This window comes from Variovorax sp. P4_B11 (assembly GCF_056402355.1).
In genome coordinates this window covers 218304-273542 of the sequence record NZ_JBFUHO010000001.1, presented here as the reverse complement: position 1 = coordinate 273542, position 55239 = coordinate 218304, and the positions used below count along the sequence as shown (strand labels likewise).

The 55239-nt window shown below is 68.1% G+C and carries 56 protein-coding genes and 1 pseudogene (2 of these 57 running past the window's edge); 29 read left to right on the top strand and 28 right to left on the bottom strand.

Annotated elements, in window-relative coordinates; all coding sequences use genetic code 11:
• On the top strand, positions 1-334 hold the end of the coding sequence (locus AC1DYD_RS01445) for an acyl-CoA dehydrogenase family protein (protein ID WP_478170953.1). 827 nt of this gene lie to the left of the window's left edge; only the last 334 of its 1161 coding nucleotides appear in the window; its start codon lies off the left edge, out of view; the stop codon is at positions 332-334.
• Between the two features lie 19 nt (positions 335-353).
• Here AC1DYD_RS01445 and AC1DYD_RS01440 read toward each other — a convergent pair whose 3' ends face one another.
• Positions 354-1616, bottom strand: a complete 1263-nt coding sequence (locus AC1DYD_RS01440) for a DEAD/DEAH box helicase (RefSeq protein ID WP_478170952.1) — start codon at positions 1614-1616, stop codon at positions 354-356.
• Between the two features lie 75 nt (positions 1617-1691).
• On the opposite strand from AC1DYD_RS01440, the gene AC1DYD_RS01435 reads away from it, so the two are divergent.
• From AC1DYD_RS01435 to AC1DYD_RS01420, 4 genes are all read left to right on the top strand, one after another.
• Positions 1692-1913: a DUF3820 family protein gene (locus AC1DYD_RS01435; RefSeq protein WP_478171098.1), complete on the top strand. Its 222-nt coding sequence runs from the start codon at positions 1692-1694 to the stop codon at positions 1911-1913.
• A gap of 222 nt (positions 1914-2135) precedes the next feature.
• Positions 2136-2543, top strand: a complete 408-nt coding sequence (locus AC1DYD_RS01430; protein WP_478170951.1) for an RNA recognition motif domain-containing protein — start codon at positions 2136-2138, stop codon at positions 2541-2543.
• Between the two features lie 151 nt (positions 2544-2694).
• A complete protein-coding gene (locus AC1DYD_RS01425; RefSeq protein ID WP_478170950.1) occupies positions 2695-3183 on the top strand; it encodes a tripartite tricarboxylate transporter TctB family protein in 489 nt (162 codons plus the stop codon).
• 14 nt (positions 3184-3197) lie between these two features.
• A complete protein-coding gene (locus AC1DYD_RS01420; protein ID WP_478094625.1) occupies positions 3198-4709 on the top strand; it encodes a tripartite tricarboxylate transporter permease in 1512 nt (503 codons plus the stop codon).
• A gap of 159 nt (positions 4710-4868) precedes the next feature.
• Here AC1DYD_RS01420 and AC1DYD_RS01415 read toward each other — a convergent pair whose 3' ends face one another.
• The 9 genes from AC1DYD_RS01415 to purT all read right to left on the bottom strand — a co-directional run bounded on the left by AC1DYD_RS01415 (position 4869) and on the right by purT (position 15256).
• Positions 4869-6041 (bottom strand): ABC transporter substrate-binding protein, encoded by a 1173-nt coding sequence (locus tag AC1DYD_RS01415; RefSeq protein WP_478170949.1) that lies wholly within the window; start codon positions 6039-6041, stop codon positions 4869-4871.
• Positions 6042-6075: 34 nt separating this feature from the next.
• The gene (locus AC1DYD_RS01410; protein ID WP_478170948.1) at positions 6076-7959 is read right to left on the bottom strand and encodes an AMP-dependent synthetase/ligase; all 1884 of its coding nucleotides are present in this window, start codon (positions 7957-7959) and stop codon (positions 6076-6078) included.
• Positions 7956-8729 carry an ABC transporter ATP-binding protein gene (locus tag AC1DYD_RS01405; RefSeq protein WP_478170947.1) on the bottom strand — a complete coding sequence of 258 codons (774 nt, stop codon included), beginning with the start codon at positions 8727-8729 and terminating at the stop codon, positions 7956-7958. Before AC1DYD_RS01405 ends, AC1DYD_RS01410 begins: the two co-directional genes overlap by 4 nt.
• 493 nt (positions 8730-9222) lie before the next feature.
• Entirely contained in the window at positions 9223-10035 is an 813-nt protein-coding gene (locus AC1DYD_RS01400) for an ABC transporter ATP-binding protein (protein WP_478170946.1), read from the bottom strand.
• Positions 10032-11108 (bottom strand): branched-chain amino acid ABC transporter permease, encoded by a 1077-nt coding sequence (locus AC1DYD_RS01395; RefSeq protein WP_478170945.1) that lies wholly within the window; start codon positions 11106-11108, stop codon positions 10032-10034. Before AC1DYD_RS01395 ends, AC1DYD_RS01400 begins: the two co-directional genes overlap by 4 nt.
• Before the next feature lie 10 nt (positions 11109-11118).
• Positions 11119-11994 (bottom strand): branched-chain amino acid ABC transporter permease, encoded by an 876-nt coding sequence (locus AC1DYD_RS01390; protein WP_478170944.1) that lies wholly within the window; start codon positions 11992-11994, stop codon positions 11119-11121.
• Between the two features lie 101 nt (positions 11995-12095).
• On the bottom strand, positions 12096-12839 hold the full coding sequence (locus tag AC1DYD_RS01385) for a helix-turn-helix transcriptional regulator (protein WP_478171097.1): 744 nt from the start codon (positions 12837-12839) through the stop codon (positions 12096-12098).
• A 246-nt stretch (positions 12840-13085) separates the two neighbouring features.
• Positions 13086-14027 carry an alpha/beta hydrolase gene (locus tag AC1DYD_RS01380; protein WP_478170943.1) on the bottom strand — a complete coding sequence of 314 codons (942 nt, stop codon included), beginning with the start codon at positions 14025-14027 and terminating at the stop codon, positions 13086-13088.
• Between the two features lie 26 nt (positions 14028-14053).
• A complete protein-coding gene (gene purT, locus AC1DYD_RS01375) occupies positions 14054-15256 on the bottom strand; it encodes a formate-dependent phosphoribosylglycinamide formyltransferase (protein WP_478170942.1) in 1203 nt (400 codons plus the stop codon).
• Between the two features lie 175 nt (positions 15257-15431).
• Here purT and AC1DYD_RS01370 point away from each other — a divergent pair, with 175 nt between their 5' ends.
• The 5 genes from AC1DYD_RS01370 (at position 15432) to AC1DYD_RS01350 (ending at position 19402) form a co-directional block, all read left to right on the top strand.
• Positions 15432-16280: a 3-hydroxybutyryl-CoA dehydrogenase gene (locus AC1DYD_RS01370; RefSeq protein WP_478170941.1), complete on the top strand. Its 849-nt coding sequence runs from the start codon at positions 15432-15434 to the stop codon at positions 16278-16280.
• Between the two features lie 34 nt (positions 16281-16314).
• Positions 16315-17130 carry a crotonase/enoyl-CoA hydratase family protein gene (locus AC1DYD_RS01365; RefSeq protein ID WP_478170940.1) on the top strand — a complete coding sequence of 272 codons (816 nt, stop codon included), beginning with the start codon at positions 16315-16317 and terminating at the stop codon, positions 17128-17130.
• Positions 17131-17229: 99 nt separating this feature from the next.
• The gene (locus AC1DYD_RS01360; RefSeq protein WP_478170939.1) at positions 17230-17685 is read left to right on the top strand and encodes a MarR family winged helix-turn-helix transcriptional regulator; all 456 of its coding nucleotides are present in this window, start codon (positions 17230-17232) and stop codon (positions 17683-17685) included.
• A gap of 55 nt (positions 17686-17740) precedes the next feature.
• On the top strand, positions 17741-18166 hold the full coding sequence (locus AC1DYD_RS01355) for an organic hydroperoxide resistance protein (RefSeq protein WP_478170938.1): 426 nt from the start codon (positions 17741-17743) through the stop codon (positions 18164-18166).
• A 96-nt stretch (positions 18167-18262) separates the two neighbouring features.
• Positions 18263-19402: a DUF2855 family protein gene (locus tag AC1DYD_RS01350; RefSeq protein WP_478170937.1), complete on the top strand. Its 1140-nt coding sequence runs from the start codon at positions 18263-18265 to the stop codon at positions 19400-19402.
• Here the strand turns inward: AC1DYD_RS01350 and AC1DYD_RS01345 are convergent.
• Positions 19395-19589: a hypothetical protein gene (locus AC1DYD_RS01345; RefSeq protein ID WP_478170936.1), complete on the bottom strand. Its 195-nt coding sequence runs from the start codon at positions 19587-19589 to the stop codon at positions 19395-19397. The two genes, AC1DYD_RS01350 and AC1DYD_RS01345, sit on opposite strands and share 8 nt — an antisense overlap.
• A 331-nt stretch (positions 19590-19920) precedes the next feature.
• On the opposite strand from AC1DYD_RS01345, the pseudogene AC1DYD_RS01340 reads away from it, so the two are divergent.
• The 6 genes and pseudogenes from AC1DYD_RS01340 to AC1DYD_RS01315 all read left to right on the top strand — a co-directional run.
• Positions 19921-20175: pseudogene (locus AC1DYD_RS01340) on the top strand (RpiB/LacA/LacB family sugar-phosphate isomerase); the annotation flags it as partial.
• 11 nt (positions 20176-20186) lie between these two features.
• The gene (locus AC1DYD_RS01335) at positions 20187-21665 is read left to right on the top strand and encodes a sugar ABC transporter ATP-binding protein (protein WP_478170935.1); all 1479 of its coding nucleotides are present in this window, start codon (positions 20187-20189) and stop codon (positions 21663-21665) included.
• Positions 21665-22651: an ABC transporter permease gene (locus AC1DYD_RS01330; protein ID WP_478170934.1), complete on the top strand. Its 987-nt coding sequence runs from the start codon at positions 21665-21667 to the stop codon at positions 22649-22651. Before AC1DYD_RS01335 ends, AC1DYD_RS01330 begins: the two co-directional genes overlap by 1 nt.
• 26 nt (positions 22652-22677) lie before the next feature.
• Positions 22678-23688 (top strand): substrate-binding domain-containing protein, encoded by a 1011-nt coding sequence (locus AC1DYD_RS01325; protein ID WP_478170933.1) that lies wholly within the window; start codon positions 22678-22680, stop codon positions 23686-23688.
• A 17-nt stretch (positions 23689-23705) separates the two neighbouring features.
• Positions 23706-24473 carry a GolD/DthD family dehydrogenase gene (locus tag AC1DYD_RS01320; RefSeq protein ID WP_478170932.1) on the top strand — a complete coding sequence of 256 codons (768 nt, stop codon included), beginning with the start codon at positions 23706-23708 and terminating at the stop codon, positions 24471-24473.
• Positions 24474-24498: 25 nt separating this feature from the next.
• Positions 24499-25593, top strand: coding sequence for an alcohol dehydrogenase catalytic domain-containing protein (locus AC1DYD_RS01315; RefSeq protein ID WP_478170931.1), 1095 nt, complete (start codon positions 24499-24501; stop codon positions 25591-25593).
• On the opposite strand, the gene AC1DYD_RS01310 is transcribed toward AC1DYD_RS01315, so the two are convergent.
• From AC1DYD_RS01310 to coxB, 5 genes are all read right to left on the bottom strand, one after another.
• Complete coding sequence (locus AC1DYD_RS01310) at positions 25583-25939, bottom strand: TfoX/Sxy family protein (RefSeq protein ID WP_478170930.1); 357 nt, start codon at positions 25937-25939, stop codon at positions 25583-25585. The genes AC1DYD_RS01315 and AC1DYD_RS01310 overlap by 11 nt on opposite strands.
• Positions 25940-26109: 170 nt before the next feature.
• Positions 26110-27435, bottom strand: coding sequence for a ferredoxin reductase family protein (locus tag AC1DYD_RS01305; RefSeq protein WP_478170929.1), 1326 nt, complete (start codon positions 27433-27435; stop codon positions 26110-26112).
• 88 nt (positions 27436-27523) lie between these two features.
• The gene (locus AC1DYD_RS01300) at positions 27524-27868 is read right to left on the bottom strand and encodes a hypothetical protein (RefSeq protein ID WP_478170928.1); all 345 of its coding nucleotides are present in this window, start codon (positions 27866-27868) and stop codon (positions 27524-27526) included.
• Positions 27865-30402, bottom strand: a complete 2538-nt coding sequence (gene ctaD, locus AC1DYD_RS01295) for a cytochrome c oxidase subunit I (RefSeq protein ID WP_478170927.1) — start codon at positions 30400-30402, stop codon at positions 27865-27867. The genes AC1DYD_RS01300 and ctaD overlap by 4 nt, the downstream gene beginning before the upstream one ends.
• A complete protein-coding gene (gene coxB, locus AC1DYD_RS01290) occupies positions 30399-31109 on the bottom strand; it encodes a cytochrome c oxidase subunit II (protein ID WP_478170926.1) in 711 nt (236 codons plus the stop codon). The genes ctaD and coxB overlap by 4 nt, the downstream gene beginning before the upstream one ends.
• Positions 31110-31139: 30 nt before the next feature.
• On the opposite strand from coxB, the gene AC1DYD_RS01285 reads away from it, so the two are divergent.
• Entirely contained in the window at positions 31140-31649 is a 510-nt protein-coding gene (locus tag AC1DYD_RS01285) for a DUF2231 domain-containing protein (protein WP_478170925.1), read from the top strand.
• Here the strand turns inward: AC1DYD_RS01285 and AC1DYD_RS01280 are convergent.
• Both AC1DYD_RS01280 and AC1DYD_RS01275 read right to left on the bottom strand, forming a co-directional pair.
• Positions 31613-32125 (bottom strand): CopD family protein, encoded by a 513-nt coding sequence (locus AC1DYD_RS01280; protein ID WP_478170924.1) that lies wholly within the window; start codon positions 32123-32125, stop codon positions 31613-31615. The two genes, AC1DYD_RS01285 and AC1DYD_RS01280, sit on opposite strands and share 37 nt — an antisense overlap.
• A complete protein-coding gene (locus AC1DYD_RS01275) occupies positions 32122-32847 on the bottom strand; it encodes a cytochrome c oxidase assembly protein (RefSeq protein ID WP_478170923.1) in 726 nt (241 codons plus the stop codon). The genes AC1DYD_RS01280 and AC1DYD_RS01275 overlap by 4 nt, the downstream gene beginning before the upstream one ends.
• A 173-nt stretch (positions 32848-33020) precedes the next feature.
• Between AC1DYD_RS01275 and AC1DYD_RS01270 the strand changes: the two genes are divergently transcribed.
• Positions 33021-34070 (top strand): serine/threonine protein kinase, encoded by a 1050-nt coding sequence (locus AC1DYD_RS01270; protein WP_478170922.1) that lies wholly within the window; start codon positions 33021-33023, stop codon positions 34068-34070.
• Here AC1DYD_RS01270 and AC1DYD_RS01265 read toward each other — a convergent pair.
• Positions 34061-34960, bottom strand: coding sequence for a LysR family transcriptional regulator (locus tag AC1DYD_RS01265; RefSeq protein ID WP_478170921.1), 900 nt, complete (start codon positions 34958-34960; stop codon positions 34061-34063). The genes AC1DYD_RS01270 and AC1DYD_RS01265 overlap by 10 nt on opposite strands.
• Positions 34961-35066: 106 nt before the next feature.
• Between AC1DYD_RS01265 and AC1DYD_RS01260 the strand changes: the two genes are divergently transcribed.
• From AC1DYD_RS01260 to AC1DYD_RS01250, 3 genes are all read left to right on the top strand, one after another.
• Positions 35067-36782 carry an acyl-CoA dehydrogenase family protein gene (locus tag AC1DYD_RS01260; RefSeq protein ID WP_478170920.1) on the top strand — a complete coding sequence of 572 codons (1716 nt, stop codon included), beginning with the start codon at positions 35067-35069 and terminating at the stop codon, positions 36780-36782.
• A gap of 73 nt (positions 36783-36855) precedes the next feature.
• Complete coding sequence (locus AC1DYD_RS01255; protein WP_478171096.1) at positions 36856-37797, top strand: Bug family tripartite tricarboxylate transporter substrate binding protein; 942 nt, start codon at positions 36856-36858, stop codon at positions 37795-37797.
• A gap of 16 nt (positions 37798-37813) precedes the next feature.
• Complete coding sequence (locus tag AC1DYD_RS01250; protein WP_478170919.1) at positions 37814-38956, top strand: CaiB/BaiF CoA transferase family protein; 1143 nt, start codon at positions 37814-37816, stop codon at positions 38954-38956.
• 27 nt (positions 38957-38983) lie between these two features.
• On the opposite strand, the gene AC1DYD_RS01245 is transcribed toward AC1DYD_RS01250, so the two are convergent.
• The 7 genes from AC1DYD_RS01245 to AC1DYD_RS01215 all read right to left on the bottom strand — a co-directional run bounded on the left by AC1DYD_RS01245 (position 38984) and on the right by AC1DYD_RS01215 (position 46234).
• Positions 38984-39448 (bottom strand): EVE domain-containing protein, encoded by a 465-nt coding sequence (locus AC1DYD_RS01245; RefSeq protein WP_478170918.1) that lies wholly within the window; start codon positions 39446-39448, stop codon positions 38984-38986.
• A 23-nt stretch (positions 39449-39471) separates the two neighbouring features.
• A complete protein-coding gene (htpG, locus tag AC1DYD_RS01240) occupies positions 39472-41514 on the bottom strand; it encodes a molecular chaperone HtpG (RefSeq protein WP_478170917.1) in 2043 nt (680 codons plus the stop codon).
• A gap of 288 nt (positions 41515-41802) precedes the next feature.
• Positions 41803-42837 carry an ABC transporter substrate-binding protein gene (locus AC1DYD_RS01235; RefSeq protein ID WP_478170916.1) on the bottom strand — a complete coding sequence of 345 codons (1035 nt, stop codon included), beginning with the start codon at positions 42835-42837 and terminating at the stop codon, positions 41803-41805.
• A gap of 59 nt (positions 42838-42896) precedes the next feature.
• Positions 42897-43235: a hypothetical protein gene (locus AC1DYD_RS01230; protein WP_478170915.1), complete on the bottom strand. Its 339-nt coding sequence runs from the start codon at positions 43233-43235 to the stop codon at positions 42897-42899.
• A 113-nt stretch (positions 43236-43348) separates the two neighbouring features.
• Positions 43349-44701, bottom strand: a complete 1353-nt coding sequence (locus tag AC1DYD_RS01225; RefSeq protein ID WP_478170914.1) for a sensor histidine kinase — start codon at positions 44699-44701, stop codon at positions 43349-43351.
• Entirely contained in the window at positions 44698-45357 is a 660-nt protein-coding gene (locus AC1DYD_RS01220; protein WP_478170913.1) for a response regulator, read from the bottom strand. Before AC1DYD_RS01220 ends, AC1DYD_RS01225 begins: the two co-directional genes overlap by 4 nt.
• A gap of 109 nt (positions 45358-45466) precedes the next feature.
• Entirely contained in the window at positions 45467-46234 is a 768-nt protein-coding gene (locus tag AC1DYD_RS01215; protein WP_478170912.1) for a pseudouridine synthase, read from the bottom strand.
• Positions 46235-46405: 171 nt separating this feature from the next.
• On the opposite strand from AC1DYD_RS01215, the gene AC1DYD_RS01210 reads away from it, so the two are divergent.
• Entirely contained in the window at positions 46406-46618 is a 213-nt protein-coding gene (locus AC1DYD_RS01210) for a hypothetical protein (protein WP_478170911.1), read from the top strand.
• 128 nt (positions 46619-46746) lie between these two features.
• A complete protein-coding gene (locus tag AC1DYD_RS01205; RefSeq protein WP_478170910.1) occupies positions 46747-47709 on the top strand; it encodes a Bug family tripartite tricarboxylate transporter substrate binding protein in 963 nt (320 codons plus the stop codon).
• Between the two features lie 319 nt (positions 47710-48028).
• Here the strand turns inward: AC1DYD_RS01205 and AC1DYD_RS01200 are convergent, their stop codons facing one another.
• Entirely contained in the window at positions 48029-48787 is a 759-nt protein-coding gene (locus AC1DYD_RS01200; RefSeq protein ID WP_478170909.1) for an SDR family NAD(P)-dependent oxidoreductase, read from the bottom strand.
• Positions 48788-48903: 116 nt separating this feature from the next.
• Between AC1DYD_RS01200 and AC1DYD_RS01195 the strand changes: the two genes are divergently transcribed.
• Positions 48904-49524 (top strand): SOS response-associated peptidase family protein, encoded by a 621-nt coding sequence (locus AC1DYD_RS01195; RefSeq protein ID WP_478170908.1) that lies wholly within the window; start codon positions 48904-48906, stop codon positions 49522-49524.
• Here the strand turns inward: AC1DYD_RS01195 and AC1DYD_RS01190 are convergent.
• Positions 49521-50255, bottom strand: coding sequence for a Crp/Fnr family transcriptional regulator (locus tag AC1DYD_RS01190; protein WP_478170907.1), 735 nt, complete (start codon positions 50253-50255; stop codon positions 49521-49523). The genes AC1DYD_RS01195 and AC1DYD_RS01190 overlap by 4 nt on opposite strands.
• Positions 50256-50339: 84 nt before the next feature.
• Here AC1DYD_RS01190 and AC1DYD_RS01185 point away from each other — a divergent pair, with 84 nt between their 5' ends.
• From AC1DYD_RS01185 to AC1DYD_RS01165, 5 genes are all read left to right on the top strand, one after another.
• The gene (locus AC1DYD_RS01185) at positions 50340-52283 is read left to right on the top strand and encodes an AMP-dependent synthetase/ligase (RefSeq protein WP_478170906.1); all 1944 of its coding nucleotides are present in this window, start codon (positions 50340-50342) and stop codon (positions 52281-52283) included.
• Positions 52280-53065 carry an ABC transporter ATP-binding protein gene (locus AC1DYD_RS01180; RefSeq protein ID WP_478170905.1) on the top strand — a complete coding sequence of 262 codons (786 nt, stop codon included), beginning with the start codon at positions 52280-52282 and terminating at the stop codon, positions 53063-53065. Before AC1DYD_RS01185 ends, AC1DYD_RS01180 begins: the two co-directional genes overlap by 4 nt.
• Position 53066: 1 nt before the next feature.
• The gene (locus AC1DYD_RS01175; RefSeq protein ID WP_478170904.1) at positions 53067-53996 is read left to right on the top strand and encodes a branched-chain amino acid ABC transporter permease; all 930 of its coding nucleotides are present in this window, start codon (positions 53067-53069) and stop codon (positions 53994-53996) included.
• 87 nt (positions 53997-54083) lie between these two features.
• On the top strand, positions 54084-55148 hold the full coding sequence (locus AC1DYD_RS01170; RefSeq protein WP_478170903.1) for a branched-chain amino acid ABC transporter permease: 1065 nt from the start codon (positions 54084-54086) through the stop codon (positions 55146-55148).
• Positions 55149-55188: 40 nt separating this feature from the next.
• Positions 55189-55239, top strand: partial view of an ABC transporter substrate-binding protein gene (locus AC1DYD_RS01165; protein WP_478170902.1) — the beginning only. The gene runs 1278 nt beyond the window's last position; only the first 51 of its 1329 coding nucleotides appear in the window; its start codon is at positions 55189-55191; its stop codon lies beyond the right edge, outside the window.

Below are 55239 nucleotides of genomic sequence, written 5' to 3'. Positions count from 1 at the left end.
CGACCAGCAGTGGGTGCAGTTCAAGCTGGCCGAGCTCAAGACCGAGGTCGAAGCCCTGCGTGCCCTGACCTACCGCGCCTGCGACCTGCACGTGCAGGGCCAGGACGTGACCGAACTGGCCTCGATGGCCAAGCTCAAGACCGGCCGCCTCACGCGCGAGGTCTCCGACACCTGCCTGCAGTTCTGGGGCGGCATGGGCTTCACCTGGGAGAACCGGGTCTCGCGCCTGTACCGCGACGGCCGGCTGGCCTCGATCGGCGGCGGCGCCGACGAGGTCATGCTCGGCATCCTCGCCAAGACCATGGGCATCGCGAAGCGCCCGCCGCGGGAATGACGGCAGCCGCCTGGGATACCTACCGCTCGCGCGCCGGGGTCGTCGCCAGGGCCTGAAGCGCGCGCAGCTTGTCCTTCTTGCTCGGCCGCTTGCCCTTGACGCCGCCGGTGCCCGGGTCGCCTGTCGGCGCGGGCGGCGGCACCTCGACCGGCTCGAAGCCGGCCACCCGCTCGCGCGGCACGTTCAGGCCCTGGCGCTTCTCGATCAGCCTGAAGTGGGCTTCCGAATCGGCGCTGACGAAGCTCACGGCGACACCGCTCGCGCCGGCCCGGCCGGTGCGGCCGATGCGGTGCAGGTAGTCGACCGCCGAACGCGGCAGGTCGTAGTTCACCACCACCGGCAGCTGCGCGACGTCGATGCCGCGGGCGGCCAGGTCGGTGGCCACCACCACCTGCACCCGCGAGGCCTTGAAGTCGGCCAGCACCTGCGTGCGCTTGCCCTGGCTCAGCACGCCATGGAAGGGCTCGGCCTCGATGCCGGCCCGGCGCAGCTTGTCGGCGACGACCTCCGACGCATGCTTGGTGGCGACGAAGACCAGCACCCGGGTCCAGCCGCTGTCCTTGACCAGTTGGCGCAGCAGCTGCGTGCGCCGGCTCGCATCGACCTCGATCGCGCGCTGCTGGATCGCCGGTTCCTCGGCCGCCCCGGACTCGATCTCGATGCGCACCGGATCGTGCAGCAGCCCGTCGGCCAGCGACTGGATCGCGGCCGGAAAGGTGGCCGAGAACAGCAGGTTCTGGCGCCGCGCCGGCAGCAGCGCCAGGATACGGCCCAGTTCCTCGGCGAAGCCCAGGTCGAACAGCCGGTCGGCCTCGTCGAGCACCAGCGTGGCGACCGAGGACAGCCGGAGCGCCCGGTGCTCGACCAGGTCGAGCAGCCGCCCCGGCGTCGCGATCATGAGGTCGGCCCCGCCGCGCAGCGCCATCAGCTGCGGGTTGATCGAGACGCCGCCGAAGGCCACCGCGATCTTCACCGGCACCGGCAGGTGCTGCGCCAGGCTGCGCATCGACTCGCCCACCTGGGCCGCAAGCTCGCGCGTGGGCACCAGGATCAGCGCCTGGAGCCGGCGCGGCGACGAGCGGCCCGCCGCCACGATCCGCTGCAGCAGGGGCAGCGAGAATGCGGCGGTCTTGCCGGAGCCCGTCTGCGCCGCGCCCAGCAGGTCGCGCCCCTGGAGGATCGCGGGAATGGCCTCGACCTGGATGGCGGTCGGCGCGCGGTAGCCCTTTTCGGTGGCGGCGCGCGCCAGGGAAGGATCGAGTCCCAGGGATTGGAATGGCATGGGCGGAGGGCCCGCGAAGGGCCGATGGACGAACAGGAGCGGCAGGCGCCGCAGAGATCGAGGAGCATAGCCACCATGAACCCGGAAGACCTGGAAAAGCTCGTGAGCCGCGAAATGCCCTTCGGCAAGTACAAGGGCCGCCTGATCGCCGACCTGCCGGGAAACTACCTCACGTGGTTCGCCCGCGAGGGTTTTCCGCCGGGGGAAATCGGCCGCCTGCTGGGCCTGATGCACGAAATCGACCACAACGGCCTGAAGGCGCTCCTGAATCCGCTTCGCCGCGGGCCGCCGGGCTGAAATCGCCTCTCTTTTTTGCGCTGCAGCATCAAATAAGCGAAAAATTCAAGAAGAAATTTACCCAAAAACTCATTTGTGCATGACAATGCTGAAGCGTTTCTGGCAATTCCAAGCCGGAATCGTGAACCGGTGATCGGTCAGTTTCGCGCCACAGCGCCATTTGTTTGTTGTGATTCTGGGACTCCATCGCTTTGTTTTTTTGGTTTGATTAGGAGTCCCTCCATGGGCAAGAAACTCTACGTAGGCAACCTCGCCTACTCCATCCGCGACAACGACCTCGAGCAGGCTTTCAGCCAGTACGGTTCGGTCGCCAGCGCCAAGGTCATGATGGAACGCGACAGCGGTCGCTCCAAGGGCTTCGGCTTCGTCGAAATGGGCACCGACGCGGAAGCGCTGGCAGCCATCGAAGGCCTGAACGGCCAAGCACTCGACGGCCGCAGCCTGACCGTCAATGAAGCCCGTCCGATGGAGCCCCGTTCGCCCGGCGGCTTCGGCGGCGGCGGTGGTGGCCGCAGCGGTGGTGGCGGTGGCTACGGCGGCGGCGGTGGCGGCTACGGCGGCGGCGGTGGCGGCAACCGCAGCGGCGGTGGCGGCTACGGCGGCGGCGGCGGTGGCCGCGGCGGCTACTAAGCCCTCCCCTGCTTCCAGCTAGAAAGGCTCCTTCGGGAGCCTTTTTCGTTGGTGGGCGGAACCCGGTACGTGGAAGTCCGTACGGCCGTGGTCAGCTCACGGTCAGGTGCTGGCGACGACCCTCGAAGGCACATCAACGAGGGTCGAGACAATGCGCATCAAGAGTCAGGCTGACTTCTATTCGGGAGTCATGTTCACGGCGGTGGGGGCGGCGTTCGCCGTGGGCGCCACCACCTACAACATCGGCGACGGGGCCCGCATGGGGCCCGGCTACTTCCCGCTCATGCTGGGCATCCTGCTGGCCGTCCTTGGCGCCCTTGTCATGTTCCAGTCGCTGGTGGTCGAGACGGTCGACGGCGACCCGATCGGCAAATGGGCCTGGAAGCCGCTGTTCTTCGTCATCGTGGCCAACCTCGCCTTCGGCGTGCTGCTGGGCGGACTGCCGAGCATCGGCGTGCCGGCCATGGGCATGATCATCGCGATCTACGCGCTCACCATCATCTCCAGCCTCGCGGGCGAGCACTTCAAGCTGCGCGACGTGCTGGTTCTCTCGACCATCCTGGCGGCAGGCAGCTACGTGGCGTTCATCTGGGCGCTCAAGTTGCAGATCCAGGTCTGGCCCACCTTCATTTCGGGCTGAGGAGACCTTTCGCCATGGAACTGTTCCACAACCTCGCGATCGGCTTCGGCGTCGCCTTCACCTTTACCAACCTGCTGTACTGCCTGGTCGGCTGTATCCTGGGCACGCTGATCGGCGTGCTGCCGGGCATCGGCCCGGTCGCCACCATCGCGATGCTGCTGCCGGCGACCTACGCGCTGCCGCCGGTCTCCGCGCTGATCATGCTGGCCGGCATCTACTACGGCGCCCAGTACGGCGGCTCCACCACCGCCATCCTGGTCAACCTGCCGGGCGAATCGTCCTCGGTCGTGACCTGCATCGACGGCTACCAGATGGCGCGGCAGGGACGCGCGGGGCCCGCGCTGGCCGCGGCCGGCCTGGGCTCCTTCTTCGCCGGCTGCGTCGGCACGCTGATCCTGGCCGCCTTCGCGCCGCCGCTGACCGAGCTGGCCTTCAAGTTCGGCCCGGCCGAATATTTCTCGCTGATGGTGCTGGGCCTGATCGGCGCCGTGGTGCTGGCTTCGGGCTCGCTGCTCAAGGCGGTCGCGATGATCGTGCTGGGCCTGCTGCTCGGCATCGTCGGCACCGACGTCAACTCGGGCGTGGCGCGTTTCAGCTTCGACATCCCCGAACTCACGGACGGCATCGGCTTCGTGGTGATCGCCATGGGCGTATTCGGCTACGGCGAAATCATCGGCAACCTCTCGCAGCCCGACGAGGAACGCGAGGTGTTCACCTCCGAGGTCAAGGGCCTGTGGCCGACCAAGGACGACTTCAAGCGCATGACGCCCGCGGTGCTGCGCGGCACGGCGCTGGGCTCCGCGCTCGGCATCCTGCCCGGCGGCGGTGCGCTGCTGGCTTCGTTCGCGGCCTATGCGCTGGAAAAGAAGATCCGCATGCGGCCCGGCGAAGTACCCTTCGGCAAGGGCAACATCCGCGGCGTGGCATCGCCCGAGTCGGCCAACAACGCCGGCGCCCAGACCTCCTTCATCCCGCTGCTGACCTTGGGCATTCCGCCGAACGCCGTGATGGCGCTGATGGTCGGCGCGATGACGATCCACAACATCCAGCCCGGCCCGCAGGTCATGACCAGCAACCCCGAGCTGTTCTGGGGCCTGATCGCCTCGATGTGGATCGGCAACGCGATGCTGATCATCCTGAACCTGCCGCTGATCGGCATGTGGATCAAGCTGCTGACGGTGCCCTACAAGTTCCTGTTCCCGGCGATCGTGCTGTTCTGCGCGATCGGCGTGTACTCGACCAACAACAACACCTTCGACATCTGGATGGTGGCGGCCTTCGGCTTCATCGGCTATTTGTTCATCAAGCTCAGGACCGAGCCGGCGCCGCTGCTGCTGGGTTTCATCCTCGGGCCGATGATGGAAGAGAACCTGCGCCGCGCGCTGCTCCTGTCGCGCGGCACCTGGAGCGTGTTCGTGACGCGTCCGCTGTCGGCCGGGCTGCTGGTCGCGGCCTGCCTGCTGCTGGGGATCGTCTTGCTGCCGTCGATCAAGGCAAAGCGGGAAGAAGCTTTTGTAGAGGAATAGGCGTCGGCCGGAGAGCGGCGGTTCGCCTGTTCTTCGGTTGCGCGTAGCGCGCCTGTTCGTGGGCCGTCACGGAACCGGCTTCGCCGGGCCGTGGACGGCGCCCCCGGTAGGGGGTGGGCGCCCGACACGGAGTGCGGGCAACCTGGGGGCGAGCGACATCTACGGCGCCAGGTAATCCGACACCACCTTCCACTTGCCGTCGACGATCTGCGACAGGCGCGACTGGTCGTTGCCGAGCCGCTTGGTGGCGCTGAAGGTCATCTTCGAGCTGCCGAACATGTCGGGCTCGAAGGTGCTGCTGTCCATGGCCTTGATGAAGCTGTCGGTCGTCAGGTTCGGGCCGGCCTTGTTCGCTGCCTGGATGAAGGACTGCACGATCATGTAGCCGTAGACCGAGAACACGGTCGGGTCCTCGTTGAACTTGGTCTTGTACTTGTTGGCCCAAAAGCGCAGCGGCTGGGACTGCTCGTCGGTGTAGGGGTTCTGCACCGTCATGGTGGCGTAGATGCCGTCCATCGGCTTGCCGCCGAGCTTGTGGATCAGGTCGGTGTAGGCCGCGCTGGAGCCCAGGAAGGTCGGGTTGAAGCCGGTCTTGCGCGCCTCGCCGACGGTGCCGATGGTCTCGCGGATGATGGTGCCGAGCACCACCAGGTCGCAGTTGGCGGCCTTCATCTTGGCGACCTGGGACGAGAAGTCGGTGGCGCCGCGCTTGAAGGAGGTCTTCTCGGCCAGTTCCATGCCCGCGGCCTTGAGGCCGGCCTCGGCGCCGCGCTGCACCTCCAGGCCGAATTCGTCGTCCTGGTAGATGGTGCAGACCTTCTTGGCGCCCTTGTCCTTGATCATCCTCGGCAGCGCCACGCGGATCTGGTCGTAGTAGGTCGCGGCGAAGGAATACTTGAGCCGGTTGAGCGGCTCGTACATCTCGCGCGCCGCCGTGATCGGGAAGAAATTGACGATGTTCTTCTCGAACTGCACCGGCATCGCCGCCATGTTCTGGGCGGTGCCGATGTGGCCCGCCATGATGAAGATCTTTTCCTGGTTGACCAGCTTCTGCGCCGCCAGCACCGCCTTCTTGGGGTCGTAGCCCGAGTCCTCGACGAACAGCTTGAGCTTGCGGCCATGCACGCTGCCCTGCTCGTTGAGCTCGTCCACCGCAAGCTGCATGCCGTTGCGCGACTGCTTGCCGAAGCCGGCCAGCGGGCCGGAGAGGTCCTGGATCGTGCCGATGCGGATCTCGTCCTTGCTCACGCCCTGCTGCTGCGCGCTGGCCAGGCCGGCGCCCAGCGCGAGACCGGCCGCGGCGGCCAGGGGGAACAGTGTCTGGGTCTTCATACGGTTGTCTCCTCTAGGTGGTCGAATGAATGGGCTACGCGTACATGGCGTCGATGCGATCGGCGTACTTGGCCTGCACCAGCTTGCGCTTGAGCTTCATGGTCGGGGTCAGTTCCTCGTCCTCGGCGCTGAGCTGGGTCTCGAGCAGGAAGAACTTCTTGATCTGCTCGACCCGCGCGAACTTGGCATTGACGCGATCGAGTTCGGCCTGGATCAGGTCCTGGACCTCCTGCGCGCGCGTCAGGCTCTGGTAGTTGCTGAAGGGCACGTCGTGGTCCTGGGCGAATTTCTCGACGTTCTCCTGGTCGATCATGATGATCACGCTGAGGTAGGGCTTTGCATCGCCGATCACCACCGCGTCGGTGATGTAGGGGCTGAACTTGAGCTCGTTCTCGAGCTCGCTCGGCGTGATGTTCTTGCCGCCTGCCGTGATGATGATGTCCTTCATGCGGTCGGTGATGCGGAAATACCCCTCCGCGTCGACCGTGCCGACGTCGCCGGTGTGCAGCCAGCCCTCGGCGTCGATGGTCTCGGCGGTCTTCTCGGGCAGATTCAGGTAGCCCATGAAGACATTGGTGCCGCGCACCAGGATCTCGCCCGTAGCGGGATCCAGCCGCACCTCGTTGTAGCCCGCGGCCGGACCGATGGCGCCCGGCTTGATGCGCGCCGCCGGCACGCCGGTGGCGGCGCCGCAGGATTCGGTCATGCCCCAGACCTCCAGCATCGGCACGCCGAGCGCGAGGTACCACTTCACGAGCTCGGGCGAGATCGGCGCCGCGCCGGTGACGAGGAAGCGGGCGCGGTGGATGCCGATCAGCTTGCGCACGTTGTCCAGGGCCAGCCAGCGCGCGATGCGGAACTTGAGGCGCAGTACAGCGCCGACCGGCTGCCCGGCCAGCACGCGATCGGCGATCCGGGTGCCGACGCCGATGCTCCACGCATAGGCCGCCTGCTGCACGCGGCTGGCTTCCTTGAGCGCGATCATCACGCCCGAATAGAACTTCTCCCACACGCGCGGCACCGCGGTGAACACGGTGGGCGCGATCTCGCGCACGTTCTCGGGCACGGTCTCGGGGTTCTCGACGAAGTTGAGGATCGAGCCGGTGTACATCGCGAAGTACTCGCCGCCCATGCGCTCGGCGATGTGGCACAGCGGCAGGAAGCACATGCGCTCGTCGTGCTCGTCCTGCGCCACCAGCGTGTTGTAGCCGCGCGTCGTGTAGACCAGGCCGCGGTGGCTGTGCATCGCGCCCTTGGGCTTGCCGGTGGTGCCCGAGGTGTAGACCAGGATGGCCAGGTCCTCGGGCCGGCAGCCGGCGACGCGCTGCTCGAGCTGCTGCGGATGGGCCTTGATGTAGTCGCGGCCGAGCGCGCGCAGGGCGTCCAGGCTGATGACGTCGGCATCGTGCAGGTCGCGCAGGCCTTCCATGTCGAAGACCACGATCTTGCGCAGCAGCGGCAGGCCGGCGCGGACCTCGAGCGCCTTGTCGAGCTGCTCGTCGTCCTCGACGAAGAGCACGGTGGTGCGTGAGTCCTCGCAGAGGTAGTGCACCTGCGAGGCGGCATCGGTCGGGTAGATGCCGTTGGCCACGCCGCCGCAACTGAGCACCGCGAGATCGCACAGCACCCATTCGATGACCGTATTCGACAGGATCGACGCGCATTCGTGCGGCGCGAAGCCGATCGCCATCAGGCCACCGGCGATCTCGGCCACCGCGTCGGCGGTCTGCTTCCAGGTCCAGCTGCGCCAGATGCCGAGCTTTTTCTGCCGCATCCAGACGCTGTCGCCGCGCAGGCGGGCCGCGTTCCAGAACATCTCGGGCATGGTCTCCCCCGGGACCACGATGTCGGTGCGCGGCTGGATACGGCCCAGGTCCCAGAGGCCGGCAGGTGCCTTGGCGTGCATGGCTTGGCTCATCTCCAGGTCTTCTTCTTCTTCCAGCGCCGCTCGCCGCGCACGCCGTCGTCCTTGAGGCCGAGGTAGAACTCCTTGATGTCCTCTTTCTCGCGCAGCCGCTCGCAGGTGTCTTCCATGACGATGCGGCCGTTCTCGAGCACGTAGCCGTAGTCGGAGGCATTGAGCGCCATGTTGGCGTTCTGCTCGACCAAGAGGATGGTGGTGCCGCGCTCGCGGTTGATGCGCACCACGATCTCGAAGATTTCCTTGGTGAGCTTGGGCGAGAGGCCGAGGCTGGGCTCGTCGAGCAGGATCAGGTGCGGCGCGGCCATGATCGCGCGCGAGATGGCCAGCATCTGCTGCTGGCCGCCCGAGAGCAGGCCGGCGTCCTGCGTGGCGCGCTCCCTGAGGATCGGGAAGTAGCCGAACACGGTCTCGATGTCGCGGGCGACGCCGTCGCGGTCTTTGCGGGTGTAGGCGCCCATCAGGAGGTTGTCCTTGACCGACAGCAGCGGGAAGACTTCGCGGCCTTCCGGCACATGGCTGAGGCCCTGCTGGACGATGTGGGCCGGATCCTGCGCCGTGATGTTCCTGCCCTTGAACTCGATGCTGCCCTTGCGCGGGTCGATGATGCCCGAGATGGTCTTGAGGATGGTGGTCTTGCCGGCGCCGTTGGAGCCGAGCACCGTGGCGATCTCGCCGGCGCGCACCTTGAGGCTGACGCCGCGGATGGCCTTGATGGGGCCGTAGGCGCTCTCGACGTTGAGGAGCTGGAGGACGGTGTCGGTCATGACGCTCGTCCTTCACGTCCGGGGTGGCGGCGGCGGGCGGTATGCCCTGGGCCGGCCGACGTCACCGGCCGCTTCGCGGCTGCCCTGCGCTGCTCGCGGTACGCGGGGTCTCGCTCAAACTCGCTTCGCTCAAACAGTCGCGAGCCCTGATCCGCGTACCGCTGCGCTGCTCGGCGGTGCCTCAACGGCCGGCCCAGGGCATACCGCCCACCGCCGTGGACAGGTTGGGGTTGCATTGCAAAGCCGGAAGCGCAGGGGCTGCTCGCACACCCCCGAAGCCCGGCATGCGGTGCGGGACGGGCGATCCCCTCTGCGCCGCTGAGCAGCGCAGCCTTTCGCGGATCAGGGCTCGCGACTGTCTGAGCCGAAGGCGAGTTTGAGCGAGACCCCGCGAAAGGCGAGCAGCGCAAGGGAGCCCGAAGGGCCGGCGCAGTGGGGTCGTTCGGCCCGTACCGCGTGCCGGGCGCCCGTCCCAAAGACAAAGAAGAAGACATCAAGCACCCCTCCGCAAGCTGCTCACGTCATCCACCGTCCCCAGGTACGCCTCGACCACGCGCACATCCGACTGCACCTCCAAAGGCGTCCCCGAAGCCAGCGCCTCCCCCATGTTCATCGCCAACACCCGGTCCGACACCTTCGACACCAGCGACATGTCGTGCTCCACCATCAGCACCGAGATGCCGAGCTCCTGCTGGATGTCCTGGATCCAGAACGCCATGTCGGCGGTCTCCTCCATGTTCAATCCAGACGACGGTTCGTCCAGCAACAGCAGCTTGGGCTCGGTGCACAGCGCGCGCGCCAGCTCGACCACCTTGCGTACGCCATAGGGCAGCCCCGCGACCATCGAATCGCGGTGGTGCTGCAGGTCGAGCAGGTCGATCACCTGCTCGGCCTTCTCGCGCGCCTGGATCTCGGCGCGGCGGGTGGCGGAGGTGAAGAACAGCTCGCTCCAGAAGCCGGTCTGGCGGTGCGTGTGGCGGCCGATCAGCAGGTTGTGCAGCACGGTCGCATGTTCGAACAGCTCGATGTTCTGGAAGGTGCGCGCAATGCCGAGCGCCGCGATCTCGTGCGGCGCCTGCTCGGTCAGCGCCAGCGGCGCAGCGCCGCCATGCCAGACGATCTCGCCGGTGGTCGGCGTGTAGATGCGGCTGATCAGGTTGAACACCGTGGTCTTGCCGGCGCCGTTGGGACCGATCAGCGTGAAGACCTCGCCGCGGCGAACCTCGAAGCTGACCTTGTTGACCGCCAGCACGCCGCCGAAGCGCACGCTCAGGTCCTTGGCGGAAAGCAGGATGTCGGCGCTCATCTCAAGCGGTCCGATTTGGTGAACGACTTCTGCCGCTTGAACAGGCCACGGCGATAGAACGGGAACAGCTGCAGCCAGGTGCGCACCTTGAGCCATCGCCCGTAGAGGCCGAGCGGCTCGAACAGCACGAAGGCGATCAGCACCAGGCCGTAGACCAGGCCCTGCAGGCCCGGCGCCTGGCCGATCGCGGCCGGCAGCCAGTCCTTGGCCGACGCGATCAGCTGCGGCATCGCGATCAGGAAGATCGCGCCCAGGAAGGCGCCATGCACCGAGCCCAGCCCGCCGATCACCACCAGCAGCAGCAGGTCGATCGACTGCAGGATGTTGAACTGGTCGGGCGAAATGAAGCTCAGCTTGTGGGCGTACAGCGCGCCGCCGAGCCCGGCCAGCGCGGCCGAGATCGCGAAGGACATCGTCTTGTAGCGCGCCAGGTGGATGCCCATGCTCTGCGCCGAGATCTCGGAATCGCGAATGGCGACGAAGGCGCGGCCGGTGGGCGAGCGCAGCAGGTTCAGGATGGCCAGCGTGCACAGCACCGCGATGACCAGGCACACCAGGTAGAAGCTCTCGCTCGAGTTCAGCTCCCAGCCGAACAGGCTCGCCGGCTTCACGTGCAGCCCCGAGTTGCCGCCGGTGACGCTCTCCCAGCGCGCGAACACCTCCTCGACGATGAAGCCGAAGGCCAGCGTCGCGATGCCGAGGTAGATGCCCTTGACGCGCAGGGCCGGCAACGCCACCACCACGCCGACCGCCGCCGACAGCGCCGCGGCCGCGACCAGCGCGATCGGGAACGGCACCCCCATGTTGCTCAGCACCGCCTGCGTGTAGGCCCCGGTGCCGAGGAAGGCCGCGTGGCCGATCGAGAACTGGCCCGTGAAGCCGGCCAGCAGCATCAGGCCGAGGCCGACGATGCCGTAGATCAGCACGAAGGTCAGCTGCGCCAGCCAGTACTCGGGCACCACCCACGGCGCCGCGATCAGCGCCACGCCGAGCAGGCTGTACCAGAACACGTGGCCGCCGTGCTTGGCGAGATCGATGTCCTGCGTGTAGCTGGTCTTGAAGATGTAGCGCATGAAGAACGGCCTAGACTTTCTTGCGCAGTTTTTCGCCAAAGAGGCCGTTGGGCTTCACCATCAGCATCACAAGCACCACGATGTAGGGCGCCGTGTCCTTGAAGCCGTCGGGCAGGTAGAAGCCCGCGAACGATTCGACGATGCCGATCGCCAGGCCGCCGACGATCGCGCCCGGCAGGCTGCCGAAGCCGCCCACCACCGCGGCCGGAAAGGCCTTGAGGCCGATGAAGCCCATGTTGGCGTGCACGAAGGTGATCGGCGCCAGCAGCATGCCGGCGATCGCCGCCACCGCCGCGGCCAGTCCCCACACCAGTCCGTTGAGGCGCTTCACCGGAATGCCCATGTAGTAGGCCGCGAGCTGGTTCTGCGACGAGGCCTGCATCGCGATGCCGAGCTTGCTGTAGCGGAACATCGCGAACAGCAGGCCGCAGAGCACTGCAGTGGCGACGATGATGGCCAGCTGCTCGAGGTTGACGACCAGTTCGCCGAGCTTCCAGATCTGGTCCTTGTAGGGCACCGGCAGCGTGTGGGTCTCGGTGCCGATGCCCGGGATCATCGTGACCAGCCCGCGCGCCACGTAGCCGATGCCGATGGTCAGCATCACGATCGAGAACTGTGGCTGGCCCAGGATCGGACGGATCACGACCAGTTCGAGCAGCACGCCGAGGGCGACCATCGCCGCCACCGCCAGCAGCGCGGCCAGCCAGAAGGGCAGCCCGAACAGCGACATGCCGGCGAAGGCGCAGAAGGCGCCGACCATCATGAGCTCGCCCTGCGCGAAGCTCACGGTCTCGGTGGCCTTGTAGATCAGCACGAAGCCCAGAGCGATCAGGCCATAGATGCAGCCTTGTGCGATGCCCGAGAGCAGGAGCTGAAGTATTTGCAAGTAGGTCTCGTTCGGGTTTCGCGGTTTATAGCGGTGACTCGCCCCCGCGACGCAGAGGGTTGTCCCGCATCGGCTTCTTCACGCGGCGCTCCGCGCGCGCTTCATTGGTGCACGGCGAGCCGCCGCGATCCGGCCAGGATGTCGCTGGGACGCAGGCCGTAGACCTGCCGGATCGAGTGGCTGAAATGGGTCGAGTCGGGATAGCCGGTGTCGAGCGCGATGTCGGTCAGCGTGCTGCTCTGGCGCACATGGCGCAGCAGGCTGCGGGCGCGCTTCCAGGCCCGGAAGGCGCGGAAGGTCAGGCCGGTCTCCTGCTTGAACAGATGCAGGAAGCGGGAGAACGAGAGCCCCACCGAGGCGGCGCATTGCTCGGCCGAGGTGGGCGCCGCCGGATCGGCGTTGATGCATTCGATCACCTCGCGGATGCGGGCGTCGAGCGGCCGCGACGCCAGCGGCGCACCGAAGAACAGCGTGTCGAAATCGAAGCGGTCGAAGCTCTCGCGTCCCGAGGCCTCGGCCAGTTGCACGTGCACGTCGCGCACGCGCTGCACGAAGGCCGGCGCATCGGCTGGCCCGCAGTGCCGGAGGAAATCCGGCAAGCGGGCCGGGTCGACGAATTCGGGTTCGACCAGCAGATTCAGGATGCTGCGGTGCTCGGTCTCGATCTGGTGCGGCACCAGGGGCGGTACCACCATCAGCTCGCCGCTCTGCCAGGCGCCGCCGCCGATGCGAATCCGCAGCACCGCACCGACGGGCGAAAGATAGACGCCGTGTCCGCCCATGCTGCGCTCCGTGGCTGCGCCCAGCAGGCCGGCGTAGAACACGCGCTGCGAGGTGATCCACATGAGGCGCTCGTCGCGGTGATCGCCGCGCGGCGTGTGCTTCGCTTGCCTGCTGACCAATGCCGTCTCCTCCGCTCGTCGACGGACGGACCGCGGCCGGCGTCGACATCGACTGATCGTAGAGTGGACGGCGCCGGTCGTGTCGGCGATGACGCGGGGACTTTCCCTTAGGCCGCCGCCGGGCCGCCCCAAGGCGGCCTGCGCCCCCTCGGGGGGCAGCGACCCACACGCAGTGGGGAAGCGTGGGGGTCAGGGTCGGAGGGCCCGGCGCAATTCGGCGGCGCACATCGAGACGGCGGCGTTGGCCTCGTCGAGCAGCCGGCCCATCGTGATGAAGCCGTGGATCTGGCGTTCGAAGCAGATGTAGCTCGTGCGGTTGCCGGCGGCGGTGAGCGCGCGCGCATAGTCCAGGCCTTCGTCGCGCAGCGGGTCGTAGCCGGCGGTCAGCACCAGGGCCGGCGGCAGGCCCGCGAGGTCCTCGCGCAGCAGCGGCGAGGCGCGCCAGTCGAGGTCGTGCGCCGCATCGGTGATGTACTGGTCGTGGAAATAGCGGATCGTGTCGGCGGTCAGCACGTAGCCCTGGCCGTTGCTGACATGCGAGGGATGGACGCGGCGCATGTCGGTCGCCGGATAGATGAGCAGCTGGTAGGCGATGGGCAGGTCGCCGGCGTCGCGGGCCGCGATCGCGGCCACGGCCGCCAGGTTGCCGCCGGCGCTGTCGCCGCCGACCGCGAGGCGGCCGGGATCGACGCCGAGTGCCCCAGCCTGCCGGCGAACCCAGCGCGTGGCCGCGAGCACATCGTCGACCGCCGCCGGAAAGCGATGCTCGGGGCCCATGCGGTAGTCGACCGCCACCACGGCGCAGCCCGACAGGTTGCAGAGCTCGCGGCACAGCGTGTCGTGGGTGTCGAGGTCGCCGATGGTCCAGCCGCCGCCGTGGTAGTACACCAGCACCGGCAGGACGGCAGGGGCCGCGGCGCCCAGGGGCCGGTAGAGCCGCATCGGGATCGCGCCCTGCGGCGCCTCGGCCCGAAGTTCGCGCACCTCGGCCACCTCGCCGGGATCGGGCTGCGTCAGGGCCCGCCGCTCGCGGTAGAACTTGCGGGCGTCGGCCGGCGTCAGCGTGTGCGTCGGCGGCACGCCGCGCTGCACGAGGAGGTCGATGAAGGCCTGGGCTTGGGGATGCAGCATCAGAGTGGCTCCGACAATGGAGAAGATCAGGCTTGTCTTGGCTTCACGCGCGAGGCCGCTTCCTTGGCGTTGCGGCGCGCGGTGTCGATGTCGGCCGCATGCGCCAGCGCCACGCCCATGCGCCGCTTCGTGAAGCTCTCGGGCTTGCCGAACAGCCGCAGGTCGACGCCCGGCACCGCCAGCGCTTCGGCCACGCCGTCGAAGACGATGCCGGTGGCATCGACGCCGCCGTAGACCACGGCACTGGCGCCCGGGCTCTTGAGCGTGGTGTCGACCGGCAGCCCGAGGATCGCCCGGGCATGCAGCTCGAACTCGTTCTGCCACTGGGTCGCCATCGTCACCATGCCGGTGTCGTGCGGCCGCGGGCTGACTTCGCTGAACCAGACCTGCTCGCCCTTGACGAACAGCTCGACGCCGAACAGGCCCTGGCCGCCGAGGTCGGCGGTCACGGCCTGCGCGATCTGCTGCGCCTTCTGCAGGGCGGCGGGCGCCATCGGGTGCGGCTGCCAGCTCTCGACATAGTCGCCGCTCACCTGCACGTGGCCGATCGGCTCGCAGAACTGCGTCCGCACCACGCCGGTGCCGTCGAGGGAGCGCACGGTCAGCAGCGTGATCTCGTAGTCGAAGTCGATGAAGCCCTCGACGATCACCCGGCCGTGGCTGACCCGGCCGCCGGCCATGGCGTAGTCCCAGGCCTTGCGCACATCGGCCGGGCCGTCGATCTTGCTCTGGCCCTTGCCCGAGCTGCTCATCACGGGCTTGACGATGCAGGGATAGCCGATGCCCGCGTCGATCGCGGCTTGCAACTCGGCCAGTGAATCGCAGAACTTGTACGGGCTGGTCGGCACGCCCAGCGTCTCGGCGGCCAGCCGGCGGATGCCCTCGCGGTCCATCGTGAGGCGGGCCGCCCGTGCGGTCGGAATGACGCGCACCACGCCGGCGTCCTCCAGCTGCTGCAGCATCGGCGTCGCGATGGCCTCGATCTCGGGCACCACCAGCTGCGGCTTCTCGGCCTCGATCAGCGCCTTCAGCTGGTTCGGGTCGCTCATGGTGATGGTGCGGGCGTGGTGCGCGACCTGCTGGCCGGGCGCGTTGTCGTAGCGGTCGACCGCGATGGTCTCGACGCCGAGGCGCTGGAGGGCGATCAGCACCTCCTTGCCGAGCTCGCCGGAGCCGAGCAGCATCACGCGGGTGGCGGTAGGGGAAAGGGGCGTGCCGAGGGTGGTCATGGGTCGGTTCGTGGCGGGGAGGATGAACGCGGCACTTTAAATCACTCGCGCCGCATTCGGCACTGTCACGGACGGCAACGCGGGCGGCCGCGCTCTGTTCCACAATCTCCGCCACGGGATGTCGTCCGCGGGCGGCGCCCTCCTCTTTCATTCTTCAGTTCAAGGAGCATTTCTCATGGCAATCCAGACGGTCGGCATCATTGGCGCGGGCACGATGGGCAACGGCATCGCCCAGGCCTGCGCTGTCGCAGGCGTCAACGTGGTCATGGTCGACATCGCGCAGGCCGCGGTCGACAAGGGCGTCGCCACGGTGGCGGGCAGCCTCGACCGCCTGATCAAGAAGGACAAGCTCACGGCGGCCCAGAAGGACGCCGCGCTGGCGCTGATCAAGGGCTCGACGAACTACGACGACCTGAAGTCGGCCCAGCTGGTGATCGAGGCCGCGACCGAGAACCACGCGCTCAAGCTCAAGATCCTCCAGCAGGTCGATGCGCTGCTGGCGCCCGAGGTGATCATTGCGTCGAACACTTCGTCGATCTCGATCACGCAGCTGGCCGCCGCGACCTCGCGCGCCGACCGCTTCATCGGCATGCATTTCTTCAACCCGGTGCCGATGATGGCGCTGGTCGAGATCATCCGCGGCTACCTGACCAGCGACGCGACGCACGACGCCGTGAAGGAGCTGGCGGTGAAGCTCGGCAAGTCGCCGATCACGGTGAAGAACTCGCCGGGCTTCGTGGTGAATCGCATCCTGGTGCCGATGATCAACGAGGCCTTCTTCGTGCTGGCCGAAGGCGTCGCCACCGCCGAGGACATCGACGCCGGCATGAAGCTCGGCTGCAACCAGCCGATCGGCCCGCTGGCGCTGGCCGACATGATCGGGCTCGACGTCTGCCTGGCGGTGATGGAGGTCTACCTCGATCAGTTCGGCGACTCGAAGTATCGCCCGTGCCCGCTGCTGAAGGAAATGGTCGCGGCCGGTCAGCTCGGCCGCAAGACCCAGCGCGGCGTGTACAGCTACTGATACGCCGACAAGATCAGAGAAGGAGACAAGCCCGATGACCACCACACCGACCCACCCGCCCGCCGAAGGCTGCATCGACACCCAGGTGCTCGACCACGTGCTGCTGATCGGCATCAACCGGCCCGCCAAGCGCAACGGCTGGACGCCGCCGATGTTCAGGCAGCTCGCCGAGGCCTACACCCGGCTCGACGACGACCCCGGGCTGCGCGTGGGCGTGCTGCACGCCTTCGGGGATCATTTCACGGCCGGCCTGGACCTGCCGGCCGTGGCCGAGTACATGCGGCGCGGCGAGAAGGCGGTCCCGCAGGGGCTGGTCGAGCCGCACGACTTCGGCATGGCCGGCTACCGCCGGCGCACCAAGCCGATGGTGGTGGCGGTCAAGGGCATCTGCTTCACGGTCGGCATCGAGCTGATGCTCGGCGCCGACATCGTGGTGGCGGCCGACAACTGCCGTTTCTCGCAGATGGAGGTGCAGCGCGGCATCATGGCCACCGGCGGCGCGACGCTGCGGATGGCCGAGCGCGCGGGCCTCGGCAACGCGATGCTGCACCTGCTCACGGCCGACGAGTTCGACAGTGCCGAGGCCTTCCGCCTCAACTTCGTGCAGCGGGTGGTGCCGGCCGGCCAGGAGTTCGACGAGGCGCTGCGCATCGCGCAGCGGATCGCGGCCCAGGCGCCGCTGGCGGTGGTCGCGACCCGGCTCAACGTCATCAAGGCGATCGAACAGGGGCCGCTGGCGGCGGTCGAGGAGTTCATCCCGGTGCAGCAGCGCCTCGCGAACAGCAAGGACGCGGCCGAAGGCGTGCGCTCCTTCGTCGAACGCCGGCCCGCGCGCTTCAGCGGCCGTTGACGCAGCGGCTTCGGCCCCCTGGCGGAGGCCGAAGCAGGAAAGACCCTGCGGCGCCAAATTGTATTGCGCACAATTCAATTGCTCGCTATACTTCGCTCCATGCCCGCCGCAACGATCCCCACCGACGACCTGCTGAAGCTGGACAACCAGCTCTGCTTCGCGGTGTATTCCGCCTCGCTCGCGATGACGCGGCTGTACAAGCCGCTGCTCGAGAAGCTCGGCCTCACCTACCCGCAGTACCTGGTGCTGCTGGTGCTATGGGAGCACGACGGGCTCACGGTCTCCGAAGTCGGCGAGCGGCTGTCGCTCGACTCGGGCACGCTGACGCCGCTGCTCAAGCGGCTCGAGGCCAATGGCCTGGTGGCGCGCATCCGCGACGTCGCCGACGAGCGCCGCGTGCATGTGAATCTCACGGCCGCAGGCCGAAAGCTCAAGGCGCGCGCCGCCGACGTGCCGGGCTGCCTGATTTCCGCCTCGGAGTGCTCGGTGCCCGAACTCATTTCGCTGACCAAGCAGATCCAGTCCTTGCGCGACCGCGTCAAGAAGGCCGCTTGAGGCCAGCGCCACTTTTCCGTTTCCCTCCTCCCTCCACCACTGCAAAGGAATCACCATGACCACCAAGCTCGACAAGGTTCTCTACACCGCCCAAGCCCACACCATCGGCGGCCGCGACGGCGCCGGCAAGTCCAGCGACGGCGCGATCGACGTCAAGCTCAGCCCGCCCGGCTCGGGCAAGCCGGGCACGAACCCCGAGCAGCTGTTCGCGGTCGGCTACGCCGCCTGCTTCATCGGCGCCATGAAGGCCGTCGGTCCGAAGATCAGCGTCAAGGTGCCGGACGACGTCGCCATCGACTCCAGCGTTTCGCTCGGCCCGATCAACGAAGGCAAGGCCTACGGCATCGCGGTCAAGCTCGCGATCACGCTGCCGGGCCTCGACGACGCGCAGAAGAAGCTGCTGGTCGAGACCGCGCACCAGGTCTGCCCGTACTCGAACGCCACCCGCGGCAACATCGACGTCGAACTGTCGATCGCCTGATCGACCGATAGCGCCAGCCCGGCCCGGCGTCGCCTGCGCGACGGCGGCCGGGCTTTTCTTCATGCGCTCGACGCAGGTCTGCGCTAATGTTTCTGGATGAGCACAGAACTATTGCTGATCCGCAAGGACGACCTGACTTCCACCCGCCTGCGCAGCAGCGCCGACGAGCGGCTGGCCGACGGGCAGGTGCGCGTACGCATCGACAGCTTCGCACTCACGTCGAACAACATCACCTATGCCGCCTTCGGCGAGGCGATGAGCTACTGGCAGTTCTTCCCGAGCGGCGAGGAGGGCTGGGGCAGCATCCCGGTATGGGGTTTCGCGACCGTGTCGCACTCGCTGCATCCGGGGGTCGCGGTGGGCGAGCGGCTGTACGGCTACTTCCCGATGGCCTCGGCCGCGGTGCTGACGCCCTCACGGCTCTCGCCCGAACGCTTCACCGACGCCGCGGCGCACCGCAGCGCCCTGCCCGCGGTCTACAACCAGTACTTCCGCTGCAAGTCCGATCCGCTCTACACCGCCGGCACCGAGGACATCCAGGCGCTGCTGCGGCCGCTGTTCATCACCTCGTGGCTGATCGACGACTTCCTCGACGACAACGATTTCTTCGGCGCCCGTCCGGGTGCCGCGCTGCTGTCCAGCGCATCGAGCAAGACCGCCTACGGCACGGCTTTCCAACTGGCGCAGCGCGAGGGCATCGAGGTGATCGGCCTGACCTCGGCCGCCAACAAGGCCTTCTGCGAGAGCCTGGGCTGCTACCACCGGGTGCTGGCCTACGAGGAACTCGACCAGGTGGCGGCCGACACGCCCTGCGTCTACGTCGACTTCGCGGGCAACGGGGCGCTGCGGCGGGCGATTCACACCCGCTTCACGAACCTGAAGCACAGCGCATCGATCGGCGGCACGCACGTCGACCAGCTGGCGGCCAGCGGGTCCGGCAAGGATCTGCCGGGGCCTCGCGCGACCCTCTTCTTCGCGCCGGCGCAGATCAAGAAGCGGACCGCCGAGTGGGGTGGCGAGACCTTCGGGCAGCGGATGGTCCAGGCGTGGCATGCATTCATTGCGCGGGTTGGGGATGCGCAGGCACCATGGCTGCGGGTCGCGCGGCACCAGGGCGCGGCCGAAGTGCAAGCTGCCTACAACGAAGTTCTGGCGGGTCGGGGGGATCCTCGCGTGGGCCACATCCTTTCGCTGGCCGAGTCGGCGACCGACCAGCGCCCCCAGGCTGTCAAGTGAGCAAAACCTCGACGCCCTTTGCTTCCACCAGCTGAAGCAGCTTGGCGGCGGCGCCCGTTCCGGGCGCGATGACGAAGTTGGCCTTGCCCCCGGCCCTCGTCGCCGCGCGGCACTGAAGCCACGTCATCGTTTCCTTTCCGGGCTCCGGCAGTTCGCGTTGGTGGACGACTCTGGGGTTGTCACGCAACGCACGCACTGCGCGACGGTGCGCCGCCAGCCCCCCCCGATACGGCTGCCGGCCATGTGGCCCCTTGTTTGTGCCGAAGCGGCGAATCCCAGGCACTATCTTGATCAAAGAGTCATTAGTTGTACAAATGATCATTTCAAAACAAGGACATGTCAGACTAATTCTCTATTTCATCGGCATTTCTCCAGATATCAAGGCAAATATTCATATATCTTTATCAATTTCAATGATCATTTGATCTACGTATTGACAATAGATCAAAGAAAGCAATACTCCATTTCGCTCGCACCCATCCATCGATCACGGTCGAGCGACCAGGGAGACAAGAAAAATGAATGTGGCGATCGGCTGCGACGGCGCGGCTTCGGGGCTCAAGACCTTGCTGATGGCGCACCTGCGCGCGCAAGGCCATCAACTCACCGACTTCGGCACCCACGGTGAGGAAGACGCGCTCTACCCGGACATCGGCATCGCGGTCGCCGAAGCGGTCGCCAACGGCAAGCATGAGCGAGCGATCCTGCTCTGCGGAACCGGCATCGGCATGGCCATCTCGGCCAACAAGGTGGCCGGCATCCGCGCCGCGCAGGCGGACGCCCCATGAACACCCCCCTGCTCAAGGCCGAAGGGGTTGCCAAGCGCTTCGGCGGCGTACCAGCCCTCATCGACGGCCGCCTCACGCTGGAACGGGGCAGCGTCCACGCCCTGTGCGGCGGCAACGGCGCGGGCAAGTCGACCTTCCTCAACATCCTCATGGGCATCCTGCGGCGGGACGGCGGCAGCGTCCGGGTCAGGGACCAGCTGGTCGACTTCCAGGGACCCGACGACGCGCTGCGCGCGCGCATCTCGATCATCACGCAGGAGCTCTCGCCGATTCCGGGCATGAGCGTCGCCGAGAACATCTATCTCGGCCGCGAGCCCCGGCGCCTCGGCGTCGTCGTGGACTACGCGCGCCTCTTCGCGATCGCCGGTGCCTTGATGGATCGCCTGGCCTTCGACATCGACCCGCGCGCACCGATGCACCGCCTGAGCTTGGCGCAAACCCAGTTGGTCGAGATCGCCAAGGCCTTCAGCCACGACAGCGAGATCATCATCATGGACGAGCCGACCTCGGCCATCGGCGAGCGCGAGACCGAGGTGCTGTTCGATGCCATTCGCAGCCTCACCGCCCATGGCGCCGGCATCGTCTACGTATCGCATCGGCTGTCGGAGATCTTCCGAATCGCCGATCGCTACACGGTGTTCCGCGACGGCGCCTTCGTCGAGAGCGGCCTGATCGGCGACATCGACCGCAACCACCTGGTCAGCACCATCGTCGGCCGGACGCTGAAGCCGGCCGAAAAGGCACGCCGCGCGCCCGGCGCGCCGGTGCTCCAGACCATCGCGCTGGGGCGCCACGGAGAGTTCTCGGACATCTCGCTGACCGTCCACAAGAACGAGGTGCTGGGGATCTACGGCCTGATGGGCGCGGGACGCAGCGAGTTCCTCAACTGCATCTACGGCCTGAGCAAGCCGCAGCATGGCGAGATCAAGCTATGCAGCAGGAGGCTCGCGACGGGAAGCCCTTCGCGCAGCATCGCGGCCGGGCTCTCCCTGGTCACCGAGGACCGCAAGGAGACCGGGCTCGTCCTGACCAGCTCCATCGCCATGAACATCGCGCTGTCGGCCTACCGGCGCATGACGACGCTGTCGCTGGTCCACACCGACGAAGCCCGCAAGCTGGTGACGACGATGGTCGAGCGCATGCGCATGAAGACCCGCTCGACCGAGCTGCCGGTCTCGTCCATGAGCGGCGGCAATCAGCAGAAGGTGGTGCTCGCGCGCTGCTTCTCGACAGCGCCGATGTGCCTGATGTGCGACGAGCCGACGCGGGGCATCGACGAAGGCGCCAAGCAGGAGGTCTATCGCCTGCTGGACGCGTTCGCACAGTCCGGCGGCGCGGTGCTGCTGGTGTCGTCGGAGGCCCAGGAAGTCCTGGATGTCAGCGACCGCATCGCGATCTTCAAGGCGGGTTGCCTGGTTGCCGTCGTCGACGCCGACCACGCCACTCAAGAGCAACTGCTTCACCTGGCCTCGTGATGACCCACAACACCCTCTCCTTGCCCACCGGCGCCAGCCGCGATGCGCTGAGCCTGCGCGAGCTCTACGCCCGCTACGGCATCCTCGCCGCCCTGCTCGGGGTCTGCATCGCGCTGTCCTTCGCCAACGAGTTCTTCATGACCTGGGGCAACTGGGCCGACATCCTGCGCCAGACCTCCATCAACGGCATCCTGGCCGTCGGCATGACCTACGTGGTGCTCACCGGCGGCATCGACCTGTCGGTCGGCGCCATCCTGGCCTTCTCGGGCATCGTCAGCGCCTGGCTGGTCGCGAGCGGCGGCTCCTATGGCGTGACCGCCAGCGTGCTCGCGGGGCTCGGAGTCGGCCTGTCGCTGGGCGCAGTCAATGGCCTGCTCATCGCACACTTCTCCGTGCCGCCCTTCGTCGCGACGCTGGGCATGCTCAGCGCGGCGCGCGGCTTCACCTACATCTTCAACGACGGCATGCCGGTCTCCGACCTGCCGCCCGCCTTCCTCGCGATCGGCGACGCCCGCGTCGGCGGCGTGCCTTTGCCGATCCTGATCTTCGCGGCGGTCATCGGCGTCTTCTGGTTCGTGCTGCGCTACACCATCTACGGGCGCTACATCTATGCGGTCGGCGGCAACGTGAAGAGCGCCAAGACCAGCGGCATCGGCACCCGCAAGGTGGTGTTCGCGGTCTACGCGGTGAGCGGGCTGCTGGCCGGACTGGCCGGTATCCTGCTCGCCGCCAGAACCACGGCCGCGCTGCCCCAGGCCGGCATCTCGTACGAGCTCGACGCGATCGCCGCGGTGGTCATCGGCGGCACCAGTCTTTCGGGCGGCACCGGATCGCTGGCAGGCACCCTGCTCGGCGCACTGCTGATCGGCGTCATCAACAACGGCTTGAATCTGCTGGGTGTCTCGTCTTACTACCAGCAGGTGATCAAGGGCGTGATCATCGTCGGCGCCGTGCTGCTCGACACCTCGCGCAAGAAGAATACGTAGGCGTTTTTTCACCAAGGGAGACAACCATGAAGCGACTGAAGACTCTGGCATCGGCCGTGGCACTGGCCGTGACGCTCGCGAGCGCGGCAATGGCCCACGCGCAGGACAAGCCCCTGCGCGTCGGTGCCGCCATCTACGGCCTCAAGGGCGAGTTCATGCAGATGTGGAGCGCGCAACTGAAGGCCCACCCTTCCGTGATGGATGGCTCCGTCAAGGTCACGATCTTCGACGGCAACTACGACGCCCTCACGCAAAGCAACCAGTTCGACACCATGATCACGCAGAAGTACGACGCGATCATCTTCGTGCCGATCGACCTGAAGGCCGGCGCCGCGCCGGTGCAAAAGGCGATCAAGGCCGGCATCCCGGTCGTCGGCTCCAACACCCGCGTGTCCGGCGATGTGCTGACCTCCTATGTCGGCAACGACGACGTCGTCGCCGGCCGCATGGAAGCGGAGGCACTCATGAAGAAGATCGGCGGCAAGGGCAACATCGTCGTCATCGAGGGCCCGATCGGCCAGTCGGCGCAGATCGAGCGTGCCAGGGGCAACGACGAAGTGCTGGCGAAGCATCCCGAGGTCAAGGTGCTGGCCCGCAAGACCGGCAACTGGTCGCGCGCCGAATCGATGTCGCTGATGGAGAACTGGCTGACCGCCTTCCCCGGCAAGATCGACGGCGTCATCGCGCAGAACGACGACGAAGCGCTGGGCGCGGTGCAGGCGATCAAGTCCAAGGGCATGGACATCGCGAAGATTCCCGTGGTCGGGGTCGACGGCATCGCCGCGGCCATCGGCGCGGTGCAGCGCGGCGAGATGACGACCAACTTCCAGGACGCGCAAGCGCAGGCGCAAGGTGCGATGGACGTGGCGCTGCGCGCGATGAAAGGGCCTTCATACCAGCCGCGCTCCCCGATCTGGACCGAATACGCCGAGCAGATGCCCTGGGGCGACGGCACGGCGAAGTCGTACACGGTCCCGTGGACCGAGATCACGCCAGCCAACGCGGAGGCGTTCCTCAAGAAGCTCAAGCCGCAGTGACGCGCCAGGGGACGGCCATGCATTCGCAGTGGACCCACGGCTTCGATCTTTCCGGGCAGGCGGCGGTGGTCACGGGCGCCGCCAGCGGCATCGGCCTGGCGGCCGCAGAGCTGCTGTCGCGCTGCGGCGCCCGGCTCGCTCTGCTGGACCTTCGGCCCGAGGTGCTCGGCGTGGCGGCCGATCTCGAAGGCGGGCTCGATCGCCATCTGGCCTGCCAGGTCGACCTGGAGGATCCTGACGCGATCGCCGAAGCCATCGCCCAGGCGCACGACCGCTTCGGCGCCGTCGACATCCTGGTCAACAACGCCGGCATCGCGCTGCTCGACAAGGCCGAGCATCTGTCCGCAGCGGCATGGGACAGGACGATGGCCGTGAACCTCAAGGCCCCGTTGCTGCTCGCGCAAGCCGTCGGCTGCGGCATGAAGCAGAGGCGATACGGACGCATCATCAATCTGGCCTCGCAGGCCAGCGTGGTGGCGCTGGACCGCCACGCGGCCTACTGCGCCAGCAAGGCCGCGCTGGTCGGGCTGACCCGGGTGCTGGCGCTCGAGTGGGCGCCCTACGGCATCACGGTCAACGCGATCTCGCCCGCGGTGGTCGACACCGCGCTGGGCCGGCAGGCCTGGGACGGCGACCCGGGCATCGCCATGCGGGCGCGGATCCCGGTCGGGCGCTTCGCCAGGCCCGACGAGATCGCCGGCCTGATCTTGTTCCTGGCGAGCGATGCCTCGGCCATGGTGACCGGAGAAAACATCCTGATCGACGGCGGCTACACCGCCCAGTGACAGGCAATCCAGAGAGGAGACAGCAATGAAATTTCACGACCAGGACATGCTGGCGGTGGTGTGCCACGCACCCCAGGACTACCGGCTCGAGCGCGTCAAGCGACCCGCCGCCGGCATCGACGAAGCAGTGATCCGGATCGCCGCCTGCGGCATCTGCGCCAGCGACTGCAAATGCCACGCAGGTGCGGCCCGCTTCTGGGGCGATGCGCAGAAGAACAAGCCGTCCTACGTCAAGCCGCCCGTCATTCCCGGCCATGAGTTCTGGGGCCACGTGGTCGAGCTCGGTCCGGGCGCCGACGCGCACCATGGCGTGGCAATCGGCGACCGCGTCATCGCCGAGCAGATCGTGCCCTGCACGCGCTGCCGCTACTGCAAGACGGGCTTTCGCTGGATGTGCGAAGTGCACGACGTTCACGGCTTTCAACGGCAGGTGGCGGACGGCGGCATGGCGGACTACATGCGATTGTCGAAGCGCGCGGTGATCCACAAGATTCCCGATCACATCTCCTTCGAGGATGCCTCGGTGACCGAGCCCTTGTCGTGCGCGATCCACGCGGTCAACCGGGCCGACATCCAGCTCGACGACGTGGTCGTGATCGCGGGCGCCGGCACCCTGGGGCTGCTGATGGTGCAGGTGGCCCGCCTCAAGACGCCGAAAAAGCTGATCGTGATCGACATGGTCGACGAACGCCTCGAGCTGGCGCGGGGCTTCGGTGCCGATGTCGTGATCCATCCAGGCCAGGAAGGTGCCGAGGCCGTCGTGCGCGCACTGACCGACAACTACGGCTGCGATGTCTACATCGAAACCACCGGGGCGCCGGCCGGTGTCATCCAGGGCCTGAACATGATCCGCAAGCGCGGCCGCTTCGTCGAGTTCAGCGTGTTCGGGCGCGACACCACGGTCGACTGGTCGATCATCGGCGAAGAGAAGGAACTGGACCTGCGCGGCGCCCACCTGAGCGGCGACTGCTATCCGGTCGCGATCGACCTGCTCGCGCGGGGCCTGGTCAGCTCGGCGGGCATCGTGACCCACAGCTTCGCGCTGTCGGAGTGGGACACGGCAATCAAGCTGGCCGACTCGATGGACTCGATCAAGGTGCTGCTGAGGCCTACCCCTTGAGCCGGGGTCGCGGCTTGCGCTTCGGCGGACCCGCCCGGAGCACGGCCTCCCAGGCCCGACGGGCCCAAAGCGCCGCTTCATCGCGATCCTCGAACAGCTCGGGCGGGGCTTCGTAATAGGAGAGGCGCGCAATCTTGCCCTGGCGCATGTATTCGAAAGGCGCCAGTTGCCGGGCGTCGAAGAAGGCCACCGTCTGGTCGTCCGCCTTGAGGTAGAGACGGTCGCCGGTGACCAGGCCGAACATGCGGCCGTCATGGAACACGCCATGGCCACCGAACATCCGCCGCAGCGAGATCCGGCCGAAGCGCTCGAAGACCTCATGCAGTTCTTCGGCAAATTCACTCATGGCGCGCCGTCGGTCATCCGTCGTGCGCCGTGCGCCGGGGCCGCCATCTTGGAGGAGTTCCCCATTCAGGCGCTCACGCGCCAGAGCGCAAACACCATCGCCACCAGGACCACGATGATCCCGGTGGCCAGAACCAGTCGATCGGCAAACAAGCGGCGCATCGAAACCTCCTAGACGAAGCTGTAGCGCTCCGAGTGGTACTTGGCAAGCGGCACCTTCATCTCGCCCAGTGCCGCCTCGATCGCGTCCATCATCACGTTCGGGCCGCAGATGAAGTACTCGTGCTCGGCGTAGCCCGGCGGCAGATGCCGCTTGAACAACGCGGCGTCGATGTAGCCGCTCTCGCCGGCCCAGCCTTCCGGCGGCTGCGACAGCACGTAGACCACCGTGAGGTCGACCCGCTTCGCAAGCGCATCCAGTTCCTCGCGAAAGGTCAGGGATTCGAGATCCTTGCCGCCATAGAGCAGGATCAGCGGCCGCTTGTCGCCGCGATCGGCCAGCGTGCGGATCATGCTCATCATCGGCGTGATGCCGATGCCGCCCGCGATCAGCACGTGCATGTCGGCCGGGTTGCCGATCGTGAAGGCGCCGTAGGGCCCGTCGAGATAGACGCGCCGGCCCACCGGCACCTTCGCGATGCCGCGGGTGAAATCGCCGAGGTTGCGGATCGTCATCTCGACGCGCCCGTCGGCCGCCTCGGCGCTCGACGAGAACGAGAACGGATGGCCGGTGATCCTGAACGGGTTGCCCCAGAGCGTCAGCCAGCCGAACTGGCCGGGCCGGAAGCGGAAGCCTGCGTGGCCCTCGGGCCGCATCACCAGCGTCGTCGTGTCGCCGCGCTCGGCGCGCACTTCGGCCACGCGGTAGGGCCGTCGCAGCATGAACAGCGGCTTGACGATGCGCACGTAAAGCAGCAGCGCAATCCAGAAGATCGTCATGCCGATCCACAGCGCGCGCTTCACCGGATCGACCAGATAGAAGCCCCAGCCCACCATGTGAAGCAGGCCGCCGCCGACGGCGACCAGCGCGAGCCCGATGTGCGTAAGGTGCCAGAACTCGTAGCTGATCTTCAACCGGGTGCGCCAGAGCGCCATCACCACCAGGAGGACCAACGCGCCGAGCGACAGCACCGCGAAGACGGCGCCCAGCGGCACATCGGCCAGGGAGTCGGGCATCGCCATCTTGTCCGAACCGGTGGCCAGCAGGATCGTCGGGTGCACCACCACCAGCGCGACCGCGATCAGCGAGACGCGGCGATGGAAATGGTAGATGACGTCCTCGCCCCACGGATCGGTCACGTACCTGAAGCGCGCCGTGAGGCCGAACTGCAGGCCCATCATCGCCAGGCCGGTGTAGCCGAGCGCCACCGAGAATTCGGTCCAGAAGCCGCGGCTGGGCGGCAGCGCGCCGGTCAGCAGTGCCAGCAGCGGGGCCAGGATGAAGAGCAGGTAGATCGCGGCCCAGACGGCCTTTCGGACGGCATCGTGGGAGCTCATCGGCGTACCTCCGCGCAGCGGCGCTGCGGTATTCGCCTTGGGAGCGGCCCGGCGGCTCATGGCTCACCCCGGTTGGGTTCGCTTGGAATCAGATGCATGACGTGAGCAGCAGCGACGGACCGAGCGCGAGCACGCCGCTCGCAAAGGCAGCGAGGGTCGTCCAGACGATCGCGTCGTGCAGGAAGCTTCCGGTGTCGCCGGACCCAGGGTCGGGCGCGGACCTGGCGAACTTGAGCCACATCCAGCCGATCACGACCAAGTGCGCGATGAAGACCAGGACCAGGGTCCAGCGCAGCGAGGCCGCCGACCAGCCGAACGCGCAGCCGATGGCGTGGATCGCATACAGCGCCGACAGCGCAATGCACCAGGCGATGAACGCGGCGGTGAGCCACCAGGCACGCCGGGGTGGAACAGTCGTCACAGCTGCATTCATGGCCGAGCTCCCAGAACCGTCACCAGCGACGGCAGCGCGAGCACCAGGCCCAGCGCGATGACGCCCGTCACCAGCGTGTAGTCGATCCACAGCCGCGTCAGGCGCAGGTCGGTGCAGCGCGAGCGCGAGATGTAGCCGCTGCGGACGCGCTGGAAGTTGCTGATCAGGAACAGCAGCCCGGCAGCGGCATGGAAGCCCACATAGCCCAGCAGCACCGCTGCGGTGGCGCCGAGCGCATGCACGCGCGGGTGCGGCGTGACGCTCATGATCAAGTCCACGATCATCCCCGCCGCCACCATCAGCGCGATCGCGGTGACCGCCATCCAGCCCGATGCCTTGCCGCTGGCGACCACGACCTTGAGCGAGCCGCGCGCGGCCACCCCCGCGACGACCAGGCAGGCGATGGCGCCGAAGGCCAGCAGCCGGCTCGGCTCGGGCGGCGGCATCTTCTGCCAGTCGCCACCGGCCAGCCAGAGATAGAAGGTACCGAACACCAGCGACGTGAACAGCGTGCCATTGGCCACCAGGGCGCAGATCAGCGACAGCCAGGACGGCGAGCTCGCGGCCTCGGTGTGCGGTGCCACGGCAACGCCCAGGCCGACCGGCAGCGGACCATAGTCGCGCGGCAGGCCGGCGCGCCGCCCCGCGAAGACGAACAGGCTGAAGGTGACCAGCGCCAGCGCCAGCGACACCCAATAGGCCTTGAACAGAAAACCCAGCACGGCACCGCCCGTGAAGATCGCCGTGACCAGCGGCAGGTAGGTCGGGTTCGGCAGCACGATCAGCTGCTCGGCCTTGCCGCTCGTGATGTGCACGCCCAGCGCCTCCTGCCAGCCGTTGCGCGTCGAGCCCAGGTAGCCTTCGCCACGCGCCAGCGACAGTGCGAGCTCGGCCTTCGGCACGCCTTCGGTCTGCGGACCGACATGCGGTATCGACGCGAAGGCATACGGCGCCGGCGGGATCGGCATCGCCCATTCGAAGGTCTGGGCGCGCCAGGGGTCGCGCCGGACGCGACGCCCATGGCGCAGCTGCACCACCAGGTCGATGATCAGCAATCCGAAGCCGATGGTCATCACGAAGCTGCCCACCGAGGACAGCAGGTTGAGCCAGTTCCAGCCTTCGTCGCCGCGGTAGGTGTAGACCCGCCGCGGCATGCCGAGCAGGCCGGTCAGGTGCATCATGAAGAAGGTCATGTTGAAGCCGACGAAGATCAGCCAGAACGCCGGCACCGACAGGCGCTGCACCGCGGCGCGTCCGGTCAGCAGAGGCAGCCAGTAATAGAGCGCGGCGACCATCGGGAAGGCCAGCGCGCCGGCCACCACGTAGTGCATGTGGGCGACCACGAAATAGGTGTCGTGCGCCTGCCAGTCGAAGGGCACCATCGCGAGCATCACGCCGGTGAGTCCGCCCATCGCGAAGACGAAGAAGAAGCCGAAGACGTAGAGCATCGGCACGTCCCAGCGTGGCTTGCCGTGCGACAGCGTCGCCAGCCAGGCGAAGACCTGCACCGCCGTCGGCACCGAGACGATCGCCGAGCCGGCCGAGAAGAAGGCCAGCGCCAGATGCGGGATGCCCACCGCGAACATGTGGTGCACCCAGATGCCGAAGCTCAGGAAGGCCAGCGCGATGATGGCCACGACGATGGCCCGGTAGCCGACCAGCTTCCGGTTGGCGAAGACCGGAATGACGGTCGACAGCACGCCCGCCATCGGCAGGAAGATGATGTAGACGTCCGGATGGCCGAACAGCCAGAACAGATGCTGCCACAGCAGCGCGTCGCCGCCGCGCGTCGGGTCGAAGAAGGGCAGGCCGAAGGCGCGTTCGAGTTCCAGCAGGATCGAGGCCAGGATCAGCGGCGGAAAGGCGACCAGCATCATCATCGCCGTGACGAGGATGTACCAGCCGAAGATCGGCATCCGGTCGAGCGACATGCCCGGCGCGCGCATCTTCAGCACCGAGACCGTGATCTCGATGGCCAGCGACAGCGCCGAGATCTCGACGAAGGTGATGCCGAGCAGCCAGACGTCGGCATTCACGCCCGGGGTGTAGACGTTGGAGCTCAGCGGCGTGTACATGAACCAGCCGCCGTTGGGCGCCACGCCCAGGACCAGCGAGACGGTCACGATCGAGGCCCCGAAGAGGTAGCACCAGTAGCCGTAGGCGGTCAGCCGGGGGAATGCGAAATCCCGCGTGCCGAGGATCTTCGGCGTCAGGTAGACCGCGAAGCTCTCCACCATCGGGATCGCGAACAGGAACAGCATCATCGACCCGTGCACCGAGAAGACCTGGTTGTAGGTCTCGGGATCGAGGAACAGCGAATGCGGCGTGGCGAGCTGCACGCGGGTCAGCATGCCCAGCAGGCCGGCGATCAGGAAGAAGGCGAAGGAGGTGATGAACATCCGCAGGCCGATCACCGAATGATTGACCGCGGCCAGCCGCTGCCATCCCGGCCCGGTGGCCCAGATCTTGTTCAGCTGCCGGTGCAGCCGCAGGGCGCGGGCGCCTTCCGGCTGCGGGTCGACGGATCCACTCATTTCTTCGCCTCCGGCGCTGCGAGCGCCTGCGTCAGGGCAGCGGAAAAGTCCTCCGGACGATGGACGATGACCGCGAAGCGCATGCCCGTGTGGCCGAGGCCGCAGAACTCGTCGCAGGTTCCTTCGTAGCGGCCGGGTTGATCGGCCTGGATGCGCAGCCGGTTGACCCTGCCCGGCACCGCATCGATCTTGCCGGCGAAGCGCGGCACCCAGAAGGCGTGGATCACGTCCTTGCTCGTCACGACCATGTCGACCGGCTTGCCGACCGGCAGCAGCAGCACGTTGCGGGTCTCGACGCCGCCGTGCTCGGGATAGCGGAAGGTCCAGGTCCACTGCGACGCGATCGCCTCGACGCGCTGCGGCGGCGCGCTGCCGGCGAGCGGCAGCAGGCGCTCGCCGGTGACCAGGCCATAGGCCAGCAGCGGCAGCAGCACGAAGGCCGGCAGCACCAGGCCGCCGAGCACGATCCAGCGCGTCGGCGAGACGCTCGAGCCCCAGCCCGGTCGCCTGATCACCAGGATGAAGATGCCGACGACGAGCAGGAACAGAAGGGCCGAGCCGATCAGCATCACCCACCACATCGTTGCGATCGAGGCCGCGGCGGGTCCCGAAGGATCGAGCGTCGACAGCGGTCCGCTGCAACCGGTCAATGCCGCCAACGATCCGGCTTGGAGCGATGCGCGCAAGACGCTACGATGGCCGCTCATCGGCTGCAGCCGCGGCCAAGGAGAAGAACCATGGCCGACAAGGGCGACCCGACGCCACCCCAGAGCCAGGTGCTGCTGGAACTGCAGCGACTCGATGTCGGCTCGGCGGTGGCGCTGGTCGGTCATCCCTTGCACGTGATGCTGGTGCATTTCCCGGTCGCTTTCGTGGTCGCGACACTCGGCGTCGATGTCTTCTACTGGTGGTCGGGCGATGTGTTCTGGCTGCGTGCAGGCCTCTGGGCGGCCGGCATGGCGTTCTGGAGCGGCGTCGCCGCCAGCCTGGTCGGCACCGGCGAGCTGCTGCTGGTGCGCGGCATCCGCCTGCACGAAGCCAGCTGGTCGCACGCCATCGCCGCGATGACGCTGGTGGCCATCGCCGGTGCCAGCTGGGGCTTGCGCCTGACCGATCCGGCCTCCGTGCTGCCGCACGGACTGGTGCTCTCGGTCCTGGCCTCGATCATGGTGGGCTTCGCCGGTTGGCACGGGGGCAAGCTGGTGTTCGATCATGGCATCGGCATCCTGGTGTCGCCGAAGGACTGATGCCACAGGCGTGAGAGCGCGCCGGGCTCGAACAGGTGGGCGGCGAACTGGTTCGAGTCGATCTGCGGCTTGGCCAGCACCACCCACAGGATGGCGACGATCAAGACCGCGTAGGTGCCCGACAGCGCGACGAACGAGAAGCGCCCGAAGGTCCCCTTGGGCGAGAACAACTGGTGCACCACCAGACCGGCCATCACGTGCAGCATCGCCATGATGCCGACCAGCACCATCTTGATCGAGAACCACTCCTCGAAGGTGGCCTGGAGGAAGATCAGCGCCGTGCCGCTGCCGATCGCGATGAAGGCCGCCGGCGAAGTCAGCTCCACGTACACCAGCCGGACGATCCGATGCAGCCGGTCGAGCTCCGCCCCGGCCTCGAGCCCGCGCCGCTGCCAGAACAGGAAGGGCAAGGCGAGCAGGCCGCCCGACCAGACCGCGATGGCGGCCAGATGGACGAACTTGAGGAAGGTCGTCACAGGGCCGCCTCGGCGGGTCGCAGGCTGGCCCAGGCGCGCCAGAGTCCGACGGCGAGATAGGGCAGCATCGCCGGCACCCACATCAGCAGGCCGGCGAGCTGCTGGTCGGCCAGCGGCGTGAAGCCCCAGGCCAGGGTGCTCGCGAAGTGCACCGGATAGAGCGGCTGCGCCGCGAAGACGATCAGCGCGCCCAGCAGCCCCATCTGCCCGATCGTCACCGCGAGCGCGACCAGCGCCAGGCCGGCTGGCGTGGCCGGCGACAGGATCGCCCGCCACAGGAGCCAGGCGCTGCCAAGCAGGGAGAGCTGCATCAGCCAATAGGCCGGAACGCTGGCCAGCCCCCAGGCATAGGGGCCCGGCGCGTGCCAGAGCCAGAGGACGACCGCGTAGGCCGCGACCCGCATCGCCAGCGGGACCGGACCGGCGCGCCGCTGCGGGAATGCCAGCCCCAGCAGCGGCGCCACGACGCTGACGAGGATCACGTGGTGCAGCACGCGGACCGAGAAGAGCGCAGACGACAAGGCGCAAAGCGGCGAGACGAAGACCACGACCATCAGCGCGATCGCGCCCCAGCCCGACCGAGCGTCGGAGGTTCGGCCGCGGGCAACCCCGAAGGCCAGGGCGGCGAGCACGGCGATCAGCGGTGGATCGAGGTTCCAGCGCGTCCATGCATCGCCAGGGACCGCGGCGGCACCGCAGTAGGCGATCAACGAATTGACCATGGGCTTTCCTTCCCCCGTTCTGCAGCCCCCTCGGGCTTTCGACTCCCGGAAAAATGCTAGCAGGGCCGGTGAGATTCGTCCAAGGGTTCGACTCGAATGACAAACTTGCATGGCTGTGCGCGCAAGCCGGGCAAAGATCAAGCGCCATCGCGCCGAAGCCCGACAATGTCGATGTGCCCCCTTTCAACTCCCCTCCCCCCGGTGCCGCCCCCGCCGCACATCCCTACGACCGCCTCACGCCCGACGTGGTGCTCGATGCGCTCGCGGCGCTCGATCTGCACGGCGACGGCCGCCTCACGGCGCTCAACTCCTACGAGAACCGCGTCTACCAGGTCCACCTCGAGGATCTCAGCGCGGTGGTGGTCAAGTTCTACCGGCCGGGCCGCTGGAGCGAGGCCGAGATCCTCGAGGAGCACGCCTTCGCCCTCGAGCTCGCGGCGGCCGAGGTGCCTGCCGTGGCCCCGATCTCGGTCGGCGGCCGGACGCTGCACCATCACGGCGGTTTCGCCTTCAGCGTCAGCCCTTACCGCGGCGGCCGCGCGCCCGAGCTCGACGATTTCGAGGTGCTCGAATGGATCGGCCGCTTCCTCGGCCGCATCCATGCGGTCGGTGCGCGCACGCCTTTCGTGGCGCGGCCGGCGCTCGATCTCCAGACCTTCGGCATCGATTCCCGCGACTGGCTGCTCGGCCACCAGATGGTGCCGCTCGACGTTCAGCGCGAATGGGAGACCGCCTGCAACGCCGCCTTCGAGATGATCGCCGCCACCGCGCTCGGCACCGGCCACGACGGCGACAACGACCCGGCGCTCAAGAGACTGCGGGTGCATGGCGACGTCCATCCCGGCAACATCCTCTGGACGCCGACCGACCGCCCCAGCGGCGGCCCGCACTTCGTCGACCTGGACGACGCCCGCACCGGCTTCGCGGTCCAGGATCTGTGGATGCTGCTCTCGGGCGACCGCGCCCAGCAGACCGGGCAGCTGAGCGGCCTGCTCGACGGCTACGAGCAGTTCCGCGATTTCGATCGCCGCGAGCTGGCACTGGTCGAGCCGCTGCGCACGCTGCGCCTGATCCACTACAGCGCCTGGCTGGCGCGGCGCTGGGAAGATCCGATCTTCCCGATCAACTTCCCGTGGTTCGGCTCGAGCGACTACTGGAAAGGCCAGATCCAGATGCTGCAGGACCAGTGCGAGGCGATGGCCGAGGAGCCGCTCTACGCCTGATCGCCGGGCGGCAGCGTGACGGCGCGCGCCACGCGAAGAAAGCCCTGCACCACCGCGTTCTCGGGCCCGTCCCGCCACACGCAGTAGGCGTCCGAGCCGGCCACGTCTTCTTCCAGCGGGCGGAACACCGCGCCGCGCAGCGCGGTGCGGTGCAGCGCGCTCGGCACCAGCGCCACGCCCATGCCCTGCGAGACCAGCGAGACGACCGACAGCCAGTGCCGCACCTCGTGCCGCACCTCGGGCCGGAAGCCGGCACCGGCGCAGATCGCGAGGATGCGCTCGTGATAGTCGGGCGATGCGCTGCGCGAAAACAGCACGAAGGGTTCGTCGCGCAGGCTCGCCACGGCCACCGTGCGCCTGCGCGCGAGCCGATGCCCGACCGGCAGGCAGGCGAGGAAGGGCTCCGACAGCAGCAGCGCATGGCACAGCTCGGGCGGCATGCGGCTGGTGTGGACGAAGCCGACATCGAGCCGGTCATGCAGCAGCTCGGTGATCTGCTCGCCTGAGTTGAGTTCCGCCAGCGTCACGCGCACCGCCGGATGCAGGGCCTGGTACTTGGCCAGCGCCTGGGGCAGGCCGCGATAGAGCATGGCGCCGACGAAGCCGATCCGCAGCCGCCCGGCCGACCCGCGCGAGACGTCGTGCGCCTCCAGCGCGGCCTCCTCCGCCTGGCGCAGCAGCAGACGGGCGGAGACCTGCAGTGCCTGGCCGGCCGGCGTCATCCGCACCTCCTTGCTGTTGCGGTCGAACAGCCTTGCGCCGACCGATTCCTCGAGCTGCCGGATGGCGACGCTCAGCGGCGGCTGCGAAATCGCCAGCCGGCGCGCCGCCCGGCCGAAATGAAGTTCCTCGGCCAGCACGACGAAATAACGCAGGTGACGCAGTTCCATGCGGGCCAGTTTTTCACAATAGGCAAATCAAATCAATCAAGACATATCTGATATTGGACAAGCATCGTCGAGCGCGGAAAGATGCGACCGACAAAGGAGACGAGACATGTCCAGCACCCCCGCTACCCGCGTTGATTCCCCCGTCCACCCGGTGCCCGACCGCCACGGGCAGAACCTGTTCACCACCGACGCCGAGCTGCAGCAGATGCTCGCGCTCTACCTGCCGCCCGCGGTGCTGCAGCACATGCGCCCGCACTTCGAGCGGCTGGGCGCCCTGGCCGGCGGCCGGCTCGACGAGCTGGCGCAGACCGCAGACAAGAACCCACCGACGCTGTCGCTGCGCACCCGCACCGGCATCGACCAGCAGAAGGTGATCAAGCACCCGGCCTACGTCGAGATGGAACGCCTCGCGCTCAGCGAGTTCGGCCTGGCCGCGATGTCGCACCGCGACGAGACGCTGGGCTGGAAGGGCAAGATGCCGCCCCTGGTCAAGTACGTGCTGACCTACCTCTTCGTGCAGGCCGAGTTCGGCCTGTGCTGCCCGGTCTCGATGACCGACTCGCTGGCCCGCACGCTGAAGAAGTTCGGCAGCCCCGAACTGGTGAAGCGCTTCCTGCCACGCTTCCAGTCGCTGGATTTCGACACCCTGGCCCAGGGCGCGATGTTCATGACCGAGCAGGCGGCGGGTTCCGACATCGCCGCGACCCTCACCCTGGCCCGCAAGGACGAGGCCGGCCAATGGCGGCTCGAAGGCGACAAGTGGTTCTGCTCCAATCCCGACGCCGACTTCGCGATGGTGCTGGCGCGCGCCGACGACGCGCCGGCCGGCATGAAGGGCGTCTCGCTGTTCCTGCTGCCGAAGCAGCTCGAGGACGGCAGCGCCAACCACTACCGCATCCTGCGCCTCAAGGACAAGCTCGGCACCCGCTCGATGGCCAGCGGCGAGATCCGGCTCGAAGGCGCGGTGGCCTACCTGGTGGGCGAGGAAGGCCGAGGCTTCCAGCAGATGGCCGACATGGTCAACAACTCGCGCTTGTCGAACGGCGTGCGCGCCGCCGGCCTGATGCGCCGCGCGGTCGCGGAGGCCGAATACATCGCCAGCGAGCGCCGCGCCTTCGGCCGCCGGCTGGTCGACATGCCGCTGATGCAGCGGCAGCTGCAGAAGCTCAGGCTGCCGGCCGAGCAGGCCCGCAGCATGGTGTTCCAGACCGCACTGGCGCTGGCGCGCTCCGACGGCGGCGAAGAAGGCGCCTACGCGCTGCTGCGCATCCTGACGCCGCTCATCAAGTTCCGCGCCTGCCGCGACGCCCGCAAGGTCACCGGCGATGCGATGGAAGTGCGCGGCGGCTGCGGCTACATCGAGGAATGGAGCGACCCGCGGCTGGTGCGCGACGCCCACCTGGGCTCGATCTGGGAAGGCACCAGCAACATCGTCGCCCTCGACGTCATCCGCGCCATCAGGCGCGAGGGATCGCTGCCGGCCCTGCAGGCGCACTTCGGCGCGCTGCTGGACGACACCGCGGTGGCGCCGGCCTTCGCGCAGGCGCTGCGCGATGCGCTGGCGCGCGCGGCGGCACTGGCCGCGACCGCGGCGCACGAGGGCGGCGACGTCCTCGCGCGCCAGGCGGCCTCGGCCCTCTATCACACCTGCAGCGCGATCGCGATGGCCTGGGAAGGCGCGCGCAGCGGGTCCGCGCAGCGCGTCCAGTGGGCGCAGGGCGTGCTGCTGCACCGCGTGCTGCCGCGCGATCCGCTGGCGCCGGATGCCGTGCCGGCGTCATGGCACAGCACGGCGATCGAAAAACACGTCGCCACCGCCTGACCCCCACAACAACGATCCAGGAGACAACGTGAAACTGCTCAAGACCCTCATCCTCGCCGCCGGCGTCACGGCCCTGCCGGTGCTGCCACTGCTGACGACGGCCCATGCCCAGGCTTTCCCGACCAAGCCGATCTCGCTGATCATCCCGTTCCCGCCGGGCGGGCCCACCGACGCCATGGCGCGCACCCTGGCGGCCGAGATCAAGGGCAACCTGGGCCAGCCCGTGATCGTCGAGAACCGGGCCGGTGCCGGCGGCAACATCGGCGCCGACTTCGTGGCCCGCGCGCCGGCCGACGGCCACACGCTGCTGTTCGGGACCTCGGGGCCGCTGGCCATCAATTCGAGCCTCTATCGCAAGATCAGCTACGACCCGACCACGAGCTTCGCGCCGGTGATCCAGGTCGGGCACCTGCCCAACATCCTGGTGGTGAACCCCGCGGTGCCCGCGAAGGACGTGCGCGAGCTGATCGCCTATGCCAAGGCCAACCCGGGCAAGCTGAGCTACGCCTCGTCGGGCAACGGCGCCTCGTCGCACCTGGCGGGCGTGCTGTTCAACGGCATCGCCGGCACCGACCTGCAGCACGTTCCCTACAAGGGCACCGGCCCGGCGCTCAACGACCTGCTGGGCGGCCAGGTATCGATGAGCTTCACCGACGTGCTCACCGCGCTGCCCTACGTCAAGGCCGGCAAGCTGCGGGCGCTCGGCATCGCCACCGCACAGCGCTCGCAGGCCCTGCCCGATCTGCCGACGCTGGCCGAACAGGGCGTGACGGGCTACGACGTCAGCGTCTTCTTCGGCATCGTGGCGCCGGCCGGCACCCCGCCGGACACCATCGCGAAGCTCAACAAGGCCTTCGCCGACGCCTTGGCGACGCCGAAGGTGAAGCAGCTGTTCGCCTCGCAAGGCCTGGAGCCGGCCGCGGACGGCTCGCCGCAGCAGCTCGGACGCTTCATCGCGTCGGAGACCGCCAAGTGGAAGGACGTGGTCAAGAAGTCCGGCGCGCAGCTCGACTGATCCCGAGGAGCGACACATGACCTCCATCGTCAACACCGGCGCACTGGCCGGCATCCGCGTGCTCGATATCTCGCGCATTCTCGGCGGCCCCTATTGCGGCCAGATCCTCGGCGACCACGGCGCCGACGTGCTCAAGGTCGAGCCGCCGCAGGGCGACGACACGCGCACCTGGGGCCCGCCCTTCAAGGACGGGGTCGCTTCGTACTACCACGGCCTGAACCGCAACAAGCGCACCATGGCGCTCGATCTCGGCAGCGACGAAGGACGCGAGGCGCTGCTGGCATTGGTGGCCGAGGCCGACGTGCTGATCGAGAACTTCAAGACCGGCACGATGGAGCGCTGGGGCCTCGGCTACGACGCGCTGTCGACGCGCTTCCCGCGGCTGATCTGGTGCCGCGTGTCGGGCTTCGGCGCCGACGGGCCGCTCGGCGCCCTGCCGGGCTACGACGCCGCGGTACAGGCCATGACCGGCATCATGAGCATCAACGGCGAGTCCGACGGCGGACCGCTGCGCGTCGGGCTGCCGGTGGTCGACATGGTGACCGGGCTCAACGCCGTGATCGGCGTGCTGCTCGCGCTGCAGGAGCGCAACCGCAGCGGGCTCGGCCAGTTCGTCGAGGCGGCGCTGTACGACAGCGGCCTGTCGCTGCTGCATCCGCATGCGGCCAACTGGTTCCTCGATGGCCGGGCGCCGCGCCGCACCGGCAACGCGCACCCGAACATCTATCCGTACGATGCGCTCAAGACCGGCACCGACCCGATCTTCCTGGCGGTCGGCAACGACCGCCAGTTCGCGAGCTTCTGCCGCACGATCGGGCTGCCCGAGCTCAGCGACGACCCGCTCTACCGCGACGCCGGTTCGCGCTCGGTGAACCGCGATGGCCTGAAGCAGCGGCTCGAGGCCCAGCTGGCGGCCTTCGACGGTCGCCAGCTGGTCGACCAACTGATGGCCGCGGGCGTGCCGGCCGCACCGGTGCTGGCGGTCGACGCCGCGCTCGAACATCCGCACACGAAGCACCGCCAGATGGTGGTCGAGATGGAAGGCGGCTGGCGCGGCATCGGCGCGCCGGTGAAGCTGAGCCGGACGCCGGCCAGCTACCGGCATGCGCCGCTGACGCCGGGCACGTGCTTCGAGCCCGACGCCGAACCGCCGCACTGACGTTTCCTTGAAGTCGGCCGGCCTGCTTCAGGCCAGCAGCTGCTCGGTGATGAGCCGCCAGTGCGGCGCCTCGACCGGCGTGATCGACAGCCGGTTGCCCTTGCGCAGCACCAGCATGTCGGCCAGCGCCGGCGTGGCGCGCAGTTCCGGCAGCGACAGCAGCCGTGTCTTGCGCAGCGCCTGCACGTCCAGCAGCAGCCAGCGCGGCTGCTCGGGCCTGGACGCCGCGTCGAAGTAGGGCGAGGCAGGGTCGAACTGCGTCGGGTCCGGCCGCGTGCCCGAGGCCACGCGCGCGATGCCGACGATGCCGGGCTCGGGGCAGCTGGAGTGATAGAACAGCACGCCGTCGCCGACCTCCATCGCATCGCGCATGAAGTTGCGCGCCTGGTAGCTGCGCACGCCAGTCCAGGGCACGGTTGCCTTCGGGGCGGCCAGTGCATCGTCGATCGAGCACTCGTCGGGCTCGGACTTCATCAACCAGTAGCTCGGCATGGCAGCGTCGCGCGGCGCGCGCCTCAGACCAGCAGGGCGTTGACCCGGCGCACGTAGGCGGCGGGGTCGGCCGGCAGGCCGCCTTCGGCCAGCAGCGCCTGATCGAACAGGATGTTGGCCAGATCGTCGAAGTGCGCCGACCCCTCCAGCTTCCTGACCAGCGGATGCTCGGCGTTGACCTCGAGCACCGGTTTCAGGTCGGGGGCGGGCTGGCCGGCCTGCTTGAGCATGCGCGCGAGCTGGGTGCTCATGCCGCCGTCCTGCACCACCAGGCAGGCCGGCGAATCGACCAGGCGGGTGGTCACGCGCACGTCCTCGGCCTTGTCCTTGAGGGCCTCCTTGAGCCGCTCGAGCAAGGGCTTGAAAGACTCGGCCGCTTCTTCGGCCGCCTTCTTCTCGGCCTCGTCCTGCAGCTTGCCCAGGTCGACCGCGCCCTTGGCCACGCTCTGCAGCGGCGTGCCGTCGAACTCCGTCAGGTAGTTCAGCGCCCACTCGTCGACGCGGTCGGTCATCAGCAGCACCTCGATGCCCTTCTTCTTGAAGATCTCGAGCTGCGGGCTGTTCCTGGCGCCGGCCAGCGTGTCGGCCGTGATGTAGTAGATCGCGTCCTGGCCGTCCTTCATGCGCGACTTGTAGTCGGCGAAGCTCACGCTGACCGTGTCGCTGGTGCTCGACGCGAAGCGCAGCAGCTTCGCGATGCGCTCGCGGTTGCCGAAGTCCTCGCCCAGGCCTTCCTTGAGCACCGAGCCGAACTCGGCATAGAAGCTGGCGTACTTGCCCGATTCGTCGGCGTACTCGGCCGCGGCTTCGGCGGCGGGCATGCTGTCGGCAGCCTTCTTGTCGACCACGTCGGTGATGCCTTCGGTCGGCTCGGGTGCCGGCACGGACTCACCGGAGCCGACGTCGATCTTGCCTTCGACGCTGTCGACGGCGGTCTTCTGCTTCTTCGCCAGGTCCTCCAGCATGCCGAGCACGCGCTTGGTGCTGCCTTCGCGGATCGCCTTGACGTCGCGGCTTTCCTGCAGCAGCTCGCGGCTGACGTTGAGCGGCAGGTCGGCCGAGTCGATCACGCCCTTGACGAAGCGCAGGTAGCTCGGCAGCAGCGCCTCGGCGTCGTCCATGATGAAGACGCGCTTGACGTAGAGCTTGACGCCGGCACCCTTGTCCCGGTTCCACAGGTCCATCGGCGCCTTGGCCGGAATGTAGAGCAGCTGCGTGTATTCGGTGTTGCCCTCGACCCGGTTGTGGCTCCAGGCCAGCGGCGCCTCGAAGTCGTGGCTGATGTTCTTGTAGAAATCGACGTACTGCTCGTCGCTGATGTCCTTCTTCGGCCGGCTCCAGAGCGCGTTGGCCTTGTTGACCGGCTCCCACTCGCCGGTCTTGGCCATCGCGCCGCCCTTGTTGTCCTCGCCCTCCTTCCACTCTTCCTTCTCCATCAGGATCGGCAGCGAGATGTGGTCGGAGTACTTGCCGATGATCGACTTGAGCTTCCAGGCGTTGAGGTATTCCCCGGCGTCTTCGCGCAGGTGCAGGGTGACGCTGGTGCCGCGCTCGGGGCGGGTGATGGTGTCGACCTCGAAGTCGCCGGCGCCGCTGCTGACCCAGCGCACGCCCTCCTCGGCCGGCAGGCCGGCGCGGCGCGATTCGACGGTGATCCTGTCGGCCACGATGAAGCCCGAATAGAAGCCGACGCCGAACTGGCCGATCAGCTGCGCGTCGGCCTTCTGGTCGCCCGAGAGCCGGCTCATGAACTCCCTGGTGCCGCTCTTGGCGATGGTGCCGAGGTGGTCGATGGCTTCCTGCTGGCTCATGCCGATGCCGCTGTCGGTGATGGTCAGGGTCTTGGCTTCGGCGTCGAAGGCGACGCGCACCTCGAGCTGGGGCTGGTCCTCGAACAGCGCCGGCTGGTCGATGGCTTCGAAGCGAAGCTTGTCGCAGGCATCCGAGGCGTTCGAGATCAGCTCGCGCAGGAAGATTTCCTTGTTCGAGTAGAGCGAATGCGTCACCAGGTGCAGCAGTTGGGCGACTTCGGCCTGGAACGGGAGTTTGGTCTTGGAAAGGGTCATGGCGCAGTGGCAATCAAAATGAAAACGGCTCGCCTTCGGCGAACCGGCAACTTTACAAGAGCTGGGGCAGCTTGACCGATTCGCAAGGGCGAGTCGGTTTCAAAGGCTTACAAGGCCTCAGGCCGGCGCCGGGCCGCCCCAAGGCGGCCTGCGGCCCCCTCGGGGGGCAGCGACCCACACGCAGTGGGGGAGCGTGGGGGCTCAGCAGGCCGGCGCCGGGCCGCCCCAAGGCGTCCTGCGGCCCCCTCGGGGGGCAGCGACCCACACGCAGTGGGGGAGCGTGGGGGCTCAGCGCGGCTGCGACTCCACTTCGCGCGTCCAGCGGTCGATCAGCCGCTTGCGCTCGGCCGCCTGGCCGTACTTCTCGAAGTCGTACTTGATCAGCTTGACGCCGTCCATCGACGGGATCCGCGGGTCGGGCTTGAAGGTCCGGTTGGCCGGCGACTGGAGGCTCCCCGCCTGGGCGCCGATCGCCTGCCCGGCCGGGCTCATGAGCCAGTCGTAGTAGCGCTGCGCGTTGGCCCGGTTGCGGGCCCCCTTCACCAGCGCGATGCCGCCGATCTCGTAGCCGGTGCCCTCGCACGGCGCCACCGCCTTGACCGGGTACTTGTCATGGCGCCACTTGTCGAAGCCGAAGATGAAACTGATGCCGACCGCCACCTCGCCCTTGGCCACGTTGGGCGCCTGGGCCTGGCCGCTGCGGGTGTAGGTGTTGGTGTTGCGGTGCAGCTTCTTCAGATAGTCGAAGGCGGCGTCCTCGCCCATCAGCTGCACCAGGCCGGCGACGATGGTGTAGCCGGTGCCGCTGGTGGCCGGGTGCGACATCTCGACCTCGCCCTTGTACTCGGGCTTGACCAGGTCGGCCCAGCAGCGCGGCTCGGGCAGGTGTTTCTTCTTCAGCACCTCGGTGTTGAAGCCGAAGCCCATGGCGCTGGTGTAGAAGCCGCCGACCCGGTTGCCCGACATCGCGTACTGCCGCACCGACCAGTCGTACAGGTCGTTGATGTAGGCCGGGCGGTAGGGTTCGAGCAGGCCCTCCTCGGCCGCCTGCAGGAACGGATCCCCGGTGCCGCCCCACCAGATGTCGGTCTTCGGATTGGCGGCCTCGGCCCGCAACTGGGCGCCGATCTCGCCGGTGCCCTTGTGCGCCTGCAGCACCCGGATGCCGGTGGCGCGGCTGAACTCGGCCGCCGCGGCCTCGCACCAGCCGGCGTCGGTGCTGCAGAGCGCGTTGACCGTCCCCTGCGCGCCGGCGCCGGTCGCCGCCAGCAGCCCCAGGAGTGCACTGAGGAAGGCGGTGTATCTGGAACGGAAGTGGCGCATGGCGGATCCCGGGTTTCGCGAAGGAAACCGCAGGATAGCGCCTGGCGCCGCCCCCCCGATCAGCGCGGCGTGCCCGAAGTGATGCCGGCCATGCCGGTCGACTGGCCGATCGACTCGGTGTTCGAGGGATGCGCGGCCTCGATCGCGCCCTTGCGGACTTCCGCCCGCGTGAGCTGCGAATTGACCATGGGCGCCGCGGTCGACTCGCCGATGGACTCCGTGCCGGTCGGTCGCGCCGCGGCCCTGGCGCCGGCACTCACCTCGGGATTCGGCGCCGTGTTGTTCGTCTGCATCGGACGATAGTCGACCCCGTCCGACTGCGCGCTGGCGGTCATCGAGGCGAGGGCACCCAGGGTGGCGATGGCGCCGAAGGCGAGGATCTTGACGGAAGCATGCATGAGGGATCTCCTGGAGTTGCACGGGGCCGTCCCGCAGCACGCGAAGGGCGGCGCGGGCGGCCTGTTGCCACTCTAGGCAGGCCGACTGAGCGGGGAGTGAGCAAAGAATGAGCTCAGGATGAGCCCGGCAGGACCACGCGGGCCCGCAGACCCCTGCCGTCCGTCCGGTTCGCGAGCGCGATGCGCATGCCGTTGCGCAACGCCGCCGCCTGCGCGATGGCGAGGCCCAGTCCGCTGCCTCCGGGCGGCGCGCCCGCGGCCCGGAAGAAGCGGTCGAAGACGCGCTCGAGCTGGTCGGCCGGAATGCCCGGGCCGTCGTCGAGCACATCGACCACCGGCTGGCCGTCGACCCTGTGCAGCCAGACGTCGACCACCCCGCCTTCCGGTGCATAGCGCACGGCGTTGTCGATGAGGTTGTCGAACACGCTGCGCAGCTCGGCCGGCGGCGCGGAGACCAGCGCGACGATCCGGCCCTCGAAGCCGACGTCGATGCGGCGCTGGTCGGCCAGCACCATCAGCTGGCTCACGCTGTCGCGCAGCAGCATGGCGACATCGACCGATCCGCGCGAGGCCGCCGCGGGCGCATCCTGGCGCGACAGCCGCAGCAACTGCTCGATGAGATGCTGCGCGCGCTTCACCCCGCTCTCGAGCTGGGCGAAGCGCTCGCCGGCGTCGCCGGCCGGTACGTGGGCGCGCAGGTTCTCGATCTGGAGCCCGATGGCGGCCATGGGCGTGCGCAACTCGTGTGCCGCATCCTGCATGAAGCGGCGCTGCGTCGAGAGGGCCTTGCGCAGCCTGCCGAGCAGGCTGTTGTAGGCGCTCACCAGCGGCGCGATCTCCTCCGGCACGCGGGCGACGGCGACTTCGGCGATGTCGCCCTCCTCCTGCGCGGCCACGTCCCGCGCCACGGCACGCAGCGAGCGCGAGGCCGCCGAGACGATCAACAGCAGCATCAGCAGCGAGACGGGCAGCATCAGCAGGACCGGCAGGCTCTCGAACAGGGCCCGTCGAACGATGCGATTGCGGCGGAAGCCGTCGTTCTGCACCACCTGCACGCGCGGCGCATCCGCCTGCGATCCGCCTTCCAAGGTATAGACGCGCCATGCGTCCTCGCTCCCGAGGCCCAGGCGCACGTCGCTGAAACCTGGCTCGGCCTGCAGCGGCAGGACCAGCCCGGGCCAGGAGGAAGCGAGCAGCGCGCGGCCGTCCGCGCTCCAGACCTGGACGACGAAGCTGCCGCGGCGAAGCGCGTCGTCGCGGGTGGTGGCATCCAGGGTCGGCGGCCGGTGATGGGTCGCGTGCGATTCGGCCACGAGGCGCATCTGGTCGTCCATGAAGTTGTTGACCAGCCGGCCGTAGGCCACGTACGAGAACCAGACCGTGGCCGCGATCGCCACCAGGTGCAGCGCAACCAGCCACAGCAGCAGCCGTCCGCGCAGCGACCGGAGCGGGAAGGGCGCCTTCACGCCGGCACGACCCGCCAGCCGAGCCCGCGCACGTTGCGTATCGCATCGGCGCCGAGCTTGCGCCGCATGCCGTGGATCAGGACGTCGATGGCGTTGCTGGTGACCTCCTCGCCCCAGCCGTAGATGCGGTCCTCGAGCTGCTCGCGCGACAGGATCGCGCCGGGCCGCTCGAGCAGCGCGTGCAGCAGGGCGAACTCGCGCGCGGTCAGGACTTCGCGCACGCCCTTCACGATCACGTCGCGGGTCGTCAGGTCGAGCTGGAGCGCGGCGGTGCCGATCACCGAATGGGCGGCGCCGTCTCGCCGCCGCACCACGGCGCGCATGCGCGCCAGCAGCTCGCGCAGTTCGAAGGGCTTGAGCAGGTAGTCGTCGGCGCCGAGGTCGAGGGTGTGGATGCGGTCGTCGAGCCCGTCGCGCGCCGTGAGCACCAGGACCGGCGTGGCATCGCCGCGCTTGCGCGCGCGCCGCAGGACTTCGGTGCCATCTTCGCCGGGGAGGCCGAGATCGAGCAGCACGCAGGTGTAGCCGCCGTCGGCCAGGGCGCTGTGCGCCAGCACGCCGTCGCGCACCCAGTCGACCGACCATCCGGCGTTGTCGAGCGCGTGCATGAGGCCGCGGCCGATCATTTCGTCGTCTTCCACGAGCAAGGCGCGCACAGGGTCTCTCCTCGGCGTTCGACACGCCATTCCGGGCGAGGCTACGCCTGAATTCTTAGGCGCGCATGAGCATGCGGCACAAGGACGCCGGGGCGGAGTTCGCCTTCGCCTAGAAGCGCTCGTGCGGCCCCAGGTAGCGCCACTGCCCGACCGGCAGGTTGCCCAGCACCACCTGGCCGATGCGGATGCGCTTCAGGCCCACCACCTTGAGCCCGACCTGCTCGCACATGCGGCGGATCTGGCGCTTCTTGCCTTCGGTCAGCACGAAGCGCAGCTGCTCGGGGTTCTGCCAGTCGACCTTGGCCGGCTTCAGCGGCTGGCCGTCGAGGCTCAGGCCATGGCGCAGCCGGGCCAGTTCCTCGCGCGGGAAGGCGGCCTGCGAGTTCTGCGCCACCGGTCCGTAGGAGACCCGCACCAGGTATTCCTTCTCGATGCCGGAGTCCTCGCCGATCAACCGGCGCGCCACGCGGCCGTCCTGCGTCAGCACCAGCAGGCCGACCGAATCGATGTCGAGCCGGCCCGCCGGCGCGAGGCCGCGCAGCTGCGGCGGCGAGAAGCGGTTGCGGCTCGGGTCCTCGCGCCAGTGGGTGCGCGGGTTGATCAGCACCACCGCCGGCTCGTGGCCGTCCTCGGCCTGGCCGCTGACATAGCCCATCGGCTTGTGCAGCAGGATCGTGACCTGCTGCTGCTGCTGGTTCTGCGCCTTCTTGTCGACCTCGATGCGGTCGGAGGGCAGCACCTTGACGCCCATCTCGGCCACCTGGCCATTGACCTTGACCCAGCCCTGCGCGATCCAGTCGTCGGCCTCGCGGCGCGAGCACAGGCCCAGCTCGGCCATGCGCTTGTTGAGGCGGGAGGGTGCGGGGGTTTCGGACATCGCGGGTGGGATCGTGGGGCTCGGCGATGCATTGTCCGCGATCCGGGATCGTGCGTTTTTCACGCCCGCCGCTGCTGTTGCAACTCGGAGCGCCGCAGCGTGATTTCGTTGCTGTGCGCGCAGGCATCGTCTGCGTACAACCGGTGCCATGGACTGACCAAGGAGCCGCCCATGGACACCGATGCCATCGCACTGATCGTCGACGAACCGATCGCCGGCCATTTCTACTGGGTGCTGCAGAAGCAGGACGGCTGCGACTGCCGCCCCATCGATGCCGCCGAGGGGCCGATGCCGACCTACGGCGCGGCCATGATGGCCGGCATCGCGGCGCTGCAGCGGCGCGCCGACGCGCGGGACGATTCCGGGCCGCCGACGATCCACTGACGCAGCCCCGCGGGCTCGCGATCCGCGACCTCGCCCCTCTCGAATGGCGAGCACTGCAGCGCGCTCGTTCAGGCACACTCGGCGCCAGTGCGCCGCACCCTCGCGGCGCCCGAACGACGAGACATCCCATGATCCGAAAGCTGCTCACCATCGCCGCCCTGGCGCTGGCAATCACCGCCGCGCAGGCCCAGCCCTATCCCGCCAAGCCGATCCGCATGATCGTGCCCTTCCCGCCCGGCGGCGGCACCGACATCCTGTCGCGGCTGGTCGCCAACAAGCTGACCGAGGCCAGCAAGTGGACCGTGGTGCCCGACAACCGCGCCGGCGCCGGCGGCACCATCGGCATCGCCGAAGCGGTGCGCGCTGCGCCCACCGGCTACGACATGGTGATGGGCCAGAAGGACAACATGGTCGTCGCGCCCTGGCTCTACAAGAACCTCAGCTACGACCCGACCAAGGACCTGGTGGCGGTGGCGCATGTCGCCTACACGCCGGTGGTGATCGTCACCCGCAGCGACTCGAAGTTCAAGACCCTGGCCGACGTCGTCAATGCCGCCCGCGCGGCGCCCGATTCGATCACCTACGGCTCGCCCGGCAACGGCACCACGATCCACCTGGCCGGCGAGATCTTCAAGACCGCCGCCAACATCAAGATGCGCCATGTGCCCTACAAGGGCTCGAACGCCGCGATGATGGACGTGCTGGCCGGCAACGTCGACCTCATGGTGTCGTCGCTGCCCTCGGCCATGAGCCAGATCCAGGGCGGCAAGCTGCGCCCGCTGGCCGTGACCTCGGCCCGCCGCAGCAGCTCGCTGCCGGATGTGCCCACGGTCGCCGAACTGGGCTACAAGGGCTTCGACGTCAGCACCTGGTATGGCCTCTTCATGCCCGCCGGGACGCCAAAGGAGATCGTCACGACCGTGAACGCCGAGGTCAACAGGCTGCTGGCGACACCCGAAATGAAGGCCGCGATCATCGCCCAGGGCGCAGAGCCGCAGGCCATGACGCCGCAGGAACTCGAAACCCTGCTGAAGACCGACTACCTGAAGTGGAAGGGCATCGTGCAAGCCTCGGGCGCAACCATTGAGTAACCCCCCAGGTCGGGCTCACTGCGTGTAGCCCTCCCACCCCCTGCCAGGGGCAACACCTGCGGCCCGGCGAAGCCGGTTCCGCGGTGGGACTGTTGCTCGCCCCCAGGTTGGGCTCACTTCGTGTAGCCCGCCCACCCCCTGCCGGGGGCAACACCAGCGGCCCGGCGAAGCCGGTTCCGCGGTGGGACTGTTGCTCGCCCCCAGGTTGGGCTCACTTCGTGTAGCCCGCCCACCCCCTGCCGGGGGCAACACCAGCGGCCCGGCGGAGCCGGTTCCGCGGTGTTTCACCAACGGGCCAGGCTGCGCCGGCCGGGTGGGGTCAGTCTCGGATATCGGCCACCGGATTGCTGCCGAAATCGGGGCGTTCCAGGTACTTGAGGATCTTGGCGGCGGCCGAGGCCGGACTGTCGAGCAGGCCGTCGGCCTTGAGCTTCTCGAAGCGCACGCGGTCCGGGAACATGTCGGCTTCGCTGGCGCGCAAGGCCACCTGCATGTCGGTGTCGATGACGCCGGGCGCCAGCGACACGATGCGCGCGCCACCGGCCACGGTTTTCTCCTCGAGCGCCACGGCGCGCGAGAAATGGTCCATGCCGGCCTTGGCGGCGCAGTAGGGGGCCTGGCTGCCCATCGCGTTGCGGCCCAGGCCGGAGGAGATGTTGAGCACCTTGCGCTCGGCGCGCCAGCCCTTGGTGGCACCGAGAAAGGCGGACGTCAGCAGCATCGGCGCTTCGAGTCCGACGCGCAGCGCCTGCGCCAGCTCGCTCGCCACCGCCTCCGACAAGGGGCGCGGGCGGCCGACCGTGCCGGCGTTGTTGATCAGGGTGGCGCTGTCGAAGGCGCCGGCGTCGAGGCCCTGCAGCCAGGCCGCCAGCCGCGCCGCGGCCGGCACCGGGTCGGACAGGTCCAGCTGCCACTGCGCCAGCTCGGCGCCGGTCTCGCGGGCACGGGCGGCGAGTTGCGCGTCGCCGTGGCGGGAAATGCAGAGCAGCCGCTGGCCCGGTTGCAGCAGTTGCTCGGCCATGGCGCGGCCCAGGCCACGGGAGGCGCCGGTGATGATGGCGAGACGGGATGATTTCATGGTGTTTTGTGGCAATTTCGTGAGCAAAGGCGCGTCGGCAGCCATTGCGCGCCGGCCGACTCTTCCAATGGTATCGGCGCCTGACTAGAATCGGCCGGCTTCCACACCCTCAGGCCATGCCCACCCACTACCAAGCCGCGAGCGAGCCAGGTGACTTCGCCCAGCGCTTCGGTCTGGCCTGCAATCCCGAGGCATCGATCGTGCGGCCGGGCCAGCAGGGCCTGTTCGTGCGACGCCCTCGTGCCGACGGCGCGGCCCAGGAGGCGCTGGGCCGGTTCCAGATCGCCCCCGGGCGCTGGGGCCTGATCCCGCTGTTCAGCAAGGACGGCCAGGATCGCAACACCCATGAGGCGTGCGGCGAGACCGCCTTCGCCGAACGCAACTTCTACCAACCGTGGAAGCGCGGCCATCGCTGCGTGATCCTTGCCGATGCGCTGTTCCAGGCCGGAGGCGGCGACGGCGAGACCGTGCGCGTGTCGCGAACCGACGGCCAGCCGCTCGCGCTGGCTGGGCTCTGGAACGGCTGGCGCTCGCCCGCCGGCGAGTGCGTGGAGAGCTTTGCGCTGCTGACCTTCGGTGCGCCTGGCAACCCGGAGCAGCGCCGCAGCGCGATCCTGCGCGACGCCTGGATCGACGACTGGCTCCACTGTCCGGTGGAGGAAACCGCGGCCTACCTGCGGCCTTATGCCGACGACAAGCTGGTGCGGCAGGTCCTGCCGGTCGGCATCGCGGTCTAGGGTCTGGCCACCGACACGCCCGCGCGCAGCGCCGCCAGGTCGATCACGCGCAGTCCGCCGTACTCGACCCGGATGGCGCCCCGCGCCTGCAAGGTGCGCAGGGCCTCGTTGACCCGCTGGCGCGAAAGCCCGACCAGGTAGGCCAGTTCCTGCTGCGTGATGCGCAGCAGTTCGCCCACGCCCGGGAACAGCACCGGGTTGAACAGCGCCGCGAGGTTGCGCGCCACGCGCACGTCGGGGTCGTTGAGGCGGTCGGTCTCGCGCGCGGCGATGAACTGGGCCAGGCGCTCGTTGAGCTGGTTCATCACGAAGCGGTTGAAGCCGATCGAGTGGTCGAGCAGCCAGTGGAAGTCGTCCGTCGGCAATCCGCCCACCACGCTGTGCCGCAGTGCCTGGACGTTGTAGCGGTAGGGCTCGCGCTTGAGCACGGTGCCCTCGCCGAACCAGCCCCCCGGCGGCAGGCCGCTGTAGGTCATCGAGGTGCCGTCGGCGTTGTCATTGCTCATCTTGAGCAACCCTGCAATGACGCCGAACCAGTAGGTCGGTGGCCGGCCGATGCGGCAGACCAGGTCGCCCGGCTCGGCCTCGCCGACCACCACCGCCGCTTCGGCGCGCCGCCGCTCGGGGAGCGTGAGCGCCTCCATCCATGGGATGCTGGCGAGTTCGTCGCCGCTGGCCGGCCGCACGCGGTCGCGGATCGATGAAGTGCCGCTGTCAGTGCCGACGCGCATCGGGAAACTCCGGGGAGTAGTGTCCCTAGGATTGTCGTTGAAACGACAAGTTGGCGTCAAAGTTGGTCCTACAGTCCGCCCATCGTGCAGACCACAGACCCTACCTTCCCCCGCCTGTTGCTGGCCCATGCGCAGCAGCAGCCCGATGCCCCCGCGGTGCGCGAGAAGGATCTCGGCATCTGGCAGAGCTGGCGCTGGGCGGACGTCGCGCGCGAGGTGCGCGAGTTCGCCTGCGGACTGGCGAGCCTGGGCTTCAAGGCCGGCGACAACCTGGCGATCGTCGGCGCCAACCGGCCGCACCTCTACATGGCGGTGATCGCGGCGCAAAGCCTGCGCGGCGTGCCGGTGCCGCTCTACCAGGACGCGGTGGCCGGCGAGATGGTCTTCATGCTCGAGGACGCCGCCGTCGAGTTCGTGATCGCCGAGGACCAGGAGCAGGTCGACAAGCTGCTCGAATGCCGAGAGACCCGACCGGCCATCCGCCACATCATCTACGACGACCCGCGCGGGCTTCGCCACTACGACCAGCCCGGGCTGCTGAGCTACGAGAAGCTGTGCGAACTCGGCCGCGCCTGGGACGCCGCGCATCCCGATTTCTTCGCGCAGAGCGTGGCGGCCGGCGAGGCCTCCGACGTTGCCGTGATCCTCTACACCTCGGGCACCACCGGGCGCCCCAAGGGCGTCTGCCAGACCCATGCGAGCTTCATCGCGGCGGGCCGCGGCGGCGTCGAGACCGACCGGCTCGGCCCCGGCGACAACATCATGAGCTACCTGCCGATGGCCTGGGTCGGCGACCACCTGTTCTCGGTCGCCCAGTGGCTGGTCGGCGGCTTCACGCTCAACTGCCCGGAGTCGGCCGAGACCGTGATGAACGACATGCGCGAGATCGGGCCCAGCTACTACTTCGGCCCGCCGCGCACCTTCGAGGGCCTGCTGACGGCGGTGTCGATCCGCATGGAGGACGCGGCCGCACCCAAGCGCTGGCTGTACGCAAAGTTCATGACGCTGGCGCGGCGCGTGGGCGCCGACATCCTCAACGGCGCGCCGGTCGGCGCCATGGACCGGCTGGTGTACGCGCTCGGCGACCTGATGGTCTACGGGCCGCTGCGCAATGTGCTCGGCATGAGCCGCATCCGGGTGGCCTATACCGCGGGCGCGGCGATCGGACCCGACCTGTTCCGCTTCTACCGCTCGATCGGCGTCAACCTGAAGCAGTTCTACGGCCAGACCGAAACCTGCGCCTATGTCTGCCTGCAGCGCGACGGCAAGGTCAAGCTGCAGACCGTGGGCAGCGCGGCGCCCGGCATCGAGCTGCGGATCGCGGACGACGGCGAAGTGCTGGTGCGCGGCGTGTCGGTGCTGCAGGGCTACTACAAGCGGCCCGACGCCACCGCCGAGGTGCTCGATGCCGACGGCTACTTCCACACCGGCGACGCCGGCGTGCTGGATGCCGAAGGCCACCTGCGCATCATCGACCGCGCCAAGGACGTCGGCCGCATGCACGGCGGCGCGATGTTCGCACCCAACTACATCGAGAACAAGCTCAAGTTCTTTCCGCAGATCAAGGAAGCCGTCTGCTTCGGCGATGCGCGCGACGAGGTCTGCGCCTTCGTCAACATCGACTACGAGGCGGTCGGCAACTGGGCCGAGCGGCGCGGCCTGGCCTACGGCGGCTATGTCGACCTGGCGGGCAAGCCCGAGGTGCTCACGCTGGTGGCCGAGTGCATCGCCAAGGTCAACGCCGACCTGGCGACCGAGGACGGCATGGGCGACACCCAGATCGCGCGTTTCCTGGTGCTGCACAAGGAACTGGACCCCGACGACGACGAGCTGACGCGCACGCGCAAGGTGCGGCGCGGCTTCATCGCGGGCAAGTACGCGGTGCTGATCGATGCGCTGTACGGCGGCAGGACCGAGCAGTACATCGAGACGCAGGTCAAGTTCGAGGATGGCCGCACCGGCTTGGTCAGTGCGACGCTGAAGATCGTCGATGCCAAGCGCTTTCCACCGATGAAGGCAGCGGCATGAGCGGTAGAAAAATCGGCGACGTCATCCTCGACGTGCAGAACATTTCCTTGAGCTTCGGCGGCGTCAAGGCGCTGACCGACATCAGCTTCGACGTCCGCGAGCACGAGGTGCGCGCGATCATCGGGCCCAACGGCGCGGGCAAGAGCTCGATGCTCAACTGCATCAACGGCGTCTACCAGCCGCAGCAAGGCGAGATCACTTTCCGCGGCCGGCACTTCAAGCACATGAACTCGCGCCAGGTGGCCGAGATGGGCGTGGCGCGCACCTTCCAGAACCTGGCGCTGTTCAAGGGCATGAGCGTGCTCGACAACATCATGACCGGGCGCAACCTCAAGATGAAGAGCGGCCTGCTGGCCCAGGCGCTGCGCTGGGGCCCCGCCGAGCGCGAGGAGATCGCGCAGCGCGAGTTCGTCGAGCGCATCATCGACTTCCTCGAGATCCAGCTGCACCGCAAGACGCCCGTGGGCCGCCTGCCCTACGGCCTGCAGAAGCGGGTCGACCTCGGCCGGGCGCTGGCGATGGAGCCGCAGGTGCTGCTGCTCGACGAGCCGATGGCCGGCATGAACGTGGAGGAGAAGCAGGACATGAGCCGCTTCATCCTCGACGTCAACGACGAGTTCGGCACCACGATCGTGCTGATCGAGCACGACATGGGCGTGGTCATGGACATCTCGGACCGCGTGGTGGTGCTCGACTACGGCAAGAAGATCGGCGACGGCACGCCGCACGAGGTTCGCAACAACGAGGACGTGATCCGGGCATACCTGGGCGTGGAGCACTGACATGGGATTTTTCCTCGAAACACTCTTCGGCGGCCTGATGGTGGGCATGTTGTATTCGCTGATCGCGATCGGCTTCGTGCTGATCTACAAGGCCTCGGGCGTCTTCAACTTCGCGCAGGGCGCCATGGTGCTGTTCGCGGCACTCGCGATGGCGCGCTTCGCCGAGTGGCTGCCGCGCTGGCTCGGTTTCGAGAGCCTGGTGCTGGCCAACCTGCTGGCCTTCGTCGCCGCAATGGCGGTGATGATCGCGGTGGCCTGGCTGATCGAGCGGCTGGTGCTCTCCAGACTGGTCAACCAGGAAGGCATCACGCTGCTGATGGCGACGCTGGGCATCGCCTACTTCCTCGACGGCCTGGGCCAGACGCTGTTCGGCAACGACATCTACAAGATCGACGTCGGCATGCCCAAGGAGCCGATGATGGTGCTCGAGAACCTGTTCCAGGGCGGCCTGCTGCTGAGCCGCGAGGACCTGATCGCGGCGCTGGTGGCCGCCGCGCTGGTGGTGGTGCTGGCGCTGTTCTTCCAGAAGACCTCCACCGGACGCGCCCTGCGCGCAGTGGCCGACGACCACCAGGCCGCGCAGTCGATCGGCATTCCGCTGAACCGCATCTGGGTCATCGTCTGGTCGGTGGCGGGCTTCGCGGCGCTGGTCGCCGGCATCATCTGGGGCTCCAAGCTCGGCGTCCAGTTCTCGCTCTCGCTGGTGGCGCTGAAGGCGCTGCCGGTGGTGATCCTCGGCGGCCTGACCTCGATCCCGGGCGCGATCATCGGCGGCTTGCTGATCGGCGTCGGCGAGAAGCTGTCGGAGATCTACCTCGGCCCGATGCTCGGCGGCGGGATCGAGATCTGGTTCGCCTACGTGCTGGCACTGGTCTTCCTGCTGGTCCGGCCGCAAGGCCTGTTCGGCGAAAAAATCATCGATCGGGTTTGAACATGCACCCCCACGCTCTTCACTTCGTGAATCGCTGCCCCCCCAGGGAGCGCTCAGTGCCCTTCGGGCGGCCGGGCGGGCACTGACATGTTCTACAGAGAAAACGGCCAGTTCAAATCGAGCTACCGCGCCGACCAGCAGATCTTCCCGATCCTGCAGGACCGCGTGCTGATGCTCGTGCTGCTTGTCTTCGCCTTCGCGGTGGTGCCCCTGACCGCGCCCGAGTACTGGTTCCGCGCGATCCTGATCCCCTTCCTGATCCTGTCGCTGGCGGCGCTGGGCCTCAACATCCTGGTCGGCTATTGCGGCCAGATCTCGCTCGGCACCGGTGCCTTCATGGCGGTCGGCGCCTATGCGGCCTACAACTTCCACGTCCGCATCGAGGGCATGCCGCTGCTGCTGTCGCTGCTGCTGGGCGGGCTGTGCTCGACCGCGGTCGGCGTGCTCTTCGGCATCCCGAGCCTGCGCATCAAGGGCCTGTATCTCGCGGTGGCCACCCTGGCGGCGCAGTTCTTCGTCGACTGGGCCTTCCTGCGCATCAACTGGTTCACCAACAACTCGTCCTCGGGCTCGGTCAGCGTGTCGAGCCTGTCCCTGTTCGGACTGCCGATCGAGACCGCGGTGCAGAAGTACCTGCTGTGCCTGAGCCTGCTGGCCGTGTTCGCGCTGATGGCGAAGAACCTGGTGCGCAGTTCCATCGGCCGCGAATGGATGGCGATGCGCGACATGGACGTGGCGGCCGCGGTGATCGGCATCCGCCCGGTGTATGCCAAGCTGACCGCCTTCGCGGTGAGTTCCTTCATCGTCGGCGTGGCCGGCGCGCTGTGGGGCTTCGTGCACCTGGGCACCTGGGAGCCGGCGGCCTTCAACATCGACCGCTCGTTCCAGCTCCTCTTCATGGTGATCATCGGCGGCCTCGGCTCGATCATGGGCAGCTTCTTCGGCGCCGCCTTCATCGTGCTGCTGCCGATCCTGCTCAACCAGCTGCCGGGCTGGTTCGGAATCTCGATCTCGACCGCCTTCGCCTCACACCTCGAATTCATGATCTTCGGCGCCCTGATCGTGTTCTTTCTGATCGTCGAGCCGCACGGCCTGGCGCGCCTGTGGTCGACCGCCAAGGAGAAGCTGCGCCTCTGGCCCTTCCCGCATTGATCCCTCGACATTCGTTCGCAACAACCCCTAGGAGACAGGCATGAAACTCAAATCGCTCGCTGCGACCGCCGCCCTCGCGGCCGCCACCTTC

Coding starts and splice junctions, on each gene's coding strand:
- AC1DYD_RS01440 (WP_478170952.1), bottom strand. CDS start 1,616: ATGCCATTCCAATCCCTGGGACTCGATCCTTCCCTGGCGCGCGCCGCC.
- AC1DYD_RS01435 (WP_478171098.1), top strand. CDS start 1,692: ATGAACCCGGAAGACCTGGAAAAGCTCGTGAGCCGCGAAATGCCCTTC.
- AC1DYD_RS01430 (WP_478170951.1), top strand. CDS start 2,136: ATGGGCAAGAAACTCTACGTAGGCAACCTCGCCTACTCCATCCGCGAC.
- AC1DYD_RS01425 (WP_478170950.1), top strand. CDS start 2,695: ATGCGCATCAAGAGTCAGGCTGACTTCTATTCGGGAGTCATGTTCACG.
- AC1DYD_RS01420 (WP_478094625.1), top strand. CDS start 3,198: ATGGAACTGTTCCACAACCTCGCGATCGGCTTCGGCGTCGCCTTCACC.
- AC1DYD_RS01415 (WP_478170949.1), bottom strand. CDS start 6,041: ATGAAGACCCAGACACTGTTCCCCCTGGCCGCCGCGGCCGGTCTCGCG.
- AC1DYD_RS01410 (WP_478170948.1), bottom strand. CDS start 7,959: ATGAGCCAAGCCATGCACGCCAAGGCACCTGCCGGCCTCTGGGACCTG.
- AC1DYD_RS01405 (WP_478170947.1), bottom strand. CDS start 8,729: ATGACCGACACCGTCCTCCAGCTCCTCAACGTCGAGAGCGCCTACGGC.
- AC1DYD_RS01400 (WP_478170946.1), bottom strand. CDS start 10,035: ATGAGCGCCGACATCCTGCTTTCCGCCAAGGACCTGAGCGTGCGCTTC.
- AC1DYD_RS01395 (WP_478170945.1), bottom strand. CDS start 11,108: ATGCGCTACATCTTCAAGACCAGCTACACGCAGGACATCGATCTCGCC.
- AC1DYD_RS01385 (WP_478171097.1), bottom strand. CDS start 12,839: ATGTGGATCACCTCGCAGCGCGTGTTCTACGCCGGCCTGCTGGGCGCA.
- AC1DYD_RS01380 (WP_478170943.1), bottom strand. CDS start 14,027: ATGCTGCATCCCCAAGCCCAGGCCTTCATCGACCTCCTCGTGCAGCGC.
- purT (WP_478170942.1), bottom strand. CDS start 15,256: ATGACCACCCTCGGCACGCCCCTTTCCCCTACCGCCACCCGCGTGATG.
- AC1DYD_RS01370 (WP_478170941.1), top strand. CDS start 15,432: ATGGCAATCCAGACGGTCGGCATCATTGGCGCGGGCACGATGGGCAAC.
- AC1DYD_RS01365 (WP_478170940.1), top strand. CDS start 16,315: ATGACCACCACACCGACCCACCCGCCCGCCGAAGGCTGCATCGACACC.
- AC1DYD_RS01360 (WP_478170939.1), top strand. CDS start 17,230: ATGCCCGCCGCAACGATCCCCACCGACGACCTGCTGAAGCTGGACAAC.
- AC1DYD_RS01355 (WP_478170938.1), top strand. CDS start 17,741: ATGACCACCAAGCTCGACAAGGTTCTCTACACCGCCCAAGCCCACACC.
- AC1DYD_RS01350 (WP_478170937.1), top strand. CDS start 18,263: ATGAGCACAGAACTATTGCTGATCCGCAAGGACGACCTGACTTCCACC.
- AC1DYD_RS01335 (WP_478170935.1), top strand. CDS start 20,187: ATGAACACCCCCCTGCTCAAGGCCGAAGGGGTTGCCAAGCGCTTCGGC.
- AC1DYD_RS01330 (WP_478170934.1), top strand. CDS start 21,665: ATGACCCACAACACCCTCTCCTTGCCCACCGGCGCCAGCCGCGATGCG.
- AC1DYD_RS01325 (WP_478170933.1), top strand. CDS start 22,678: ATGAAGCGACTGAAGACTCTGGCATCGGCCGTGGCACTGGCCGTGACG.
- AC1DYD_RS01320 (WP_478170932.1), top strand. CDS start 23,706: ATGCATTCGCAGTGGACCCACGGCTTCGATCTTTCCGGGCAGGCGGCG.
- AC1DYD_RS01315 (WP_478170931.1), top strand. CDS start 24,499: ATGAAATTTCACGACCAGGACATGCTGGCGGTGGTGTGCCACGCACCC.
- AC1DYD_RS01310 (WP_478170930.1), bottom strand. CDS start 25,939: ATGAGTGAATTTGCCGAAGAACTGCATGAGGTCTTCGAGCGCTTCGGC.
- AC1DYD_RS01305 (WP_478170929.1), bottom strand. CDS start 27,435: ATGAGCTCCCACGATGCCGTCCGAAAGGCCGTCTGGGCCGCGATCTAC.
- AC1DYD_RS01300 (WP_478170928.1), bottom strand. CDS start 27,868: ATGAATGCAGCTGTGACGACTGTTCCACCCCGGCGTGCCTGGTGGCTC.
- ctaD (WP_478170927.1), bottom strand. CDS start 30,402: ATGAGTGGATCCGTCGACCCGCAGCCGGAAGGCGCCCGCGCCCTGCGG.
- coxB (WP_478170926.1), bottom strand. CDS start 31,109: ATGAGCGGCCATCGTAGCGTCTTGCGCGCATCGCTCCAAGCCGGATCG.
- AC1DYD_RS01285 (WP_478170925.1), top strand. CDS start 31,140: ATGGCCGACAAGGGCGACCCGACGCCACCCCAGAGCCAGGTGCTGCTG.
- AC1DYD_RS01275 (WP_478170923.1), bottom strand. CDS start 32,847: ATGGTCAATTCGTTGATCGCCTACTGCGGTGCCGCCGCGGTCCCTGGC.
- AC1DYD_RS01265 (WP_478170921.1), bottom strand. CDS start 34,960: ATGGAACTGCGTCACCTGCGTTATTTCGTCGTGCTGGCCGAGGAACTT.
- AC1DYD_RS01260 (WP_478170920.1), top strand. CDS start 35,067: ATGTCCAGCACCCCCGCTACCCGCGTTGATTCCCCCGTCCACCCGGTG.
- AC1DYD_RS01250 (WP_478170919.1), top strand. CDS start 37,814: ATGACCTCCATCGTCAACACCGGCGCACTGGCCGGCATCCGCGTGCTC.
- AC1DYD_RS01245 (WP_478170918.1), bottom strand. CDS start 39,448: ATGCCGAGCTACTGGTTGATGAAGTCCGAGCCCGACGAGTGCTCGATC.
- htpG (WP_478170917.1), bottom strand. CDS start 41,514: ATGACCCTTTCCAAGACCAAACTCCCGTTCCAGGCCGAAGTCGCCCAA.
- AC1DYD_RS01235 (WP_478170916.1), bottom strand. CDS start 42,837: ATGCGCCACTTCCGTTCCAGATACACCGCCTTCCTCAGTGCACTCCTG.
- AC1DYD_RS01230 (WP_478170915.1), bottom strand. CDS start 43,235: ATGCATGCTTCCGTCAAGATCCTCGCCTTCGGCGCCATCGCCACCCTG.
- AC1DYD_RS01215 (WP_478170912.1), bottom strand. CDS start 46,234: ATGTCCGAAACCCCCGCACCCTCCCGCCTCAACAAGCGCATGGCCGAG.
- AC1DYD_RS01210 (WP_478170911.1), top strand. CDS start 46,406: ATGGACACCGATGCCATCGCACTGATCGTCGACGAACCGATCGCCGGC.
- AC1DYD_RS01205 (WP_478170910.1), top strand. CDS start 46,747: ATGATCCGAAAGCTGCTCACCATCGCCGCCCTGGCGCTGGCAATCACC.
- AC1DYD_RS01200 (WP_478170909.1), bottom strand. CDS start 48,787: ATGAAATCATCCCGTCTCGCCATCATCACCGGCGCCTCCCGTGGCCTG.
- AC1DYD_RS01195 (WP_478170908.1), top strand. CDS start 48,904: ATGCCCACCCACTACCAAGCCGCGAGCGAGCCAGGTGACTTCGCCCAG.
- AC1DYD_RS01190 (WP_478170907.1), bottom strand. CDS start 50,255: ATGCGCGTCGGCACTGACAGCGGCACTTCATCGATCCGCGACCGCGTG.
- AC1DYD_RS01180 (WP_478170905.1), top strand. CDS start 52,280: ATGAGCGGTAGAAAAATCGGCGACGTCATCCTCGACGTGCAGAACATT.
- AC1DYD_RS01175 (WP_478170904.1), top strand. CDS start 53,067: ATGGGATTTTTCCTCGAAACACTCTTCGGCGGCCTGATGGTGGGCATG.
- AC1DYD_RS01170 (WP_478170903.1), top strand. CDS start 54,084: ATGTTCTACAGAGAAAACGGCCAGTTCAAATCGAGCTACCGCGCCGAC.